At 63.1% G+C, this 57,475-nt stretch carries 51 protein-coding genes (1 of these 51 running past the window's edge); 27 read left to right on the forward strand and 24 right to left on the reverse strand.

The window, feature by feature from the left end:
• The first annotated feature begins 117 nt into the window (after window positions 1–117).
• From AC07UC_RS00545 to AC07UC_RS00570, 6 genes are all read left to right on the forward strand, one after another.
• The gene (locus AC07UC_RS00545) at window positions 118–2,412 is read left to right on the forward strand and encodes a bifunctional salicylyl-CoA 5-hydroxylase/oxidoreductase (RefSeq protein ID WP_494903401.1); all 2,295 of its coding nucleotides are present in this window, start codon (window positions 118–120) and stop codon (window positions 2,410–2,412) included.
• Window positions 2,409–3,182 carry an SDR family NAD(P)-dependent oxidoreductase gene (locus AC07UC_RS00550; protein WP_494903403.1) on the forward strand — a complete coding sequence of 258 codons (774 nt, stop codon included), beginning with the start codon at window positions 2,409–2,411 and terminating at the stop codon, window positions 3,180–3,182. Before AC07UC_RS00545 ends, AC07UC_RS00550 begins: the two co-directional genes overlap by 4 nt.
• A complete protein-coding gene (locus tag AC07UC_RS00555; RefSeq protein WP_494903405.1) occupies window positions 3,176–3,646 on the forward strand; it encodes a MarR family winged helix-turn-helix transcriptional regulator in 471 nt (156 codons plus the stop codon). The genes AC07UC_RS00550 and AC07UC_RS00555 overlap by 7 nt, the downstream gene beginning before the upstream one ends.
• Complete coding sequence (locus AC07UC_RS00560) at window positions 3,643–4,455, forward strand: enoyl-CoA hydratase family protein (protein ID WP_202324733.1); 813 nt, start codon at window positions 3,643–3,645, stop codon at window positions 4,453–4,455. Before AC07UC_RS00555 ends, AC07UC_RS00560 begins: the two co-directional genes overlap by 4 nt.
• A 237-nt stretch (window positions 4,456–4,692) precedes the next feature.
• The gene (locus tag AC07UC_RS00565; protein ID WP_494903407.1) at window positions 4,693–5,841 is read left to right on the forward strand and encodes an acyl-CoA dehydrogenase family protein; all 1,149 of its coding nucleotides are present in this window, start codon (window positions 4,693–4,695) and stop codon (window positions 5,839–5,841) included.
• Window positions 5,842–5,901: 60 nt separating this feature from the next.
• Complete coding sequence (locus tag AC07UC_RS00570) at window positions 5,902–6,297, forward strand: RidA family protein (protein WP_494903409.1); 396 nt, start codon at window positions 5,902–5,904, stop codon at window positions 6,295–6,297.
• A gap of 10 nt (window positions 6,298–6,307) precedes the next feature.
• Here the strand turns inward: AC07UC_RS00570 and AC07UC_RS00575 are convergent, their stop codons facing one another.
• Window positions 6,308–7,399 (reverse strand): LLM class flavin-dependent oxidoreductase, encoded by a 1,092-nt coding sequence (locus AC07UC_RS00575; protein ID WP_140769796.1) that lies wholly within the window; start codon window positions 7,397–7,399, stop codon window positions 6,308–6,310.
• A 123-nt stretch (window positions 7,400–7,522) separates the two neighbouring features.
• On the opposite strand from AC07UC_RS00575, the gene AC07UC_RS00580 reads away from it, so the two are divergent.
• From AC07UC_RS00580 to AC07UC_RS00600, 5 genes are all read left to right on the forward strand, one after another.
• A complete protein-coding gene (locus AC07UC_RS00580; protein WP_494903411.1) occupies window positions 7,523–8,284 on the forward strand; it encodes an HpcH/HpaI aldolase family protein in 762 nt (253 codons plus the stop codon).
• Window positions 8,285–8,480: 196 nt separating this feature from the next.
• Window positions 8,481–9,671 carry a pyridoxal phosphate-dependent aminotransferase gene (locus AC07UC_RS00585; protein ID WP_494908869.1) on the forward strand — a complete coding sequence of 397 codons (1,191 nt, stop codon included), beginning with the start codon at window positions 8,481–8,483 and terminating at the stop codon, window positions 9,669–9,671.
• Window positions 9,672–9,761: 90 nt separating this feature from the next.
• The gene (locus AC07UC_RS00590; protein ID WP_202324738.1) at window positions 9,762–10,559 is read left to right on the forward strand and encodes an ABC transporter substrate-binding protein; all 798 of its coding nucleotides are present in this window, start codon (window positions 9,762–9,764) and stop codon (window positions 10,557–10,559) included.
• A 163-nt stretch (window positions 10,560–10,722) separates the two neighbouring features.
• Entirely contained in the window at window positions 10,723–11,397 is a 675-nt protein-coding gene (locus AC07UC_RS00595) for an amino acid ABC transporter permease (protein ID WP_056569735.1), read from the forward strand.
• 16 nt (window positions 11,398–11,413) lie between these two features.
• Window positions 11,414–12,706: a cysteine desulfurase-like protein gene (locus AC07UC_RS00600; RefSeq protein WP_494903414.1), complete on the forward strand. Its 1,293-nt coding sequence runs from the start codon at window positions 11,414–11,416 to the stop codon at window positions 12,704–12,706.
• A 111-nt stretch (window positions 12,707–12,817) separates the two neighbouring features.
• Here the strand turns inward: AC07UC_RS00600 and AC07UC_RS00605 are convergent, their stop codons facing one another.
• Window positions 12,818–13,801 carry a retron St85 family RNA-directed DNA polymerase gene (locus AC07UC_RS00605; protein WP_494903415.1) on the reverse strand — a complete coding sequence of 328 codons (984 nt, stop codon included), beginning with the start codon at window positions 13,799–13,801 and terminating at the stop codon, window positions 12,818–12,820.
• Window positions 13,801–14,736 (reverse strand): retron St85 family effector protein, encoded by a 936-nt coding sequence (locus AC07UC_RS00610; RefSeq protein ID WP_494903417.1) that lies wholly within the window; start codon window positions 14,734–14,736, stop codon window positions 13,801–13,803. The genes AC07UC_RS00605 and AC07UC_RS00610 overlap by 1 nt, the downstream gene beginning before the upstream one ends.
• A 614-nt stretch (window positions 14,737–15,350) precedes the next feature.
• On the opposite strand from AC07UC_RS00610, the gene AC07UC_RS00615 reads away from it, so the two are divergent.
• The gene (locus AC07UC_RS00615; protein ID WP_494903419.1) at window positions 15,351–16,313 is read left to right on the forward strand and encodes a DUF4062 domain-containing protein; all 963 of its coding nucleotides are present in this window, start codon (window positions 15,351–15,353) and stop codon (window positions 16,311–16,313) included.
• Between the two features lie 131 nt (window positions 16,314–16,444).
• Here the strand turns inward: AC07UC_RS00615 and AC07UC_RS00620 are convergent, their stop codons facing one another.
• From AC07UC_RS00620 to AC07UC_RS00640, 5 genes are all read right to left on the reverse strand, one after another.
• On the reverse strand, window positions 16,445–17,305 hold the full coding sequence (locus tag AC07UC_RS00620; RefSeq protein WP_494903421.1) for a dipeptide ABC transporter ATP-binding protein: 861 nt from the start codon (window positions 17,303–17,305) through the stop codon (window positions 16,445–16,447).
• Window positions 17,302–18,159, reverse strand: a complete 858-nt coding sequence (locus AC07UC_RS00625) for an ABC transporter ATP-binding protein (protein ID WP_056569729.1) — start codon at window positions 18,157–18,159, stop codon at window positions 17,302–17,304. The genes AC07UC_RS00620 and AC07UC_RS00625 overlap by 4 nt, the downstream gene beginning before the upstream one ends.
• A 2-nt stretch (window positions 18,160–18,161) precedes the next feature.
• A complete protein-coding gene (locus tag AC07UC_RS00630) occupies window positions 18,162–19,016 on the reverse strand; it encodes an ABC transporter permease subunit (protein ID WP_171883339.1) in 855 nt (284 codons plus the stop codon).
• 70 nt (window positions 19,017–19,086) lie between these two features.
• Window positions 19,087–20,094, reverse strand: a complete 1,008-nt coding sequence (locus AC07UC_RS00635) for an ABC transporter permease subunit (protein WP_056569725.1) — start codon at window positions 20,092–20,094, stop codon at window positions 19,087–19,089.
• A gap of 50 nt (window positions 20,095–20,144) precedes the next feature.
• Window positions 20,145–21,737: an ABC transporter substrate-binding protein gene (locus AC07UC_RS00640; protein ID WP_140769808.1), complete on the reverse strand. Its 1,593-nt coding sequence runs from the start codon at window positions 21,735–21,737 to the stop codon at window positions 20,145–20,147.
• A gap of 470 nt (window positions 21,738–22,207) precedes the next feature.
• Between AC07UC_RS00640 and AC07UC_RS00645 the strand changes: the two genes are divergently transcribed.
• Window positions 22,208–24,229: a long-chain fatty acid--CoA ligase gene (locus AC07UC_RS00645; RefSeq protein ID WP_494903424.1), complete on the forward strand. Its 2,022-nt coding sequence runs from the start codon at window positions 22,208–22,210 to the stop codon at window positions 24,227–24,229.
• Complete coding sequence (locus AC07UC_RS00650) at window positions 24,229–24,942, forward strand: class I SAM-dependent methyltransferase (protein WP_494903426.1); 714 nt, start codon at window positions 24,229–24,231, stop codon at window positions 24,940–24,942. Before AC07UC_RS00645 ends, AC07UC_RS00650 begins: the two co-directional genes overlap by 1 nt.
• Window positions 24,943–25,076: 134 nt before the next feature.
• On the opposite strand, the gene AC07UC_RS00655 is transcribed toward AC07UC_RS00650, so the two are convergent.
• Window positions 25,077–25,799: an HAD family hydrolase gene (locus tag AC07UC_RS00655; protein ID WP_202324743.1), complete on the reverse strand. Its 723-nt coding sequence runs from the start codon at window positions 25,797–25,799 to the stop codon at window positions 25,077–25,079.
• A 5-nt stretch (window positions 25,800–25,804) separates the two neighbouring features.
• Window positions 25,805–27,448 carry a glucose-6-phosphate isomerase gene (pgi, locus tag AC07UC_RS00660; RefSeq protein WP_494903428.1) on the reverse strand — a complete coding sequence of 548 codons (1,644 nt, stop codon included), beginning with the start codon at window positions 27,446–27,448 and terminating at the stop codon, window positions 25,805–25,807.
• Between the two features lie 299 nt (window positions 27,449–27,747).
• Between pgi and pdxR the strand changes: the two genes are divergently transcribed.
• Window positions 27,748–29,241 carry a MocR-like pyridoxine biosynthesis transcription factor PdxR gene (pdxR, locus tag AC07UC_RS00665; RefSeq protein WP_056569714.1) on the forward strand — a complete coding sequence of 498 codons (1,494 nt, stop codon included), beginning with the start codon at window positions 27,748–27,750 and terminating at the stop codon, window positions 29,239–29,241.
• Window positions 29,242–29,431: 190 nt separating this feature from the next.
• Window positions 29,432–31,021: a trimethylamine methyltransferase family protein gene (locus AC07UC_RS00670; RefSeq protein ID WP_494903430.1), complete on the forward strand. Its 1,590-nt coding sequence runs from the start codon at window positions 29,432–29,434 to the stop codon at window positions 31,019–31,021.
• A gap of 15 nt (window positions 31,022–31,036) precedes the next feature.
• Here AC07UC_RS00670 and AC07UC_RS00675 read toward each other — a convergent pair whose 3' ends face one another.
• The 4 genes from AC07UC_RS00675 to AC07UC_RS00690 form a co-directional block, all read right to left on the reverse strand.
• Entirely contained in the window at window positions 31,037–31,435 is a 399-nt protein-coding gene (locus AC07UC_RS00675) for a hypothetical protein (protein WP_494903432.1), read from the reverse strand.
• A gap of 269 nt (window positions 31,436–31,704) precedes the next feature.
• Window positions 31,705–33,096 carry a chromate efflux transporter gene (gene chrA, locus AC07UC_RS00680; protein WP_494903434.1) on the reverse strand — a complete coding sequence of 464 codons (1,392 nt, stop codon included), beginning with the start codon at window positions 33,094–33,096 and terminating at the stop codon, window positions 31,705–31,707.
• Window positions 33,093–33,911: a chromate resistance protein ChrB domain-containing protein gene (locus AC07UC_RS00685; RefSeq protein WP_494908870.1), complete on the reverse strand. Its 819-nt coding sequence runs from the start codon at window positions 33,909–33,911 to the stop codon at window positions 33,093–33,095. Before AC07UC_RS00685 ends, chrA begins: the two co-directional genes overlap by 4 nt.
• Window positions 33,912–34,145: 234 nt before the next feature.
• Window positions 34,146–35,951: an IlvD/Edd family dehydratase gene (locus AC07UC_RS00690; RefSeq protein WP_494903436.1), complete on the reverse strand. Its 1,806-nt coding sequence runs from the start codon at window positions 35,949–35,951 to the stop codon at window positions 34,146–34,148.
• Window positions 35,952–36,101: 150 nt separating this feature from the next.
• Between AC07UC_RS00690 and AC07UC_RS00695 the strand changes: the two genes are divergently transcribed.
• Complete coding sequence (locus AC07UC_RS00695; RefSeq protein WP_140769825.1) at window positions 36,102–36,551, forward strand: SRPBCC family protein; 450 nt, start codon at window positions 36,102–36,104, stop codon at window positions 36,549–36,551.
• 16 nt (window positions 36,552–36,567) lie between these two features.
• On the opposite strand, the gene AC07UC_RS00700 is transcribed toward AC07UC_RS00695, so the two are convergent.
• The 3 genes from AC07UC_RS00700 to AC07UC_RS00710 form a co-directional block, all read right to left on the reverse strand.
• A complete protein-coding gene (locus AC07UC_RS00700) occupies window positions 36,568–37,749 on the reverse strand; it encodes an Mrp/NBP35 family ATP-binding protein (protein WP_494903439.1) in 1,182 nt (393 codons plus the stop codon).
• Window positions 37,750–37,824: 75 nt separating this feature from the next.
• Entirely contained in the window at window positions 37,825–38,829 is a 1,005-nt protein-coding gene (locus tag AC07UC_RS00705; protein ID WP_494903441.1) for an inorganic phosphate transporter, read from the reverse strand.
• A 3-nt stretch (window positions 38,830–38,832) separates the two neighbouring features.
• Entirely contained in the window at window positions 38,833–39,474 is a 642-nt protein-coding gene (locus AC07UC_RS00710; RefSeq protein WP_140769831.1) for a DUF47 domain-containing protein, read from the reverse strand.
• A gap of 169 nt (window positions 39,475–39,643) precedes the next feature.
• Between AC07UC_RS00710 and AC07UC_RS00715 the strand changes: the two genes are divergently transcribed.
• The 10 genes from AC07UC_RS00715 (at window position 39,644) to AC07UC_RS00760 (ending at window position 49,785) form a co-directional block, all read left to right on the forward strand.
• Entirely contained in the window at window positions 39,644–40,543 is a 900-nt protein-coding gene (locus tag AC07UC_RS00715; RefSeq protein WP_056569692.1) for a LysR family transcriptional regulator, read from the forward strand.
• A 135-nt stretch (window positions 40,544–40,678) separates the two neighbouring features.
• The gene (locus tag AC07UC_RS00720) at window positions 40,679–41,158 is read left to right on the forward strand and encodes a formate dehydrogenase subunit gamma (protein ID WP_056569689.1); all 480 of its coding nucleotides are present in this window, start codon (window positions 40,679–40,681) and stop codon (window positions 41,156–41,158) included.
• Window positions 41,155–42,711 (forward strand): formate dehydrogenase beta subunit, encoded by a 1,557-nt coding sequence (locus tag AC07UC_RS00725; RefSeq protein WP_494903444.1) that lies wholly within the window; start codon window positions 41,155–41,157, stop codon window positions 42,709–42,711. Before AC07UC_RS00720 ends, AC07UC_RS00725 begins: the two co-directional genes overlap by 4 nt.
• 10 nt (window positions 42,712–42,721) lie before the next feature.
• Window positions 42,722–45,634 carry a formate dehydrogenase subunit alpha gene (gene fdhF / locus AC07UC_RS00730; protein ID WP_494903446.1) on the forward strand — a complete coding sequence of 971 codons (2,913 nt, stop codon included), beginning with the start codon at window positions 42,722–42,724 and terminating at the stop codon, window positions 45,632–45,634.
• Between the two features lie 2 nt (window positions 45,635–45,636).
• Window positions 45,637–46,467: a formate dehydrogenase accessory sulfurtransferase FdhD gene (gene fdhD, locus AC07UC_RS00735; RefSeq protein ID WP_494903448.1), complete on the forward strand. Its 831-nt coding sequence runs from the start codon at window positions 45,637–45,639 to the stop codon at window positions 46,465–46,467.
• Window positions 46,457–46,765, forward strand: a complete 309-nt coding sequence (locus AC07UC_RS00740) for a formate dehydrogenase subunit delta (RefSeq protein WP_140769839.1) — start codon at window positions 46,457–46,459, stop codon at window positions 46,763–46,765. The genes fdhD and AC07UC_RS00740 overlap by 11 nt, the downstream gene beginning before the upstream one ends.
• A 112-nt stretch (window positions 46,766–46,877) precedes the next feature.
• A complete protein-coding gene (locus AC07UC_RS00745; RefSeq protein ID WP_494903449.1) occupies window positions 46,878–48,431 on the forward strand; it encodes an alpha/beta fold hydrolase in 1,554 nt (517 codons plus the stop codon).
• A gap of 108 nt (window positions 48,432–48,539) precedes the next feature.
• On the forward strand, window positions 48,540–49,019 hold the full coding sequence (locus AC07UC_RS00750) for a carboxymuconolactone decarboxylase family protein (protein WP_140769843.1): 480 nt from the start codon (window positions 48,540–48,542) through the stop codon (window positions 49,017–49,019).
• A gap of 81 nt (window positions 49,020–49,100) precedes the next feature.
• Entirely contained in the window at window positions 49,101–49,463 is a 363-nt protein-coding gene (locus AC07UC_RS00755) for a nuclear transport factor 2 family protein (protein ID WP_056570412.1), read from the forward strand.
• A gap of 7 nt (window positions 49,464–49,470) precedes the next feature.
• The gene (locus tag AC07UC_RS00760; RefSeq protein WP_023775764.1) at window positions 49,471–49,785 is read left to right on the forward strand and encodes a hypothetical protein; all 315 of its coding nucleotides are present in this window, start codon (window positions 49,471–49,473) and stop codon (window positions 49,783–49,785) included.
• A gap of 267 nt (window positions 49,786–50,052) precedes the next feature.
• Here AC07UC_RS00760 and AC07UC_RS00765 read toward each other — a convergent pair whose 3' ends face one another.
• From AC07UC_RS00765 to AC07UC_RS00795, 7 genes are all read right to left on the reverse strand, one after another.
• Complete coding sequence (locus AC07UC_RS00765) at window positions 50,053–51,480, reverse strand: gamma-aminobutyraldehyde dehydrogenase (RefSeq protein WP_494903451.1); 1,428 nt, start codon at window positions 51,478–51,480, stop codon at window positions 50,053–50,055.
• Window positions 51,481–51,583: 103 nt separating this feature from the next.
• The gene (locus AC07UC_RS00770; protein WP_056569667.1) at window positions 51,584–52,399 is read right to left on the reverse strand and encodes an ABC transporter permease; all 816 of its coding nucleotides are present in this window, start codon (window positions 52,397–52,399) and stop codon (window positions 51,584–51,586) included.
• Window positions 52,389–53,339, reverse strand: a complete 951-nt coding sequence (locus AC07UC_RS00775; RefSeq protein WP_494908871.1) for an ABC transporter permease — start codon at window positions 53,337–53,339, stop codon at window positions 52,389–52,391. The genes AC07UC_RS00770 and AC07UC_RS00775 overlap by 11 nt, the downstream gene beginning before the upstream one ends.
• A gap of 14 nt (window positions 53,340–53,353) precedes the next feature.
• The gene (locus AC07UC_RS00780; RefSeq protein WP_494903452.1) at window positions 53,354–54,352 is read right to left on the reverse strand and encodes an ABC transporter ATP-binding protein; all 999 of its coding nucleotides are present in this window, start codon (window positions 54,350–54,352) and stop codon (window positions 53,354–53,356) included.
• Between the two features lie 213 nt (window positions 54,353–54,565).
• On the reverse strand, window positions 54,566–55,720 hold the full coding sequence (locus tag AC07UC_RS00785; protein ID WP_056570411.1) for an ABC transporter substrate-binding protein: 1,155 nt from the start codon (window positions 55,718–55,720) through the stop codon (window positions 54,566–54,568).
• A 216-nt stretch (window positions 55,721–55,936) separates the two neighbouring features.
• Window positions 55,937–56,848 (reverse strand): LysR family transcriptional regulator, encoded by a 912-nt coding sequence (locus AC07UC_RS00790; RefSeq protein ID WP_056569659.1) that lies wholly within the window; start codon window positions 56,846–56,848, stop codon window positions 55,937–55,939.
• Window positions 56,849–56,928: 80 nt separating this feature from the next.
• A protein-coding gene (locus AC07UC_RS00795) for a DedA family protein (protein ID WP_494903454.1) crosses the window boundary here: on the reverse strand, window positions 56,929–57,475 show its 3' portion. The gene runs 71 nt beyond the window's last position; the window shows 547 of its 618 coding nt (coding positions 72–618); the start codon falls outside the window, past its right edge — the gene reads right to left on this strand; the stop codon is at window positions 56,929–56,931.

Below are 57,475 nucleotides of genomic sequence, written 5' to 3' on the forward strand. Positions count from 1 at the left end.
ACGCAAGCGCGCTGCTCAATACCAGCACAATGATTTCGATATAAAACTTTAAGCTTGAAATATCTCGCCACCGGCGCGATACTTGAAGACACAGCAAGCGAAGAGGAGATCGCACACATGAAGGTCGCGGTTCTCGGCGGCGGACCAGCCGGCCTCTACTTTGCCATTTCGATGAAGCTGCGGGACGCAGCCCACGACGTGACGGTGTTTGAGCGCAACCGCGCCGACGACACGTTCGGCTGGGGCGTGGTGCTGTCGGCCGAAACACTCGAGAATCTCGCGAAGAACGACCCCGTCAGCGCCGTCTGGATCAAGAAGCATTTTGCCTATTGGGACGACATCGCCGTCATCCATGACGGCGTGCGCACGGTCTCGTCAGGCCACGGCTTCTGCGGCATCGGCCGCAAGCGACTGTTGATCCTGCTGCAGCGCCGCGCCCGCGAGCTCGGCGTCAAGCTGATGTTCGAGACTGATATCGCCGACCCTAAGCCTTACATGGAGACGCACGATCTGGTCGTCGCCGCCGACGGGCTGAATTCCAGGGCGCGCAACACCTTCGTCGACATCTTCAAGCCCGACATCGATACCCGTAAATGCAAGTTCGTCTGGCTCGGCACCAACCAGAAATTCGACGACGCCTTTACCTTCATCTTCGAGAAGACCGAGCATGGCTGGGTGTGGGCGCACGCCTACCAGTTCGACAGCGACACCGCGACCTTCATCGTCGAGTGCAGCGAACAGACCTGGGCTGCCTTCGGCTTCGGCGCGATGACGCAGCAGGAATCGATCGCGGTGTGCGAACGCATCTTCGCCAAGCATCTCGGCGGCCATGCGCTTATGACCAATGCCAACCATATCAGGGGTTCGGCCTGGATCAATTTCCCGCGCGTGCTGTGCGAGCGCTGGTCGTATAAGAACCTGGCACTGATGGGCGATGCGGCGGCATCGGCGCATTTCTCGATCGGCTCCGGCACCAAGCTCGCTTTGGAAAGTGCAGTGGCGCTGGCCGACTATGTCGAGACCGAGCCGGATCTCGATGCAGCGTTCCGCAAATATGAGGATGCCCGCCGCACCGAGGTGCTGAAGCTGCAATCGGCGGCGCGCAACTCGCTTGAATGGTTTGAGGAGGTCGAGCGCTATCTCGGCCTCGACCCGGTGCAGTTCAATTATTCGCTGCTGACACGCTCGCAGCGCATCAGCCACGAGAATCTGCGGCTGCGCGATGCCGAATGGCTGGGTGGTGCGGAAGAGTGGTTCCAGCGCCAGGCGGGTGCGGGCGGCAACAGACTGCGCCGAGCGCCGATGTTCGCGCCGTTCAAGCTGCGCGACCTCAAGCTCAAAAACCGCGTCGTCGTCTCGCCGATGGCGCAGTACAAGGCCGTCGACGGCTGCCCGACCGACTGGCATTTCACCCACTATGCCGAGCGCGCCAAGGGCGGCGCCGGCCTCGTCTATATCGAGATGACCTGCGTCAGCCCGCAAGGGCGCATCACACCTGGCTGCCCCGGCTTCTACGCGCCTGAGCACGAGGTGGCGTGGAAGCGGCTTGTCGACTTCGTCCATACCGAGACCGAGGCCAAGATCTGCGCACAGATCGGCCATTCCGGCGCCAAGGGTTCGACCCGGCTGGGTTGGGAAGGCACCGACGTGCCGCTGGCCTCGGGCAACTGGCCGATCATGGCCGCATCGGCCGTCGCATGGTCGCCCGAAAACCAGGTGCCGAAGGCGATGGACCGCGCCGACATGGATCTGGTGCGCGACCAGTTCGTGGCTTCGGCCGAGATGGCTGATCGCTGCGGCTTCGACATGCTGGAGATCCACGCCGCGCACGGCTATCTCCTGTCGTCCTTCATCACGCCGGTCACCAACCGGCGCACGGACGCCTATGGCGGTTCGCTTGAGAACCGCATGCGCTATCCCCTTGAAATCTTCCACGCGGTGCGCGCCGCGTGGCCGGCACAGAAGCCGATCTCGATGCGCATCTCGGCCAATGACTGGGTCGGCATCGAAGGCGTGACACCGGCCGACGCGGTCGAGATCGCGCGGCTGCTGCATGAAGCGGGCGTCGACATATGCGACGTCTCGGCCGGCCAGACGTCGGCGCTGGCAAAGCCGGTCTATGGCCGCATGTTCCAGACGCCGTTTTCCGACCGCATCCGCAACGAGGTCGGCATGGCGACGATGGCGGTCGGCAACATCTACGAGCCGGACCATGTCAATTCGATCCTGATGGCTGGCCGCGCCGACCTGGTGGCACTGGCACGGCCGCATCTTGCCGACCCCTACTGGACGCTGCATGCGGCGGTGACGCTTGGTGACCGCGGCGTCAAATGGCCCGATCCCTACCTGCCCGGGCGCGACCAGCTCTACCGGCTGGCGGAGCGCGATGCGGCCGCGGGGCTGAAAGTATGACGGCCGCAACAGCGATCTCCGGCAAGCACGCGCTGGTCACCGGCGGCGGCTCCGGTGTCGGCCGGGCCATCGCGCTGGCACTGGCTGGCGCTGGCATCAATGTGACCATCTGCGGCCGCCGCGAAGCAGAACTCGCAAAAGTTGCCGGCGAAAGCGAAGGCATTTTCGGCATCGCCGCCGATGTCACCAGCGAGGCATCCATGGCCTCGCTCTACGAGACGGCACAAGCCGCACGCGGGGCCTTCGACATCGTCGTCGCCAATGCCGGCATGGCCGGGAGCATGCCGGCGCACAAGACCACGCTCGCCGACTGGCAGCGGACGCTCGACGTCAATCTGACCGGCGCCTTCCTGACGGTGAAACCGGCGCTGGCCGGCATGGCCGCGCGCAAATCGGGGCGGATCGTGTTCATCGCCTCCACGGCCGGGCTGAAGGGCTATGCCTATGTCGCGCCTTACGTCGCGGCCAAGCATGGCGTCGTCGGCCTGATGCGGGCGCTTGCGGCCGAGACGGCGAAATCCGGCGTCACCATCAACGCCGTGTGCCCGGGCTTCGTCGAGACCGACATGCTGGAGGAGTCCATCCAGCGCATCATCGAAAAGACCGGCCGCTCGGCCGGTGAGGCGCGGGCAAGCTTAGCCTCGACCAACCCGCGAGGCCGCTTCATCCAGCCGCAAGAAATCGCCGCCGCCGTGCTGTGGCTGTGCGGCGACGCGGCGGCGTCGATCACCGGACAGGCAATTTCGATCTCAGGAGGCGAGACATGGTAGCCGGCCCCCTGCCCACACCGTCGGGACCCGGAAAGGACAGGCTGCGCCTGTGGATCAGGCTGCTGCGTGCCTCGCGCACGATCGAGGCCGAACTGCGGGAGCGCCTGAAGAAAGAATTCGATACGACCCTGCCGCGCTTTGATGTGATGGCAGCACTCTACCGCGCCCCCGAAGGCATGCTGATGAGCGACCTGTCGCGCTTCCTGCTGGTCTCCAACGGCAATGTCACCGGCATTGTCGACCGGCTGGTTTCGGAAGGGCTGGTCGCCCGCGCCCGCCGCAATGGCGACCGCCGCACCTCCATGGTGCGGCTGACGGAGGAAGGCACCAAATCCTTCGCCACCATCGCCGCGGCGCATGAGGGCTGGATCGGCGAATTGCTGGGCAAGGTCAGCGAGGAAGATGCGCGCCGGCTGACCGGCATGCTGACCTCGTTCCGCAGCAACTGGGAGGGACGCGAATGACCGGGATGGCCGGGCTGAAGCCGAAGCATTTCCTCTGGGAGGTCGAGGGCAGGATCGCCAAGGTCCGGCTCGACCGGCCGGAGCGCAAGAACCCGCTGACCTTCGACAGCTATGCGGAACTGCGCGACACGTTCCGCGACCTTGTCTATGCCGACGATGTCGACGCCGTGGTGTTCCTTTCCAATGGCGGCAATTTCTGCTCCGGCGGCGATGTCCACGATATTATCGGCCCGCTGGTCAGGATGGACATGAAGCAGCTTCTGGCCTTCACCCGCATGACCGGCGATTTCGTCAAGGCGATGCTGAATTGCGGCAAGCCGATCATCGCCGCGGTCGACGGTGTCGCGGTCGGCGCCGGCGCCATCATCGCCATGAGTTCCGACATCCGCATCGCCACGCCGGAAGCCAAGACAGCGTTCCTGTTCACCCGCGTTGGGCTGGCCGGCTGCGACATGGGCGCCTGCGCGATCCTGCCGCGCATCATCGGCCAGGGCCGCGCCGCCGAACTGCTCTACACCGGCCGCACCATGACGGCAGCGGAGGGCGAGCGCTGGGGATTCTACAACCGGCTGGTCGATGCGGCAGCGCTCGAAGCCGACGCGCTCGACATGGCGGCGCGCATCGTCTCCGGCCCGACCTTCGCGCACGGCATCACCAAGACGCAACTCAACCAGGAATGGTCGATGGGCCTCGACCAGGCCATCGAGGCGGAAGCCCAGGCGCAAGCGATCTGCATGCAGACGCGCGATTTCGAACGCGCCTACAAGGCATTCGTCGCCAAGGAAAAGCCGGTGTTCGAGGGCAATTGAGGATGTTTTCTTCGCTCAAGAAGGACATGCCGACGGGACAGCGCCCCCCTCTGTCCTGCCGGACATCTCCCCCACTTGGGGGGAGATCGGCTGTCGCGCACGCTTTCGCAAATCGCCAACGTTGCAGGAAGGGCGCCGACGCCGACGCAGCCAATCTCCCTCCTCGTGGGGGAGATGTCCGGCAGGACAGAGGGGGGCGCCGTAGGGCGCGACGCTCCAAATACTGCGGAGGCCAAAATGCCTGACCGTTCCTTCCTCAACTGGCCCTTCTTCGAGAACCGCCACCGCGAACTGGCCGAAGGCCTGGAGGCATGGTGCGCCAAGAACCTGCCGGTCGATCACCATGACGTCGACGCCGCCTGCCGCGAGCTGGTGGCGAAGCTTGGCCGCGACGGCTGGCTGAAGCCGACGGCGGTTGATACCGACAATCCGGGGCCGCTCGACGTGCGCACCTTGTGCATCACGCGCGAGACGCTGGCGCGCCATGACGGGCTCGCCGATTTCGCCTTCGCCATGCAGGGGCTGGGCACCGGCGCGCTCAGCCTGTTCGGCACACCGAACCAGCAGCAATGGCTGGCAAGGACGCGCGCGGGCAAGGCGATCTCGGCCTTTGCCCTGTCGGAGCCGCGTTCAGGATCGGATGTCGCCAACACCGAGATGACGGCGACCCGCGATGGCGACAGCTACATTCTGACAGGTGAGAAGACCTGGATCTCCAATGGTGGCATCGCCGATCTCTATGTCGTCTTTGCCCGCACCGGCAAGGCGCCGGGCGCCAAGGGGCTGTCGGCCTTCCTGGTGCCAGGCGACGCCAAGGGCCTTGGCATCGCCGAACGCCTCGAAGTGATCGCGCCGCATCCGCTGGCGCGGCTTTCCTTCGACAAGGTCCGCCTGCCCGCCGCCGCACTGATCGGCAAGCCCGGCGACGGCTTCCGCATCGCCATGTCGGTGCTCGACGTGTTCCGCTCGACGGTTGGCGCGGCGGCGCTCGGCTTTGCCCGCCGGGCACTCGATGAAAGCATCAAAAGGGTGGCCGAGCGCAAACTGTTCGGCGCGCCTATGGCCGAATTGCAGATGGTGCAGGGTCACATCGCCGACATGGCGCTCGACGTCGACGCGGCAGCACTTCTGGTCTACCGCGCCGCCTGGACCAAGGACATGGGCGCGGCGCGGGTCACGCGCGAGGCGGCGATGGCCAAGTTGTTCGCGACGGACAAGGCGCAAGAGGTGATCGACAAAGCGGTGCAGTTGCATGGCGGCGACGGCGTCCGCAAAGGCCATATCGTCGAGAGCCTGTATCGCGAGATCCGCGCCCTGCGCATCTATGAGGGCGCATCCGACGTGCAGAAGGTGGTGATCGCCAGGCAAGTGATGAGCGCGGGCTGACAGCGACATTGACGGCAGTCGTTTTTGACACTTGGTTTTTGGAATACGGGGAGGCTTGAAATGCACGAGGTTCTGCAGCCTGAAGGCTGGACCAAACCGGTCGGCTACGCCAATGGCGTCGCGGCGCGTGGGCGTCTCATCTTCGTCGGCGGACAGGTCGGCTGGAACGGCCAATGCCAGTTCGAGACCGACGACTTTGTCGGCCAGGTGAAACAGACACTGGAGAACATCGTGGCGGTGCTGGCGGAGGCAGCCGCCACGCCTCAGCACATCACCTCGATGACCTGGTATTTCACCGACAAGGCCGAATATCTGGCCAATCTCAGGGGCATCGGCGAAGCCTATCGCGAGGTGATCGGCCGGCATTTTCCGGCAATGGCCGCCATGCAGGTGGTGGCACTGGTCGAGGACCGCGCCAAGGTGGAGATCCAGGCGACAGCGGTCATACCGGATTAATCTGTCGTCCTTACCCGCGAAGGCCTGCCTGCCTCAGCAGCGGCAGCACGTGATCGCAGAAATAGGGCAGCTCCTGCGTGTAGTTGACGAAGGAAAGGGCGATGCCCTGATAGCCGTGCCCGGCAATTGCGGCCATGTCGGCGGCGATCGTTTCCGGGGTTCCGATCAGGGGATAGGTGCCGGCGCCACCGGCGAAGCGCTGGCGGTAACGGTCATAGGCGTGCGGGTCGTGCGACTGCGAGAATTCCTTCTTGCCGGCCATGTGGGCATCGACCGCGTCATGGTCGGCCAGATCGACCGCGTATCTGTTATAATAGGCCTGCGCCTCTTCCATCGTCGGGCGGCAGACGACGTGCGCCACCGTATAGACACCGACATCGCGGCCGACCTTGTCGGCCCGTTCGCGGATGTCGGCGACGTGTTTGCCGGCATCGCTCATTTCGGAAAAGGTCGTGAACAGATAGTCGCACCGGGCGGCGGCGAAATCGCGGCCCGGACCGCCGAATGCGGCGTTCATGGTCACCGGACGCGGGGTCTGCAAGCTGGCCGGCCGGCTGACCGCTTCCTTGAGACGATAGTAGGTGCCTTCATAGTCGAGAGGCTCGGTAGAAGCATATAGCTTTTCGAGGATTTCGATCCATTCGGCCGCCTGGTCGTAGCCCTTTTCGACGAGCGGCGTGCCGAACATGCCGAATTCCTTCGGGTTCCAGCCGCAGACGATGTTGAGGCCGGCGCGGCCCTGGCTGACATGGTCGACGGTCGCCAGCGCCTTGGCGGCATAGAGCGGATGCACCAGCGGCACATGCACGGTCATGAACAGGCCGATCTGTTCGGTCGCCATGCTGAGGGCCGCCGCCCAGGTGAAGGTCTCGAACGACCATTCGCGCACCTTGTTGCGGCCGCCAAAACCGCGCCAGCGCGCGATCGGCAGCAGAAACTCCAGCCCGGCGCGGTCGGCGATTTGCGCCGCCGTCAGATTGTCCTGCCAGCTCGCCGTCCAGCGTTCCGGCACATCGGTGATGGCAAGCCCGCCATCGGCATTGGTCGAGAAGACGCCGAGCTTCAGTTTGTTCGGGCCGTGCAGGGGATGCGCTTTGATCATCTTGAAAACTCGCGGCGGGAGGCCACACGCTAGGCCCGCGCCAGAATATTTCAAGCCTGAAATAGCTTCGCCTCGCGGTCGTTTGCGGATATGGATTTGGGCAGGTCGAAAAAGAGGGTGGACATGAGCGAGTTCCGTCAGAAATGCATCGGCAAGACGAGCCTCGTCGGTTCCTTTGCCGCCATTCCCCATCCCGTTGCGGTCGAAGTGATGGCGCTATCCGGCCTCGACTTCCTCTGCATCGACTGGGAGCACGCCCAGATTTCGCGCGACATGATCGAGACCATGGTGCGAGCCGCCGACGTGCATCGCGTGCCGGCGATGGTGCGCGTTCCCGGCCATGCGCCGGAGGCCATCCAGGCGGCGCTGGACAGCGGCGCGCAGGGCGTGCTGGTGCCGCGCGTCTCGACCGCCGTCCAGGCCGAAGCAACAGTGAAAGCCTCGCGCTATCCGCCGTTGGGCGGCCGCGGCGTCGGACCCGGCCGCGCCGCCGGCTATGGCTATCGCATCCCCGAATATCTTGCCGGCGCCAACGACAGAACCGTCGTCGCGGTCCAGGTCGAGACAGCGGAGGGGCTCGCCAACATCGACGCGATCGCGGCGGTCGACGGCGTCGACGTGATCTTCGTCGGCCCCGGCGACCTTTCGGTGTCGATCGATGCGATCGGACCGCAAGGCGCCGACAAGCTCAATGCGGCGATCCGGACGATCATTGCTGCCACGATCGCACACGGAAAGACATCAGGCATATTTTGCGCCAGCCCACAGACGATCGGCCGTTGGGCAGCCATCGGTGCGAGTTTCTTCGTGCTGGCCAGCGACACGATGTTTCTGGGCGCCGGCGCGGCGGCCAACTTCGCCGCGGCGCGCGACGAATTGGCATGAAACGAGCGCATCAGGGAAAAAAAGGCGTATCGGCAAGGCAACAGGCCACCCAAACTTTTTAAGCTTAAAACTTTCGCCTTGAAAAGTGCCGCACTTTGGATAGCATCCAAGGATCGATGGTGACCGCGATGCCGGAGGGGTTGCCGGCCAGTTCATCGCAGTGCTTCGGGTGGGAGGGGTTCAGTCCTTGTCGTTCATGCTGCCCCAGTCATCGTCCAGCGCGCGCTATGCTTTCGATGGCGTACGCGCGCAGATCCGTGATCTCCATACCGAAAACATTGCCAACCTTGCCGTGCGCGCGCGTGAATTGGGCGACGTCATCGCGCTCTGGTACGGCGAAGGCGACATGGTGACGCCCGCCTTCATCCGCGACGCGGCCAAAGCGGCCTTCGACGAGGGTCAGACTTTCCACGTGCCCAACATGCGCGGGCTTGGGGCTCTGAATGAAGCGCTGTCGGAGTACCAGACGCGCATCCACCGCCGGCCGATCCCGATCGCACGGACCACCGTCACGCCGGGCGGCATGCAGGCGCTATACCTTGCATTGGAACTGCTGCTCGATACCGGCACAAACGTCGTCTATGTCGCGCCGCAATGGCCCAACATCCACAACGCCATCCACCTGATCGGCGGCGAACCGCGACCATTTTCGCTCGACTTCGAGGGTGACTGGCATCTCGACCTCGACAGGCTGTTCGCCAGCTGCGACGCCCGCACCCGCGCCATCTTCCTGTCGACGCCATCCAACCCGACCGGCTGGACCGCCTCGGTCGAGGAGATGAAGGCCCTGCTCGATTTCAGCCGGCGCACCGGCATCTGGATCATTTCCGACGAGGTCTATGGCCGGCTCTATCTCGACGGCGACGTCGCGCCCTCGATCCTGCAGATCGCCGAGGACGGCGACCGGGTGCTGTCGGTCAACAGCTTCTCCAAGGCCTGGGCCATGACCGGCTGGCGCATCGGCTGGCTGACGCATCCATCGGGAGTGGCCGACCAGCTCGGCGCCATGACCCAATACGTCAACAGCGGCACTGCCGCTCCGATCCAAGCTGGCGCCGTTGCCGCAATTCGCCAGGGCGAGCCACTGGTCGAAGAGATCAGGCAGCGGATCAGGACCGGCCTCGACCTCGCCTATATCAGGCTGGCACAGATTCCGGGCGTCATTTTGCCGACGAAACCGCGTGGCGGCATGTATGCCTTCTTTGCCATGGAAGGCGAAAGCGATGCCAGTCGCGCCTGCGCCAAGATCCTGGAGACGGCGCGCGTCGGGCTGGCGCCCGGCCATCTCTTCGGAAGCTCGGCAACGGCCTTCCTGCGCATGTGCGTCTGCCGTGACCGCGACCAGATAGCGACCGCGCTCGACCGCATGGTCGCAGCCATGAATTGACGCCCCGCTGGGAGGCGGGACGGCAAGAAACCGTGCGGGGCCAGCCCCGCCCGATCAACAACCAGAGGGAACACCCCAGAGGGACGACCAATGAAGCTCACCCGTCGCAATCTCATCCTGCTCGCTGCCGCCATCGGCATCGCCGCCGGTCCCGCCACCGCCTATGCCGCCGATGTGCTCAATGTCGGCGCCTACCCGACCAATCCGCCCTTCGAATACAAGAACGAGAGCGGCACTTTCGAGGGCTTTGAAGTCGATATCGTCAACGAAGCGGCCAAGCGCATCGGCATGACCACCGACATCGCCGACCTCGGCTTCCAGGCGCTGTTCGCGGCCACCACCTCGAAGCGTATCGATGTCGCCATCTCCTCGATAACCATCACCCCGGAGCGGCTGAAGTCGCAGTCCTTCACCCAGCCCTACTATGATTCCGACATGGGCATCGCCACCAAGACCGATAGCGCTGTCAACACCGAGGCCGACCTCAAGGGCAAGATCGTCGGCGTGCTGTCCGGCTCGACCGGCGAGACCTGGGTCAAGGCGCATCAGGAAGCCGACGGCTTCAGCGACGTGAAGGGCTATGACACGCAGCAGAACCTTTTGCTCGACCTCAGCGCAGGTCGCGTCGACGCCGCAGTCAGCGACATTCCGGGCATGGAATACTCCTTCACCAAGATGAAGGACCTGAAGGTGAAGCAGCGCATCAAGACCGGCGAACAATACGGACTGATGATGACCAAGGACCACCCGCTGCTCGGCAAGCTCAACGACGCGCTGACGGCGATGAAGAAGGACGGCACGCTGGCCGCGATCCACAAGAAGTGGTTCGGCAGCGACGCGCCGGCCGACTCGTCGACCGTCAAGGAAATGCCGATGCCGAAGGCCTGAGCGGCGACCGAGAACAGGGGCGTGACGGCTCAAAAGGCCGGCACGCCTCGTTTTCATTGATGATCCTTCCCCGGAGCCACAGGTCCGCGCGGCAAAACCGCTTTCGGTGTTTCTGGGCCCTGCTCCAGCGTCGCGGGACGCAAAACGGTTCGGGAACGCTCCCATGTCGCTGATCGACACCTTCTTCAACGCCGACGTCATCGCGTCGAGCCTGCCTGCGCTGCTGCGCGGATTCCTGAACACGCTGCTGCTCGGCCTGCTCAGCATCGGCATCGGCATCCCGATCGGCCTTGTGATCAGCCTGCTGCGGCTCTATGCGCCGAAGCCGCTGCGGTGGCTGGCGGTCGGCTATACCGACATTTTCCGCGCCTTGCCGGTGCTGGTGGTGCTGATCCTGATCTACTACGCGCTGCCCTTCCTCGGCATACGCCTGTCGTCCTGGGCGTCCGCGGTGACGGCGTTCGCCATCATCATGTCGGCCTATTCGGCGGAAGTCTTCCGATCCGGCATAGAGAGCATTCCGCGCGGCCAGTTCGAAGCTTCGCAGGCGCTCGGCCTGCCGTTCCTTCTGACCTTGCGCAAGGTGGTGCTGCCGCAGGCGGTGCGCGTGGTCATCCCGCCGATGACCAGCAACTGCGTCTCGATGTTCAAGGACACCTCGCTCGCCTCAACCGTGGCGCTGCCGGAACTCTTGAAGGAGGCGACCAACGCGCAGTCGCTCTACGCCAACCCCTCGCCGCTGATCGGCGCGGCACTCGTCTATCTCATCTTCCTCTGGCCGATGGTGCGCCTCGTCAGCCTGCTTGAAGCCCGCTTCAAGACCGAAAAGACGCGCTGACCATAGACCGTTCGCCATGGCACTTCGCAGGAGACATCCCTTGAGCAATTCCCAGGCCACCGCCGCCGGCGGCTTCCCCGTCGCCACCATCCGGGCCATGTTTCCCGCCCTGCAGCGGGCGGGCGATTTCATCTTCCTGGACAACGCCGCCGGCGCGCAGATTCCGCAGAGCGTGCTCGACGCGGTCACCAATCACCTTGTCTCGCACAATGTGCAGCGCGGCGGCCGCTATGGCCGCAGCGTCACCGTCGACCAGTCGGTCGCCGATGCCCGCACAAGCGTGGCGCTGCTGATCAACGCCTACAGCCCGGCGGAAATCTGCTTCGGCATGAACGCCACCTCGTTCATCCGCCTGGTCAGCCTCGGCATTGGCCAGATGCTTGGAGAACGCGACGAGATCGTCGTCACCGACATGGACCATGACGCCAACATCGCCACCTGGCTGGCGCTGGAATCGGCCGGGGCGAAATTCAAGTGGTGGCGCATGCGCGAGGACGGCAATCTGCATGTCGACGATCTGCGCCCGCTGGTTTCCGACCGCACCCGCCTCGTCGCCTGCACGGTAACGGCGCATTCGATCGGCTCGATCGTCGACGTGGCTTCCGTTGCCAGGATCGCGCATGCAGCCGGTGCCGAAGTATTCCTCGACTGCGTGCATTACGGACCTCATGGGCTGATCGACGTGCAGGCCTGGGATTGCGACTACCTCGTCTGCTCCGGCTACAAGAACTTCTCGCCGCATATGGGCTTCCTCTGGGGCCGCTTCGACACGCTGAAGCGGCTGCCGACCTTCCGCGAGGATTTCATTCCGGACGAACCACCCTACAAGGTCGAGGCCGGTACGTTTATCTATGAGAATGTGTCGGGCATGGACGCGGCCGTGCAGTATCTGGAACTGATCGGCCGCAATCTCGCGCCCTCCAACAATCGCTCGCGGCGCGAAAACATCGTTGCCGGCATGACCGCCATCCGTGACTACGAGCTGGTTCTGGCGCGCGAGATGCTTGGTGTGCTCAAGGGCTGCGGCGCGACTATCTACGGCGTCGCGGACGAGGCCCGCATCAACGAGCGCGTGCCGACCTTCTGCTTCAACATCGGCAAGCTGTCGCCGCAAAGGATCGTCGAGGAGATGGCCGAGATGCAGATCGGCATCCGCGACGGACACATGTACGCGCCACGCCTGATGAAGCGCCTCAATTTGTCGATGGACAGCGGCGCCATCCGCGCCTCGCTGGTGCATTACAACACCGTTGAGGAGGTGCACCGCTTCGGCGAGGCGCTGCGGGCGATCGTTGCCAAGCTGTCGTGAAAGGCGTCGGCTGCATTCGGCGTCAGCGAGAGCACCATCATGCGATTGCGTGACGCACAGCAGTAAACCCACCGGCAGCCATCCCATTCCGTGGTAACCCGGCCTATAGCACTAAAAGTCGTCCGGTGGTGGGGGTGCCACAATCTGCGGCTTGCCCTTTTTGGGTATGTGGTAAGATTGTATGCTCGTAACGACTGCGTGACCAAACCTTTTACGCAGCACTTCGATAAACTGCGGCTCTACGCTATTGGCAAAACCAAGCATGCCTTTAAGAATTGCAAGCTCCTTCGCATCCAGCCTGCCTTTTGATGCACGATACACCGCAGTGTGAAGTGCTCGCTTCCGTTCATTTCCAATAGAAACGGCACCATCATTGGTCAAAGTCAGCCCAGTCACCTTACGGCCAAACTTACGCGTTACGCGGGTGGTTTTTTCGTAATTGACTGAGAGTCGGGGGAATTCAAGCTCGCGCAGGGTTCTCCGGACAAGCTTTTCGACATTGACGAGGTGCCCCGCCCTTGGAGCCGAGAAGGTAAGGTCGTCGGCATATCGAGTGTAGATGACGTGGTCCCCCGCAACCGCCTCAGTAATCTTCTTGTCGAAGTCAAACAGGAGTGCATTAGACACGAACGGCGAAGACGGCGCCCCGATGGCTAGTCGCAGAACGGTGCTGCCTTTCGGCCTTTGAAATAGCAGAAGGCTGGTGAGGTGAATGTCCATGTCATCAGTCAGCACGCCGATTTGCTTGCAATAGGCTGACCAGTCGCGAGGCTTGATGGACGGGAAGAAATCCTTGAAATCCATTTTCAGGATTGGGCCGTCACCGGCGTGACGCGATGCATTGTCCTTGATCGACATCCCGACACGATAGGCTGTTGCTGCCTGATGCATCGGCAGGTTCCGAAGCAGTATCTCAATCAGGCCCCGTTGGAGCGCTTTCACTTCAACGGCTGGCTGCGATATTTCGCGGAGGCCCTTGGTGCGTTTGGGAATGCGATAAGTTTTATATCTGATGGGCGCCGTGCGCATAATGCGCTCGACCAAATTTGTATCCATCCCTGTTTCTACCGCCAAGGCTTCGACAATCATGCCCATCACAGCGCTCCCGCCACTGCGGCTTGGATGCTGCTGAAGCGGTCGGGGTCCTTGATCCTCCAGTGCTCAATGACCCGGGCTCGCCATCGATCCCTATCTTTCTCTTCAGCAGGGAGGTCTTTTCGAAGCTTGTATTCCACAGCTGAAGCCGTATTAGGTAGTGCGCAATAATATTCTTCGACACCACGCTTGTCTTTTATAATCCAGCTGGCGTTTATTGCGCAGAGAAGATAGTCAGGGATCTTATCTGGATCCACTTTTAATTCCATTGCGTACAGTAAAACCTCAATCTCTGTCTCGGTTAACGCACCATAGTGCTGGATAAGACCGACTATCAACTTAATCAGATGACCTGGCCTCTCGGGAATGAAAGTGGTGCGCTCTTTGTAATCGTTTTTCCGTTTAGTTATCGCCGCGACAAGGGTGGCCGCAAAAGTATCCAAGTCGACGTCTGCCACCTTGGTAATGTCTGGAATTTTGATGTCCTTTCTATTCAGGACGCAGACAGCAGACTTTCCGTACTTGCCTTCGAGGCTTCGCACAGGACCGAGCTTCACAAAAGAAGGGTCGCTGTAGTTTTTGTCGTCCATCACGACCAACAATCGGAGGGCTATCTCCTCGACCATCGCGAAAGCTCCAAGCTCTGCGACACTTCCATAGCTTTCTGAAAACAGGACGATGAGGTCGACAATCTGGGCAAACTCGCTCTCAAAACTAAGCCAGTCTTTGTAGTTGCCGTCCGGGGCAAATATCTTGAATTCTTCGGGAGTTACCGTTGTGTAGTCTTTAAGGGCGGGGCGCCCGTAGACCAGCGTGTAGGCTTCGCGGAGAGACTCGGGTTTTGGGGTCTTAACGTCAATAGGCCCGCCGCAAAGCAGGATTATTGGACTTGGCGCACGAACGTGCAGCGACTTCGCATCAAAGCGGTCGACCAAGTCAGTTATGTCACCCCCGGCTATCACTTACCCTTGGAGGTGTGGGATAAGGTGGGGTTTTACCGAGCAGCGCGGCCACTTGTGGCGGTAGAACCACGCGTTATTCCACACCGGATAAAACCTATCAATCGACTGAGGTCTGACGAAACGCCGGACCAAGCACACACGGTGCTTTTCGCGTAAGCTGGGCACTGTCTCCCACTCCCCCAAGATTCTGTCAAGGACAGTGACTCCACTTATTGTGAAGAGCAATACCCCCTGTGAATACTGGTTAGACGCTATGACCGATCTGCTAAGGCGCAGCCTGCAAGGCCAAGCACGAAAATCAGCCCGATACAGGTAACCCTGACGCCGGAGCCGTGTGAACATTTTCTGGGCGTCGTGTCTATGTGCAGAATTGCTCGGGAGCAAAGCAGAGGCCAGCAGGGTGAATGTCGGACTGTCGACGGCCTTCGGAGGAACCCTCCCTCCAGAGCGCACCCACATCGCCCCTTCGCGAAGCATTTTATTACATGTGCTGGATAAGTAAACTCAGCAGAAAGCGCGATCACCTCGGAAGGCGACATCATCATTCACCGCCGAATCGGCTACATTAAGGTTTTGGGGGCCGTTGCATGGACGTAAAGTACCAAATCTTCGTCAGCTCGACCTATGAAGACCTGCAGGACGAGCGCCGGGCGGTCATCGAGGCCATCATAAACGCTCGTCACATACCTGTTGGTATGGAAGCCTTTCAAGCTGGGGACGACGATCAATGGACCTATATCAAGCGACGCATTGATGAGAGCGATTACTACGTGGTCATTATTGCGGAGCGCTACGGCTCGGAACGACGGGGTAAGAGTTACACGCAGATGGAGTACGAATATGCAGTGAAGCAGGGAGTGCCGGTAGCCGCATTTCTGCTTCACAAAGAAGCCAGGGACAATTGGCCGAAGGTGAAGCTCGACCCCGGCAAGGAAGAGAAGGTCGAAAAGTTCCGGGCGTTGGCGACAAAAAACAAGATGGCCAGCTTTTGGAAATCCCCGGCCGAGCTTGCGCTTCACGTAAGGTCAGCGCTGGAGGAGCTGATCCGCCAAAAGCCAAGAACGGGCTGGGTCAGAGCGGACAATCTTGCTTCGGGCAAGGTATTGGAAGAGTTTGCAGCTTTGTCTGAAGAGAAGCGACAACTCCAAGGAAGGGTTCAGGAACTGAGTGGAGATCCGCCGCTCGTTGTTCCCCCAGAATTCAGGTATCGCCTAGAGCAGATGCACAACCAGACTGTCAATGATGTGCTGAACCTGATCGATGGCCAGGACCCCCTGACGGTCTTGGACGTGTTTATCGACCTTTCTGACCTTTTAGCATCGAACGCGTATCTCGGCGAATTTATTGAGATTATGAAAGACGTATGCGCTTACGATCTCGATGACAGCGAATTCGAGTTACTGGCTAGGGTTTATATTAAAAACGGATTAGTTCAAATGAGTGCCGTGCCGCAAAAAGAAGCTCAGTTCCGGCTGACGGATAGAGGCGTCCAAATGCTGATGTATGCAGACGTGTGGAAGAGGCAGCAGGCGCGATCGGCAGAGAGCTAATCGCCCGATCAGCACACGTCTTCACTTACCAGCAAAATCATCACGCGGCTCGCCGTCTGTCGTAGGCAGCCAACCATTTAGGCGTAGCCCCACGGCCCGTCCACGAATTGTCTTTGTAATGTTGTATCTCATCAGCGCAGGCTTGGCGCTGGTCTTGCTGCTGTCGCGCTCGCCTTCTTCGCCAACCTCGCCTTGATGCTTGCCACGTCGGCACGCGGCGTCGCGGCGAACAGCGTCCGGGTGTAGCTGTGCTTGGGGTCGGAAAAGACCTCGTCGCGCGAGCCGTATTCGACCGCCTCGCCGAAATACATCACCATCACATCGTCGGCGATGTAGCGCACCACGGACAGATCGTGGCTGATGAAGACATAGGTCAGCTGGAATTCGTCCTGCAGGTCGGCGAGCAGGTTGAGCACCTGCGCCTGCACCGAAAGATCGAGCGCTGAAACCGGCTCGTCGAGCACCAAGAGGCTCGGGTTCAGCATCAGCGCGCGGGCGATGGCGATGCGCTGGCGCTGGCCGCCCGAGAACATGTGCGGATAGCGGTTGTAGTGCTCGTGACCGAGGCCAACCTTCTTCAGCATCTTCATGGCGAGGTCACGCCGCTCGGCGGCCGGTTTGTCGGTGTTGATCAGCAGCGGCTCACCCAGAACGTCGCCGATCTTCTGGCGCGGATTGAGCGAGCCGTAAGGGTTCTGGAAGACGATCTGCACCTTGCGGCGCATCTCCTTGGTCAATCCGCCTCTGGCGATGTCGACCTTGTTGCCGTCGATGAACAGATCGCCCGCCGTCGCCGGATCGATCAACGTGATGATGCGGGCAAGCGTGGACTTGCCGCAGCCGCTTTCGCCGACGATGGCGAGCGTCTTGCCCTTGTCCACGGTGAAGGAGACGCCCTTGACCGCATGCACGGTGCGCGGTCCGGTGAACAGGCCGCCGCCGATGTGATAGTCGCGGACGATGTTCTTGCCTTCGAGGACCGTGGTGCTCATGCGGAGGCTCCAGCGGCGGAGGGAGCGGGCTCGAACAGCATGTCGGACACGGTCGGCAGCCGGTCGCCGACGGCGTTTTCCGGCAGCGCCGACAGCAGTGCGCGCGTGTAGTTGCTCTTCGGCGATTCAAACAGCGACAGCACGTCGGCCTCTTCCATCTTGCGGCCCTTGTACTGGACGATGACGCGGTCGGCGGTTTCGGCCACCACGCCCATATTGTGGGTGATCATGATCAGGCCCATGCCGTATTTGGCCTGCAGCGAGACCAGGAGATCGAGGATCTGCTTCTGGATGGTGACGTCGAGTGCGGTCGTCGGCTCGTCGGCGATCAACAGCTTGGGATTGCAGGCAATGGCGATGGCGATCATGACGCGCTGGCACTGGCCGCCCGACATCTGGTGCGGAAACGAGCTCAGCCGTTCCTCCGGATCGGCAATGCCGACCAGCTTCATCAGTTCGATGGCCCGCGCCCGGCGCTGGGCGCGATCCATGCCCATGTGGAAGCGCAGCACCTCCTCGATCTGGAAGCCGACCGTGAAGCACGGATTGAGGCTGGCGATCGGTTCCTGGAAGATCATCGAAATGTCCTTGCCGACGATCTTGCGCCGTTCGGACGGGCTGAGCTTCAACAGATCGACGCCGTCGAAGGCCATGCGGTCGGCCCTGACCGTCGCCGTGTTGGGCAACAGCCCCATCACCGCCAGCATCGACACCGACTTGCCGGAACCGGACTCGCCGACGATCGCCAGCACCTCGCGCGGTTCGATCGAAAGGTCGATGCCTTGCACGGCCATGAACGGTCCGGCAGCGGTGTCGAAGGAAACGGTGAGGTTCTTGATCTCAAGCAGAGGCATGCTCACGACCTCTTCAGCTTGGGGTCGAGCGCATCGCGCAGACCGTCGCCGATCAGGTTGATGGCGAAGACGGTGATCAGGATGGCGAGGCCGGGGAACGTCACCACCCACCAGGCGCGCAGGATGAACTCCCGTGCTTCGGCAAGCATGGTGCCCCATTCCGGCGTCGGTGGCTGCGCGCCCATGCCGAGGAAACCGAGCGCGGCCGCCTCGAGAATGGCGTTGGAGAAGGACAACGTCGCCTGCACGATAAGCGGCGCGATGCAGTTGGGCAGGATGGTGACCAGCATCAGCCTGAGATGGCTGGCGCCGGCAACCTTGGCCGAGATGACATATTCGCGGTTCTTTTCCGCCATTACGGCGGCGCGGGTGAGCCGCGCGAAATGCGGCTGCAGCACGAAGGCGATGGCGATCATGGCATTGACGAGGCCAGGGCCAAGGACCGCGACCAGCACCAGCGCCAGAAGCAGCGACGGGAAGGCCAGGATGATATCCATGATGCGCATGATCAGCGTATCGACCCAGCCGCGGCAATAGCCGGCGAGCAGGCCGAGGATGACACCGGAGATCAGCGCCGTGGTGACGACGACGAAGCCGATGGCGAGCGAGAAGCGTGAGCCATAGATCAGGCGCGACAGCATATCGCGGCCGACGGCGTCGGTGCCGAGCAGGAACTGCGCATTGCCGCCCGCCTGCCAGGCCGGCGGCGTCAGGAAAAAGTCCCGGAACTGATCGTCAGGCGAGTGCGGGGCGAGCAGCGGCGCGAAGAGGGCGACCAGGATCAGCAGCGCGAAGACGAAGAGGCCGATCACCGCGCCCTTGTTGATGGAGAAGTAGTGCCAGAATTCCGCGAACATCTGCAGCCGCGCGTCCTGCGGCTTGACGACGGTGGCGGCTTCGACGGTGGCTGGGCCTTCGTTGGTCATGTCAATTGGCCCGTATGCGCGGGTTGATGACGGCGTAGAGCACGTCGACGATGAGGTTCACCGACATGACGATCAGCGCGATCAGAAGCAACCCGCCCTGGACGGTGAAATAGTCGCGCTTGGAAATGGCGTCGATCATCCACTTGCCGATGCCGGGCCAGGAGAAGATGCTCTCGGTCAGGATGGCGCCGGTGAGCAGCGTGCCGACCTGCAGGCCGATGGTGGTGACGACCGGGATCAGCGCGTTGCGGAAGGCATGCAGGCCGATGACGCGGCGCGGCGCCAGGCCCTTGGCGCGCGCGGTGCGCACATAATCCTCGCCCAGCACTTCGAGCATGGCCGAGCGCGTCTGCCTGGCGATGACCGCCAGCGGGATGGTGCCGAGCACGATGGTCGGCAGGATGAGGTGCGACACCGCCGAGCGGAACGCGCCCTTCTGCCCGGAAATCAAGGAATCGATGGTCATGAAGCCGGTCACCGGCTTGAAGAAGTAGAGAAGGTCGATGCGGCCGGAGACCGGCGTCCAGTGCAGCGTGCCGGAAAAGACGATGATCAGCAGCAGACCCCACCAGAAGATCGGCATGGAATAGCCGGCCAGCGCGGTGCCCATGGTGAGCTGGTCGAACCAGGAGCCGCGGCGGATCGCGGCGAAGATGCCGAAGGCGACACCGAAGACGACGGCGAAGATCATGGCGAAGATGGCGAGTTCGACCGTTGCCGGGAACCGCACCAGGAAATCCTTGAGCACCGGCGTCTTGGTGGAAAACGAGGTGCCGAAATCGCCGCTGAGGATGTTGGTCAGGTAGGTCAGATATTGTTGCCAGATCGGCAGGTCGAAACCGAACTGGTGCATCAGCGCCGTGTGACGTTCGGGCGACAGGCCACGTTCTCCCGCAAGCACCAGCACCGGATCACCGGGCAGGATGCGCACGAAGCCAAAAGCGAGGATGGTTATCCCGATGAAGGTCGGGATGATGAGGGCGAGCTTGCCTAGGATATAACGCAGCATGGCGGGCGAGGTGGGGCGGCACCTTGTGGCGCCGCCCCGTTTCGCGAACCTTATTCGGCGATATCGACGCCGTCAAAGCGGTGGATGCCGAGCGGATCCATCGCAAAGCCGGAGACGGTCTTCTGCATCGGCATGAACACCTTGGAATGGGCGAGCGTCGCCCACGGTGCCTGTTCCTTGAAGATGACCTGTGCCTGTTCGTAGAGCTTGGTGCGCTCGGCCTGGTCGGAAACTGTCTTGGCCTTGTTGATGAGCGCATCGAAGTCCTTGTTGCACCATTCCGCGCGGTTGTTCGAACCGACGGAAGCGCAGCTCAGGAGCACGCCGAGGAAGTTGTCCGGATCGCCATTGTCGCCGGTCCAGCCGACGATGACGGCGCCGTCATGATCGACCGCCGAAGCGCGCTTGAGGTATTCACCCCAATCGTAGCTGACGATGTTGACGGTGACGCCGACCTTGGCGAAGTCCGCCTGGATCAGTTCGGCGGTGCGACGCGCGTTCGGCATGTACGGGCGCGAGACGGGCATCGCCCAGACGTTCATCTTGAGATCCTTGACGCCGGCTTCCTCAAGCAGCTTCTTGGCCGCGTCCGGATCGTACGGATCGTCCTTCACGTCCTTGTTGTAGGACCACATGGTCGGCGGGATCGGGTTGATCGCCACCTGGCCGGCACCCTGGAAGACGGCGTCGATGATGGCCTTCTTGTTGATGGCCATGTTGAGCGCCTTGCGGACACGCACGTCGTCGAACGGCTTCTGCTGTGTGTTGTACATCAGCGCGCCGACGTTGAGGCCTTCCTGCTCCGCGACCGTCAGGTTCGGATCAGCCTGCAGACCGGCAATATCGGCCGGCGCCGGGTACGACATGATGTTGCATTCGCCGGCCTTGAGCTTCTGCGCGCGCACCGCCGGATCGGTGGTGATGGCGAAGACCAGATCGTCGATCTTCTGCTTGCCGCCCCAATAGTCGGGGTTGGCTTTGTAGCGGATGGCGGCGTCGGTCTGATAGTCGACGAAGATGAACGGACCGGTGCCGACCGGCTTCTGGTTGAACAGTTCAGGCGTCTTGTCGGCCTGCAGCTTGTCGGCATATTCCTTGGAGACGATGGAGGCGAAATCCATGCCCAACGTCGGGATGAAGGTGATTGCCGGTTCCTTGAGGGTGAACTTCACCGTCTGGTCGTCAACCTTCTCGACCTTGGTGATGTTGTCGCCGAACTGGTCATTGTAATACTGATAGGCAATGCCCGGTATGTACTGGAACCAGGGGCCGTTCTTGTCGACCTGGCGCTCGAACGAGAACACCACGTCGTCGGCGTTCAGATCGCGCGTCGGGGTGAAATAGTCGGTGGGCGCGAACTTGACGCCCTTGCGCAGCTTGAAAGTATATTCCTTGCCGTCGTCGGAAATGGTCCAGCTTTCAGCCAGGCCGGGCGAGATCGAGGTCTTGCCGTGATCGAATTCGACGAGGCGGTTGAAAACGGTACGCGAGGACGCGTCGAACGTCTGGCCCGCGGTGTACGGCGCCGGATCAAAACCCTCCGGCGATGCCTCCGCGCAATAGACCAGGGTTTTCGCGTTGGCCACGCCTCCCAGGACGCTTGCAGCCAGCAACGCGGCTGCAAAAGTCAATTTCTTCTTCATTGAGCACTCCCTGAATGTTCTTCCAAGCCCCTCTATCAGGCTCGCGAAGCGCGCATATAAGCACCGTTTTTCCGGCTTTGGAACACCCCGTTTGCTTACCCCGCGGGAAGCAGGAAAAAAATCCGTAATTTTGCTAAATGGCAGAAAAAATTAGCAGTTTTTTCCATTCACGATATTATTAACGACCGCATTTTTTTATTGATCCGGCATTTGGCGACATCGTTGCCGCGTCGCGTCTTCAGCCGGCCTCGGAAGCGGAAAGATACCGTTCCAAGTGTAGGCGGCGGGGAAGATTTTCGGCGGCAAATCTTTCGGCGCCTTGCCGCAAGGGCAAGACTTGCACCGCCGCCGATAGAGGCAATACATAGATGGTCAGGCTGGCGGCAGCGGAGGACGTCTCTATCATCTGGAGGCGGGCGCGGCACAGACGACCAAGAGACGCGCGAACAAGAATTGCTAGGGAGGAACGGGTGGCAAAAGCATCGAAGGCGCCGGTGAAAGTGTCGGCCAAGGCGGTTTCGAAACCAGCCGCCGCTGACGGGCAAGGCAAAGCTGCCGCCAAAGCCGCGACCACCAAGGCAGGCGCAAAGCCCGCCAAGACGGCACCAGCGGCAAAGGCGGCGACCACGGCCAAGAGCCCCGCCAAGCCGGCCGTGAAAGCCGCTCCGGCAAAGACCTCGCCGACGAAGTCTTCTCCCATAAAGGCAGCGGCGAACAAGGCCGGCGCAACGAAGGCCGCATCGTCAGCGAAGGCGGCACCGACACCGCCGCCCGCACCAGGCCGGCGACTGCCGAAGGCACTCACCGAGCTCGTCGCCGGCCTGCCGGAAAAACCATGGCTGAAAAGCTATCCGAAGAACATGCCGGCCGAGATCGGCCCCCTTCCCCACAGCTCCATCGGCGACTTCCTTGTCGCCGCGTGCAAGCAGTTTTCCGGCCAGCCGGCCTTCACCTGCATGGGCAAGTCGATCACCTATGCGGAGCTTGAGCGGCTCTCGGCGGCATTCGGCGCCTATCTGCAATCGACGGGACTGCAGAAGGGCGCACGCGTCGCACTGATGATGCCGAACGTACTGCAGTATCCGGTGGCGATGATGGCGGTGGCCCGCGCCGGCTATACGGTGGTGAACGTCAATCCGCTCTACACGCCGCGCGAACTGGAACACCAACTCAAGGATTCCGGGGCGCAGGCCATCGTCATCCTCGAAAACTTCGCAGGCACACTGCAGGCCGTGGTCTCCAGGACCTCGGTCAAGCATGTCGTGGTCGCTTCCATGGGCGACATGCTCGGCGGGCTGAAAGGCACGATCGTCAATCTGGTCGTGCGCCGCGTCAAGAAAATGGTGCCGGCCTGGTCATTGCCCGGCCATGTCAAGTTCAACGCGGCACTGAAGGCTGGCAGCGGCATGAACTTCAAGCCGGCCACGGTGGCCGCCAATGATGTGGCCTTCCTGCAATATACCGGCGGCACAACGGGGATCTCGAAGGGTGCTACCCTGTTGCACAGCAATGTGCTGGCCAACGTCGCGCAGAATTCGCTCTGGATCGAAGACGCCTACACGATCAAGCCGAAGCCCGCGCATCTCAACTTCGTCTGCGCACTGCCGCTCTACCACATCTTCGCGTTGACGGTGAACGCTCTGATGGGCATGCAGCAAGGCGCCCAGAACATCCTCATTCCCAACCCTCGCGACATTCCAGGCTTCGTCAAGGAACTCGGGAAATATCCGGTCCACATCTTTCCCGGTCTCAACACGCTGTTCAATGCGCTGCTCAACAATGAGGATTTCCGCAAGCTCGACTTCAAGCCGCTGATCCTGACGCTGGGCGGCGGCATGGCGGTGCAGAAGGGCGTTGCCGAGCGCTGGAAGGCGCTGACCGGCTGCCCGGTCTCGGAAGGCTACGGCCTGTCGGAAACCTCGCCGGTGGCGACCGCCAACAAGTTCACATCGGGTGACTTCACGGGCACCATCGGCCTGCCGCTGCCTTCGACCGAAATCGCCATCCGCGACGATGACGGCAACAATTTGCCGCTGGGCGAGGTCGGCGAGATCTGCATAAGGGGACCACAGGTGATGGCCGGTTACTGGAACCGGCCCGACGAGACCGCCAAGGTGATGACCAAGGACGGCTTCTTCAAATCGGGCGACATGGGCTTCATGGACGAGCGCGGCTACACCAAGATCGTCGACCGCAAGAAGGACATGATCCTGGTCTCCGGCTTCAACGTCTATCCGACCGAACTCGAGGAGGTCGTGGCCATGCATCCGGGCGTGCTTGAAGTCGCGGCGATCGGCGTGCCGGACGAGCATTCGGGTGAAGTGCCGAAGCTGTTCATCGTCAAGAAGGATCCAGCCCTGACCGCGGAAGCCATCACCGCTTTTTGCCGCGAGAACCTTACCGGCTACAAGCGGCCCAAATACATCGAGTTCAGGACCGAATTGCCGAAGACGCCGGTCGGCAAGATCCTGCGGCGGGCGCTGCGCGGCTAGTGATCCTTGCCGACAATGATGCACCGGACCGGCGCCCTCGCCTCGATGCGGCGGAATTCATCAAGGCCAACATGCGCCTTGTCCCGGTGCCCGCACTTCCCGAAATCCGGCTCTACACCGCCCATCCGGGCAGCGGATTGAGGCGGCTGGTCGAGCCTGAAGGCGACGACGAAGCGGGCGCGCCGGAGCCGCAGCCGCCCTACTGGGCCTATGCATGGGCCGGCGGCGCCGTTCTGGCGCGCTATATCCTCGACCATCCGATGAGCGTGGCGGGCCGCCGCGTGCTCGACCTGGGCGCAGGGTCCGGCCTGGTCGGCATCGCCGCCGCGAAGGCCGGCGCGTGCGAGGTGGTTGCCGCCGAAATCGATCGCAACGGCATCGCCGCGCTCGGCCTCAACGCAGCCGCCAACGGCGTCGCCATCACGGTGGTGGATGGCGATATCACAGGGGGTTCGCCCCCCTTGGTCGATCTCGTGCTTGCCGGTGATGTGTTCTACGGACAGGACGTCGCGGCGCGCGTCATGCCTTTTCTCGATCGCTGCCTCGCCGCCGGCGTCGAGATCCTGGTCGGAGATCCGGGGCGGGCCTATCTGCCGCGGTCGCGGTTGCGCCTGCTTGCAGAATACAAGGTGCCGGACTTCGGCGAGGCGAGAGACGCCACATTGAAACCGAGCGGCGTCTTTCGCTTCGAGGCCGAGACCGCCCCTGCCTAGAGCATTTCACCGTTTCACGGAAAAACGCGCCGCGGTGAAACGGATCCATGCGGCGAACCTTGGGTCCTTGCTTTCATGCATGTCGTTCTCCCAAAACCGAAGTCACTTTGGGCGACATGCATCAGCGGAGGCGATCAAACCGTCTCCTTGACCCGCGTTGAAAGGAAATCCGGCAGGTCGGCAACCGAATCCAGGATGACGTCGGCGATCTCGGCCAGCGATTCGCGCGTACCGGTGCCGGAAAGCACGCCGACCGCCAGGCCACAACCGCCGGCACGCGCCATTTCGAGGTCGTGGCGGTTGTCGCCGACCATGGCGATCTCCGCCGGCTTCAGCCCGGTGAGGTCGCAGAAGGCCTGGATGGTGTCGGGCGCGGGTTTGGGGTTGGCCACCGCGTCGTAGCCATAGGCCGCGTCGAAAAGCTGCGCGACGCCGAGCGTGACCAAGGTCTTTTCCGCGCCGCTGGTGGAATCGTTGGTGGCGACGCCAAGCCGGTAGGATTTTTTATGCAGCACCGCCAAGGTGTCGACGACGCCCGGCAGGGCCACCGCCATCGCCGAGCCTTGCACCGAGGTGATCTCGTTGAAGCGGGCGACGGCCAGCATCTGGTCTTCGTTCGACAGGCGCGGAAACCAAAGTTCGACGACGTCGAGATTGGTGCCGGAAGCAAAGATGGAGTCCGGCTTGAAGCGCCGGTTGGCGAAATCGAAGCCGGCGGCCGCGAGCAGCCTGTCGGCCTTCCAGCGGTCGCCATCGGATGCGTCCATGGCCATGAAGTCGGCAACGCCGAGCCAGGTCGCGTTGAAGTCGACAAGTGTCCCGTCCTTGTCGAACAATATCCCCTTGATGTCTGCCAAGTCGTTCACTCCGAACCACGCAATTGGTGGATGCGTTCCACAAGGCCCCTTGTAGAGGCGTCACGGTTTGCGGCGCTTTCCTTGCCTTCCACGACAGGCAGCAGGCCGGTCGCCAGTTCCTTGCCGAGTTCGACACCCCACTGGTCGAAGGAATTGATGTTGAACAGCGTACCCTCGACGAAGACGCGGTGCTCGTAGAGCGCGATCAGCCGGCCAAAGGTGCGCGGGTCGAGCTTGCGATAGAGGATGGTCACCGACGGCCGGTTGCCGGAGAAGACGCGATGCGGCGCTATCCTGTCGACATCCGCCGGCTTCATGCCCTTGGCCAGCATCTGCGCGCGGGCTTCGTCCAGCGTGCGACCCTTCATCAGGGCTTCCGACTGCGCCAGGCAGTTGGAGAGCAGCAGATCGTGTTGATGCCGCAGGTTCGGCTCGTGGCCGACGGCCGCGGCGAGGAATTCGACCGGGATGAGGTCAGTGCCCTGGTGCAGCAACTGGAAGAAGGCGTGCTGGCCATTGGTGCCGGGTTCGCCCCAGACCAGCGGCCCGGTCGGCGTCGTCACGGGCGTGCCGTCGAGGGTTACACCCTTGCCGTTCGATTCCATATCGAGTTGCTGTAGATAGGCCGGCAGCCTGGACAGGCGCTGGTCATAGGGGATGACCGCGCGCGCCGGATAGCCGCAGATGACCCGATGCCACCAGCCGACCAGCCCCAGAAGCGCCGGCAGGTTCCTGGCCAGCGGAGTGGTGCGGAAGTGCTCGTCCATCTCATGCGCGCCGTCGAGGAAGGCGCGAAAATTTCTTGGGCCGACGGCGATCATGACAGGCAGGCCGATCGCGCCCCAGACCGAATAGCGGCCGCCGACCCAGTCCCAGAAGCCGAAGACGCGATCCTGCTCGATGCCGAACTTGGCCACCAGGTCGAGCGCCGTCGAGACGGCGGCGAAATGCTTGCCGACCGCTTCCTTGCCGAGCGCCTTTTGCAGCCAGTCGCGCGCCGTCTGCGCGTTGGTCATCGTCTCGACCGTGGTGAAGGTCTTGGAGGCGATGATGAACAGCGTGGTCTCGGCGGACAGGTCCTTCAGCGTGTCGTGGATATGGGCGCCGTCGATGTTGGAGACATAGTGCGCGCGCGGTCCGTCATGATAGGGGGCGAGCGCCAGCGTCGCCATGGCCGGGCCGAGGTCGGAGCCGCCAATGCCGATGTTGACGATATCGGTGATCTTCTTGCCGGTGGCGCCGACGGCCTTGCCGGAGCGGATCGCATCGGCAAAGGCACCCATCGCGTCCAGCACGGAAATGACATCCGCCTTGACGTCCTGGCCGTCGACGGTGACGCCCTTGCCGCTGAGGTTGCGCAGCGCCGTGTGCAGCACGGCGCGGTCTTCGGTGATGTTGATCTTCTTGCCGGCAAACATGGCGGCGCGGCGACCCTCGAGATCGGCGGCGGCGGCCAGCTTCTCCAGCAAATCCATGGTGGTGGCGTCGACGGCGCATTTCGACCAGTCGAGCAAAAGGTCGCCGTCGGTGGCGGAGAATGTCTTGAACCGCTGTGGATCGGCGGCGAAGGCCTGGCGCATGTCGGCAGGTGCCGCGGCGCGATGATCGCGCAAGGCGGCAAGCTGTTTCTGGAAGGCTGACTTATCCACTGGCGGGGACTCCTGGCGTTTTTCGACGCACTCTATCAGACCGGATGTTTCCGGCGCGTGTCGTCGCGACAAAACTATTGAGCCGAATTCCGTCCGGTCAATACGCGGCGATGACGCAGCGCATCACGAAGTGACGGCATGGTTTGTCACAGGAACGATGCGGCGTCGGATTTCGGCGGAAGGATCACTGGCATAAATCCCAAAGATCAGAAAAATTGATTGGCGCAACCCCTTGTGCCACCGTTACATTCGACTGGTCCAGCCAAGTGAAAAAAGCTGGCCATCGAGGAACATCTTCCATGCCACAGAGAAACGACACGGCGATATGGTCCGGCCTGTTCCGGATTTCGGCTGAATCAGGCCAGACCCTGCAGGCGCAGATCCGCCAAGCCATCGTGGCCGCCATTCTCGACCGTCAGATCGCCGCTTCGATGCCGCTTCCCTCTTGCCGGATCCTGGCCGAAAAACTCGGCGTGGCGCGCGGAACCGTGGTTCTCGCCTTCCAGCAGCTCGTCGACCAGGGCTTCCTGGTGGCGCGCGAACGGCGCGGCCATTTCGTCAATCCGGACGTGCTGGCGACACCGGCCAAGCCGCACCAGAAGGCGCCCGACCAGGCCAATGAGATCGACTGGAAGGCGCGCCGGCAGATCGCCGCCAGCGACATGCCGCCGCCGGCCAAGCACGAGAACTGGATCAAGTCGTCCTACCCCTTCGTCTATGGCCAGTTCGACCCGGCGCTGTTCCCGACCGCCGAGTGGCGCGAGTGCAACCGCATGGCGCTGGCCGTGCTCGAGATCCGCAACTGGGCATCCGACATGGTCGATCGCGACGATCCGCTCTTGATCGAGCAGATCCAGGCGCGGCTCCTGCCCCGGCGCGGCATCTTCGCCAATCCCGACGAGATCATCGTCACGCTTGGCGCCCAGAACGCGCTCTACATGCTGGCTTCGCTGTTGATGACCAAGGGCTCGAAGGTCGCGATGGAGGATCCCGGCTACCCCGACGCGCGCTCGATCTTCCGCCTTGCGGGCGCCGAGATCCAGCCTGTGCCTGTCGACCAGTCCGGCATCGTAACCTCCTCCATCCCCAATGATTCCGGCTTCGTGTTCGTCACGCCCAGCCATCATTGCCCGACCATGGTGCCGTTGTCGGCCGAACGGCGGCAGGATCTGCTGGCACGTGCCAACCGTCACAACCAGATCATCATCGAGGACGGCTATGACAGCCAGCTTCTCGACGAGGCGCCGCAGCAGGCGTTGAAGAGCCTCGATCGCTCCGGCCGCGTCGTCTATGTCGGCTCGATGTCGAAGACGCTGGCTCCGGGCCTGCGGCTTGGCTACATCGTCGCCTCGGCTGGACTAATCGCGGAACTCAGGGCGCTGCGCCGTTTCATGCTGCGCCATCCGCCGGCCAACAATCAGCGCGCCGTGGCGCTGTTCCTGTCGCTCGGGCATCACGAGGCTCTGGTGCGGCGTCTGTCGAGCGCCTTTGACGAGCGGCGCAAGCGTCTGGTCCATGCGATTTCCGCTTTCCTGCCGGAATGGCGTTCGACCGATTCGGCCGGCGGCACGTCGCTCTGGCTCGAGGGGCCGCGGGGCACCGATTCCCGTGGTTTGGCCGAGGCCGCCGCCTCGCGCAGCGTCATCATCGAGCCGGGAGACCGCTTCTTCGACCGCACCGAAAAGCCTTCGCGTTTCATGCGGTTGGGCATTTCCTCGATCGCGCTTCAGCACATCGAGCCCGGCATCCGCGAACTCGCCACCGCGGCCGGACGCAGGCCGGCCGCTGCCTGATCCACTCACCCGATCCTTTGACCGGAGCCCCCAAAGGCGGCTCCGGTTCCTTTAGCTCTGGCACATGCAACCGGACAGGCTGGCCCATAGGCTGTGCCAAAGCCGGCGGCATAGTCGTGGCACAAAGGGGAAGAAGCAGCCGATGGTGGACCAACCGCCGCCCTGCTTCCGAGAAAGCTGGAGTGTCTCCATGTCAGTGGTTCTTGAAAAGCAGGAAGCGGCGGCGGATCAGCGCTCGCGCCGCTCCGGTGGACGCGAAGCGCGCCGCGCCATGCGGGCCGCGCCGCTCGCCGACGACATCAGGCCGGTGCGCGCCGGCCTCGAAGGCGGCAGCTACGGGCCGTTGCGCGGGAACGACCAGGAACGCATCCACGAGGCGGTGCTGACGCTGCTGGAGACGGTTGGCTTCGCCAATGCCATCCCTTCCTGCATCGAGGCACTGACCAGGGTCGGCGCCACCCATGGCGATGATGGCCGCATCCGTTTCCCGCGCGCGCTGGTGCTCGACACCATCAAGAAGGCGGCGCGCAATTTCACCTTGCACGGCCAGGATCCGAAACACGACATGGTGATCCAGGGCAAGCGCGTGCACTACGGCACGGCGGGTGCCGCCGTGCATCTGGTCGATGTCGAGAAGCGCGAATATCGCGAATCGCTGCTGCAGGACATCTATGACGCGGCCCGCATCGTCGAAGGGCTCGACAACATCCATTTCTTCCAGCGGCCGATGGTGCCGCGCGACATTCCCGATCCGCTCGAAATGGACTTCAACACGCTCTATGCCTGCGTGATGGGCACGTCCAAGCATGTCGGCACCTCGTTCACGGTGCGCGAGAACGTGCAACCGGCACTGGAAATGCTCTATGCCATTGCCGGCGGCGAGGAGAATTTCCGCGCCCGGCCTTTCGTGTCGAACTCCAACTGCTTCGTCGTGCCGCCGATGAAGTTCGCCGAGGACGCCTGCGGCGTGCTCGAGGCCTGTGTCGAGGGCGGCATCCCGATCCTGCTTTTGTCGGCCGGCCAGGCCGGCGCGACGGCTCCGGCGGCGATTGCCGGTGCCGTGGTGCAGGCGGTGGCCGAAGTGCTGGCCGGCCTAGTCTATGTCAACGCCATCAAGCCGGGACATCCGGCGATCTTCGGCACCTGGCCGTTCGTGTCGGATCTGAGGACCGGCGCCATGTCGGGCGGTTCGGCCGAGCAGGCGGTGCTGACGGCTGCCTGCGCGCAGATGGCGCAGTTCTACGATTTACCCGGCGGCTCGGCCGCCGGCATGACGGATTCGAAACTGCCCGACATCCAGTCCGGCTATGAAAAAGGCATCACCGACGTGATGGCCGGTCTTGCCGGGCTCAACCTGGTCTACGAATCGGCCGGCATGCATGCCTCGCTGCTCGGCTTCTGCCTGGAAAGCCTGATCATCGACAATGACATGCTCGGACATTGCCTGCGCTGCGTCCGCGGCATCGAGGTGACCGATGAAGCACTGTCGATCGACACCATCGCCGAAGTCTGCCTGAAGGGACCGGGCCACTATCTCGGCAACGAGCAGACGTTGCGGCTGATGCAGACCGAGTATTTCTATCCGGCCGTCGGCGACCGGTTTTCGCCGAAGGAATGGAACGAAAAGGGCCGGCCCGACATATTGCAGCGCGCGATCATCGAGAAGAAGCGCGTCCTTGCCGAACGCTTCCCGCGCCATGTGCCGAAGCTGCTCGACGACAGGCTGCGCGCGCGCTTCGGCGACATGATCAAGCTGCCGCGCGCCAATATGGGCGGCTGAGTCGCGGCAAAGCAGTCAGTCGGCTCCCAGGCCGTAGCGTTCGACGACTTCGGCGTTGATCAGTTTGGCGTGCAGCGTCATCAACACGATCTGGGCGTCGAAACTGTCGCCGGCCTCGACCGCGTCCTCGATACGGCGCTCCACCTCCTGCCGCTGCTGCAGGCCTTGGGAGCGCTCGAACGCCTCCGGTCCGGCAACGCAATAGCTGAACAGCCGCGCCACGTCCGGGTAGGCCTGCGGCGGCGGCTCGTCGGACCAGCGATCCTTCATCAGATTGACGAGGGTAAGTTTCACACCCTCCGGCACAAGCGCGGGATGAAGGTCGGCGCCGCGCAATGCCGCATCAAGCTGCCTCAGATCGCCCAATCGTCCGAACATTCCGAGAAAGCCCAGGGAAGAGCGTCGCTGCGCCATGATGTTCCAATCCGTTTCCAACCACTTAAGTGGTCGGCGAGCGGAATACAAAGGCAGGCGAATATCTAAAACGCGTCGCGTTGAGACGGATTCATGCGACGCGCTTCAGGTCTTTGTTCTCATGCATGTCGTTCTCCCAAAACCAAGGTCACTTTTGGGCGACATGCGTTAGAGCAATCCAGGAAAAGTGTGTAACGGTTTTCCGTCCGGAATTGCGTAAAAACAAATAGTTAGAGCGGTTCTGCGATTCCATGAAACGCTGAACCGCTCTAGCCGCTCGCCGCCAGCAGCAAGACACCGGCAAGGGCCGATCCGGCGAGCGTCGGCAGCATGCCGATCTTCAGCCTCAGGATGGCGATCATCGCGGCACAGGAAAGCAGTGCCGCACGCCAGTCGATCGACGAAAGCACCGGGACATTCATACCAAGACCCATCGCGTGCACCTCACGGAAAACGACGTGCAAGGCAAACCACAAAGCAAGGTTCATGATGACGCCGACAACAGCGGCGGTGATCGCCCCCAACGCGGCCGACAATGCCCTGTTGCCGCGCAAGGCCTCGATGTAGGGCGCGCCAAGGAATATCCAGAAGAAGCACGGCGTAAACGTCACCCACAAGGTCAGCAGCGCGCCAAGCGATCCGCCAAGCAGCGGGTTCAACGACCCGGCGTGACGGAACGCGGCGATGAAGCCGACAAACTGCAACACCAGGATGAGTGGACCAGGCGTGGTCTCGGCAAGCCCAAGACCATCGACCATCTCACCGGGCGCGAGCCAGCCGAAAGACTGGACAGCCGCCTGCGCGACATAGGCAAGCACCGCATAGGCGCCACCGAAGGTGACGACCGCCATCAGGCTGAAGAACCGGCCTATCTCTGTCCATACGCTGGCAGAGCCGGTGAACCACCAGATAACAAGAACCGGTCCGAGCCAGATCGGCAGCCAGATCGCGACAGTGCGCGGCGCATGCCATCTGGTCGGTTCGACATGGGTCAACTCTCCGCGCTCGAACATCAGGTCGACCGCTCCCTTGATATCGGCAATGTCGTCCTTGCCATGCGCCGAGCCGGAAAACAGGCCGGGAACAATGCGGTCTCCCAGCCATCCTGTCAGGCCCGCGAGCAGGACGATGAGCGGAAACGGCACGTTCAAAGCGTAGATGGCGATGAAGGCCGCAACCGCGATCGACACCATGGCCGGGTTTTTCAGCGCACGCCGTCCGATGCGGATCACCGCCTCGATGACGATGGCAAGCACCGCCGCCTTCACGCCGAGGAAGAGCGCCTCGACGAGCGGCATGTCGCCATAGAGCACGTAGAGACTGCTCAAGACGAGCATGACGAGCGCGCCCGGCAGGACGAACAGGACGCCGGCGACAAGGCCACCGATCGTCCTGTGCAGCAGCCAGCCTATATAGATGGCGAGTTGCTGGGCTTCCGGGCCGGGCAGCAGCATGCAGTAATTCAGTGCATGCAGGAAACGCTGTTCGCCGATCCAGCGTCGTTCCTCGACCAGTTCCTTGTGCATCAGCGCGATCTGCCCGGCGGGCCCGCCAAAGCTGAGCAGTCCGATCTTCGCCCAGACCTTCAGGGCTTCGGCAAAGGTCGGCGCCGCCGGCGTTTCGACGTTCCCCGACCTGTGTGCGGGCACAACGGCGCTCATGACGGTTTACCTGCGCTGGGCCAGTTGTGCGTTTCCTCGGTGGCATCGCGGCACCAGCGGAAGAACGCATCGTAGAGCAGCATGCCTGCTTCCAGTTGCTCCAGGTCGTCGCGAAACATCCGCGACAGGCCAAGCGAGGCAGCCAGAAAGCCGGCGGCCTGGGGCACCAGATCGAGACTTGCAGTGTCGGCCGCGCGCACAATCACGGCAAGGCGATCGAGTGCGGCGGATTCCAGCCCGAATTCCTCGATCATCGTATCGAAGGTGCAGCGTTCACCACGATGGCTCCAGAACACGTTGTCGATGTCGAACGGCTCGGCCTGAAAGCGGTCGGCCACGGCAGGCACTTCGGCCGCCTCGACAAACAGGAAGACCGCGCGAGGATCGATGAAACGCCGGATCAGCCAGGGGCAGGCGATGCGGTCGACCTTGGGGCGCGCGCGCGTCACCCAGACCGTGCAGCCCTTTTCATCGCGCGGCGGCAATTTGTCGGTGCGGACCAGAAGCCCGTCCGCATCAAGCCAGGCTTCGAAGCCACCTTCGAGGGTTTCGGCGGATATCCCCCCGTGGCGCAGCCATGCGGCTACACCTTGCGAAAGTTTCCGGCCTTTCTGGCAGACCACCACCACGGGCTTGCCGGCGAAGTCGGAGGCCCAGGTCGAAACGGTTTTGAAATCGCGGCGGACCGAGGCCGGCAGCAGGCGCGGATCGGCGTCGAAATCCTCATCAATGCGGACATCGATGATTGCAGGCGCACCCGGCAGGCCGACCAGACGGGATAGTTGCGATACGGTGATAGCGGTTGTTGACGGCATGGCGTCCACCTCCTGATAGAGAAGCCTGGACGCGAACGTTGGGCTGACGCCTCACGGGGTCGTCGCGAATGCACCCCTTGTCATGATCGTGGATTTGTTGGGCGCGCTTGTCAAGGATCGTGACCGGTCTCGAACCGTGTCAGGACGCACAATGCCAGATGGAAGAACGGCTGGCGGCCTGATTGATCAAGCCGCCAGCCGTCGATCCGATGTCAGTGGGTGTCCCCCGAGCAATCAATGATTGTCCCTGGGAACGCCGCTGGTATGGGCGACGTCCAGGTATTTCACGGCCGGCTTCAGCACCATCCCTTCGGAGAACTGGTCGACCATGCCGCGCTGGATCTCCTGCCACGGCGTCTGGTGCTTGGGGTAGTGGTAGCCGCCATCGCTCTCCAACTCGGCGCGCCGCCTGGCAAGCTCTTCATCGCTGATCAGCATATTGGCGGTGGCCTTGCGCAAGTCGATGCGCACACGGTCGCCGGTCTTGAGCAGCGCCAGCCCGCCGCCGATCGCGGCTTCCGGCGAGGCGTTGAGGATCGATGGCGAGCCCGACGTGCCCGACTGGCGGCCGTCACCGATGCAGGCCAGCGAGTGGATGCCCTTCTTGATGAGATAGGCCGGCGGCTGCATGTTGACGACCTCGGCGCCGCCGGGATAGCCGACCGGGCCGGCGCCGCGCATGAACAGGATGGTGTGCTCATCGATGCCTTGCGCCGGATCGTCGATGCGGGCGTGGTAGTCCTCCGGACCGTCGAAGACCATGGCGTTGCCCTCGAAGGCTTCCGGGTCGTTCGGGTTGGACAGATAGCGCTCGCGGAATTCCGGCGAGATGCCGCTCATCTTCATGATCGCGGAATCAAACAGATTGCCCTTGAAGTTGATGAAGCCGGCATTGGTCTTGAGCGGCTTGTCGACACTGTGGATGACGTCGGCGTTTTCGTTTGCGACACCCTTGCAATTGTCACCGATCGATTTGCCGTTGACGGTCACGGCTTCAGGATAGGGCAGCAGCCCGGCCTTCATCAGTTCGGCAACCACGGCCGGCACGCCGCCGGCATGATGATAGTCCTCGCCCAGATATTCGCCGGACGGCTGCAGATTGACGATGAGCGGCACTTTGAGGCCGATCTTCTGCCAGTCGTCATTGTCGAGCGGCACGCCGAGATGGCGGGCGATGGCATTGAGATGGATCGGTGCGTTGGTGGAACCGCCGATCGCCGAATTGACGACGATGGCGTTCTCGAAGGCCTTGCGCGTCATGATGTCGGAGGGCTTCAAATCCTCATGCACCATGTCGACGATGCGCTTTCCCGTTTCGTAGGCGATCTGGCCGCGCTCACGGTATGGGGCGGGGATGGCGGCCGAGCCCGGCAGCTGCATGCCGAGCGCCTCGGCCAGCGAATTCATCGTGGTGGCGGTGCCCATCGTGTTGCAATAGCCGGTGGAGGGCGCCGAGGAGGCGACGATGTCCATGAACTCGTCATAATCGATCTCGCCTGCCGACAGGCGCTGGCGCGATTCCCAGACGATCGTGCCGGACCCGGTACGCTTGCCCTTGTGCCAGCCGTTGAGCATCGGGCCGACCGACAGCGCGATGGCCGGGATGTTGACGGTGGCCGCCGCCATGAGCAGCGCCGGCGTGGTCTTGTCGCAGCCGATGGTGAGCACGACGCCATCGAGCGGATAGCCGTAGAGCACCTCGACCAGGCTGAGATAGGCAAGGTTGCGGTCAAGGGCCGCGGTCGGGCGCTTGCCGGTCTCCTGGATCGGATGGCAGGGGAACTCGAAAGGGATGCCGCCCATCGAGACGATGCCTTCGCGCACGCGCTTGGCGAGCTCTATATGGTGCCGGTTGCAAGGCGACAGATCCGAGCCGGTCTGGGCAATGCCGATCAACGGCTTGCCCGACATCAGTTCGGCCCGGGTCAGCCCGTAATTCAGGTAACGCTCCAGATAGAGCGCCGTCATTCCCGGATTGTCGGGGTTGTCGAACCACTCCTGCGAGCGAAATTTCTTCTTTCCTGTGGGGGCGCCAGCCATCATGGTCTCCGTATTTGTATGACAAATCGATATGACAACGCGCGGATGCAGGCAAGGGGCACGCGCGATCTGAATCCGGACTTTGGTGCGATAGACATGTATCGGGCCGCGCGCTAGGACCAATCGACATCAGTTGCACGGGAGGTCTTGATGGCTTTGGTGATCGAAGGCGAGGAACGCATCACGGCGCCCGTCCAGAAAGTATGGGAAGCTCTGAACGACCCGGCGGTGCTGAAGGAGAGCATTCCCGGTTGCCAGAGCCTGGAGAAGACGTCGGACACCGAGATGGCGGCGACGGTCGTGCTGAAGATCGGACCGATCAAGGCGACCTTCAATGGCGAGGTGACGCTGAAGAACCTCAAGCCACCGCATTCCTACACGATCCAGGGCGAAGGCAAGGGCGGCATCGCCGGCTTCGCCAAGGGCGGCGCCGACGTGACGCTGACTGCGGATGGACCGAATGCCACGGTGCTCAAATATGCCGCCAAGGCCGAAGTCGGCGGCAAGATCGCCCAACTTGGCAGCCGGCTGATCGAGTCGACTTCGAAAAAGCTGGCCGGGCAGTTCTTTTCGACATTTGGCGAGAAGGTCGGCGGCTGACCCTCCTCCCGGGAGGTCACTCGAAGACGATGCTCGGCACCGCCGCTTCGGCCGCGCCGCGTTCTTCATTGACCCTGTCCCAGACCTTGGCGGCGATGTCGCGATAGGTTTTCGCCGCGGCGCCGTCAGGATCCGAGACGACCACAGGCGCACCGGCATCCGAGCTTTCGCGGATGCCCATTTCCAGCGGCACTTCGCCGAGGAAGGTGACGCCGAGGCGTTCGGCCTCGCGGCGCGCGCCGCCATGGCCGAAAATGTCGTAGCGCTTGCCGGTGTCCGGCGCGATGAAATAGCTCATGTTCTCGACGATGCCGAGCAGCGGCACGTCGACCTTCTTGAACATGTTCAGCCCCTTGCGGGCGTCGATGAGGGCCAGGTCCTGCGGCGTCGAGACAATGACGGCGCCGGCCAGCGGCACCTGCTGCGCCATGGTCAATTGCGCATCGCCGGTGCCGGGCGGCATGTCGACCACGAGCACGTCGAGCCTGCCCCATTCGACCTCGCGCAGCATCTGTGTCAGTGCCGACATCACCATAGGCCCGCGCCAGATCATCGGCGTTTCCTCATCGACAAGGAAGCCCATCGACATCACCTTGAGGCCGTAATTCTCCATCGGCTTCAGGATCTTGCCGTCAACCGTCTGCGGCCGGCCATGGATGTCGAGCAGCTTGGGCATGGACGGGCCGTAGATGTCCGCATCGAGCACGCCGACCCGCAAGCCATTGGCGGCAAGGCCAAGCGCCAGGTTGACGGCGGTGGTCGATTTGCCGACGCCGCCCTTGCCCGAGGCAACCGCGATGATCGCCTCGATACCGGGCACGCCGCGCTTGCCCTGGCTGTGCGAAGCAGGGGCATGCGGAGCAGCGCGCGATGCGGCAGCGGCGGGCGGAGCTGGCGGTGCCGGCCTGGGCGCGGCGCGCGCCGGAACCGGCGCCTCCATGCCGCCGCCCTTCTTTTCCGCCGTCAATGCGACAACGGCGCCAGCAACACCTGGAATTGCCTTGACGACACGTTCGGCGGCGGCGCGCAGCGGCTCCATCTCCTGCGCCCTGGCGGCTGGAACGGTGATCGAGAAGAACACTTTCGAATCGGCGATGAAAATCTCCGAAACCATGCCGAGGTCGACGATATTGCCGGTGAAATCCGGCCCATTGACCGTCTTCAGACGCTCGGTGACGATTTCCTTGGTGACGGACATGATTTTATCCTGGCGTTGGGCTGCCGCTCAGATAGTGCAGATTGAAGCCGACTCCAAGCGCCACGATGCCCCCGGTCAACCCGCCAGGTTGACGGCGAGATAGGTGAGAGCCGAAATCGCCGCCGTCGCCGGCAAGGTGATGATCCAGGCGATGACGATGTTGCCGGCGATGCCCCAGCGCACCGCTGATACGCGGCGGGCGGCACCGACGCCGATGATGGCACCGGTGATCGTATGCGTGGTCGACACGGGAACGCCGAGCCAGGTGGCGGCGAACAGCGTGATGGCGCCGCCGGTTTCGGCGCAGAAGCCCTGCATCGGATTGAGCCGGGTGATCTTCGAACCCATCGTGTGGACGATCCGCCAGCCGCCGAACAGCGTGCCGAGCGCCAGCGCCGACTGGCAGGTGAGGACAACCCAGAGCGGCACGTAGAATTTCTCGCCGAGCACGCCTTGCGAATAGAGCAGCACGGCGATGATGCCCATGGTCTTCTGCGCATCGTTGCCGCCATGCCCGAGCGAATAGAGCGAGGCGGAAAAGAACTGCAGGACGCGAAAGGTGCTGTCGACGGCGAACGGCGTCTGGCGCACGAACAGCCACGAAACCACCAGGATCAGGACAAGCGCCAGGATGAAACCGGTCGCCGGCGAGAGCACGATCGCGGCGACCGTCTTGCCAAGTCCCGACCAGACGATGGCACCGATGCCCGCCTTCGCGACGCCGGCGCCGACCAGCCCGCCGATCAGCGCGTGCGAGCTGCTCGAAGGGATGCCGGCAATCCAGGTGACGATGTTCCAGACAATGGCGCCGACGAGAGCCGAGAAGATCACCGCCGGCGTGACGATGCTGACGTCGACGATGCCTTTCCCCACGGTCTCGGCGACATGCAGGCCGAAAAACATGAAGGCGATGAAATTGAAGAAGGCTGCCCACAGCACCGCATATTGCGGCCTGAGCACGCGTGTGGAGACGATGGTGGCGATGGAATTGGCCGCATCGTGCAGGCCGTTGAGAAAATCAAAGAACAGCGCGACGGCGACAAGGCCGGCCAGCAGGGGGAAGGCGATCGCGACGTCCATCGCCTAGACGTTCTCGATGACGATGCCGCTGATCTCGTTGGCGACGTCCTCGAAGCGATCGACCACCTTCTCCAGCTGACCATAGATTTCCGAGCCGATCAGGTAGGCCATCGCGTCACCGCGGCCGTGGCGCCTGAACAGATCCTTCAGGCCCTGCTCATGCAAATCGTCGGCCCGGCCCTCGGCGCGCATGACTTCCTCGGCGAGGGCGTTGAGGCGTGCGCTGTTGGCGCCGACCTTGGCGAGCAGCGGGATCGCCTCCGCGACCAGCCGCGCGGCGTCGACGATGACGGCGCCCATTTCCTGCATCAGCGGATCGAACTCCCGCTTCTCGAACAGTCTTACCGTCTTGACGGTCTTGTGCATCATGTCGATGGCATCATCCATCGACTGGATCAGATCCTTGATGTCGCCGCGATCGAAAGGGGTGATGAAGGAGCGTCGCACGGCCAGCAGGACTTCCGCGGTGACGTGATCGGCCTCGTCCTCGAGATCGACGATCTTCTGGCACCAGCGATCGATGTCCTTGCCCTGGAGAAGCTGCTGCAGCGCCTCCGCGCCGCCGACCACCGTGCGGGAATGCCGCTCGAACAGGTCGAAGAAACGATCCTCGCGTGGCAGCAGCTTGCGGAACCAGCCCAGCATGTCAGTCTCCCCTCGCGCCCGGTCCACGACCGTTTCATTGACATAGCGCCGCGCGATGCCGTGGGAAACAGTAAGCCGGCTGAAAGATGTGGATGCGGAACGATTGCGCATATCGCTTGCGGCAAAGGACAATTTCCCCGAGCCTGTGCGTGACGACCGGAAGGATGGCATGATCGACAAACTCGAATTCTTCATCGCGCTGGCCAAGGAAGAGCATTTCGGCCGGGCGGCGGAAGCATGCGGCGTGACCCAGCCGACCCTGTCGGCCGGCATCAAACAGCTGGAGGGGCAGCTCGGTGTCATGCTGGTCAATCGCGGGTCGCGTTTCCAGGGGCTGACGCCGGAGGGCAAGCAGGTGCTGGTCTGGGCGCGCCGCATCGTCGGCGATTCGAGGACCATGCGCGAGGAGATGCGGGCGGCGCGCCACGGCCTTTCCGGCCGCATCCGCATTGCCGCCATTCCGACCGCGCTGGCCATGGTGGCGCGGCTGACGACGCCGTTTCGCGAAAAGCACCCGGGCGTCACCTTCTCGGTGCTGTCGCGCACCTCGATCGAGGTGCTGTCGTTGCTCGGCAATTTCGACATCGACGCCGGCATCACCTATCTCGACAACGAGCCGCTTGGACGGGTGACCAGCGTGCCGCTCTACGACGAGCGCTATCAATTGATCACAGCCATAGGCAATCCTTATTCGGATCGCGACAAAGTGTCATGGGCCGAGATCAGCCAGTTGCCGCTGTGCCTTTTGACGCCCGACATGCAGAACCGCCGCCTCATCGACCAGCATCTGGCCGAGGCCGGCGTGCAGGTGCGGCCGACGCTCGAATCCAATTCGATGATCGTGCTGTTCTCGCATATCCGCACCGGCAAATGGTCGTCGATCATGCCGCTCAACCTCGCGGAAACATTCGGCTTTTCGGAGCCGATCCGGGCCATTCCGATCGTCGAGCCGGATGCCAGCCACACGGTCGGCTTGGTGGCCGCGCCGCGCGAACCGCACACGCCGCTGGTGCAGGCGCTGCTGGACGAGGCAATGGCGCTGGCAGACGATTTCCGCGCCCATCGCTAGGTTAGAGACAAGGGGCTGAACGTGATTGATAGAAGATTTCTATCAAGCGACGGATCAGCTTTATTGATTTCGCGGGTTTCCTCTGTTTTTGTAACGACTTAGCGCTAGAACGCTACCGACCAGGGAGGGCGCTGCATGACGATGCAGCCTGCAAGTACCGAGATCGTATCGCGCACGGCCGCGATCATCCACGAGCTGAAAGGCCTCGAAGGCCCGCTGCTGCCGATCCTCCACGGCATCCAGGAAGAGTTCGGGCATGTGCCGCAGGACGCCGTACCCGTCATCGCGGATGAACTGAACCTGTCCAGGGCCGAGGTGCACGGCGTCGTGACCTTCTATCATGACTTCCGTGCGCGGCCGGCAGGCCGCCACGTGCTCAAGCTGTGCCAGGCGGAAGCCTGCCAGTCGATGGGTTCGGATGCCGTGGCCGCTAGGGTCAAGCAGCTGCTCGGCATCGATTTCCATGAGACCACCCGCGATGGATCGGTCACGCTCGAGCCGGTCTATTGCCTCGGGCTTTGCGCCTGTTCGCCGTCGGCGATGCTGGACGGCGAGGTGATCGGGCGGCTCGATGACGACAAAATTGACGAGATCGTTGCCGAGGTGCGCTCATGATCCCCCGCATCTACATTCCCGGCGATTCCGGCGCGCTGGCGCTCGGCGCTGAAAAGGTCGCCAACGCCATTCGCGCTGAACTCGCCGAGCGTGGCATCGAGGCCAAGATCGTGCGCAACGGGTCGCGCGGCGCCTATTTCCTCGAGCCCATGGTCGAGGTGGCGACCGCCAACGGCCGTGTCGCCTACGGGCCGGTCAAGCCCTCGGACGTCAAGAGCCTGTTCGATAGCGGCTTCCTCACCGGCGGCCATCACAAGCGCTGGCTGGGCGCGCCGGACAAGATCCCCTTCCTGGCCAAACAGACCAGGCTGACGTTTGCGCGCTGCGGCATCAACGATCCGCTGTCGCTCGACGCCTACAAGTCGCTCGGCGGGCTGAAAGGCCTGCAGAACGCGGTGGCCATGGCGCCCCCCGATGTCGTCAAGCAGGTTACCGAATCGGGCCTGCGCGGCCGTGGCGGCGCGGGTTTCCCGACCGGCATCAAATGGAAGACGGTGCTGGATACGACGGGTGACCAAAAATACATCGTCTGCAACGCCGATGAAGGCGACAGCGCCACCTTCGCCGACCGCATGATCATGGAGGGTGATCCCTTCGTGCTGATCGAGGGCATGACGATCGCCGGTGTCGCGACCGGCGCGACCAAGGGTTTCGTCTATATCCGCTCCGAATATCCGCATGCGGTGGCGACGATGAACAAGGCCGTCGAGATCGCCCGCAAGGCAGGCGTGCTCGGCGTCAATGTGCTGGGTTCACCCAACGCCTTCGACATGGAAATCCGCGTCGGCGCCGGCGCCTATGTCTGCGGCGAGGAAACCTCGCTGCTCAACAGCCTCGAAGGCAAGCGCGGCGTCGTGCGCGCCAAGCCGCCGCTGCCGGCGATCCAGGGCCTGTTCGGCAAGCCGACGGTGATCAACAATGTGATCTCGCTGGCTTCCGTCCCTATCATCATGGACAAGGGTGCGGCCTTCTACAAGGATTTCGGTATGGGCCGTTCGCGCGGCACGATCCCGATCCAGATCGCCGGCAACGTCAAGCATGGCGGCCTGTTCGAGACGGCCTTCGGCCTGACGCTGGGCGAGATCGTCGACGATATCGGCGGCGGCACCGCCACTGGCCGGCCGGTGAAGGCGGTGCAGGTCGGTGGCCCGCTCGGCGCCTATTTCCCGCGCTCGCTGTTCGACACCGCCTTCGACTATGAAGCCTTTGCCGCCAAGGACGGGCTGATCGGCCATGCCGGTATCACCGTGTTCGACGATACGGCCGACATGCTGAAGCAGGCGCGCTTCGCCATGGAGTTCTGCGCTATCGAAAGCTGTGGCAAGTGCACGCCCTGCCGCATCGGCTCGACGCGTGGGGTGGAGACCATCGACAGGCTCGCCGCCGGCATCGAGCCGGAAAAGAACCTCGCTCTGGTCACCGATCTCTGCAACACGATGAAGTTCGGATCGCTCTGCGCGCTGGGTGGTTTCACGCCCTACCCGGTGATGAGCTCGATCACCCATTTCCCCGAGGATTTCAAGCCCGCGCCTGCGCGCGTGGCTGCTGAATAGGAGCTGGCAGATGAACATCAAGGCCGACTTCCCGACACTCATCGAAGAACTCGACTACGGGACCCCGGAATCGAAGGCGCAAAAGCAGGTCACGCTGATCGTGGACGGCCGCAGCATCAGCGTGCCGGAAGGCACCTCGATCATGCGGGCGGCGATGGAAGGCGGGATTGAGATCCCGAAGCTCTGCGCCACCGACATGCTGGACTCGTTCGGCTCCTGCCGTGTCTGCCTGGTCGAGATCGAAGGGCGCGGCGGCACGCCGGCGTCCTGCACGACACCGGTCGGCGAAGGCATGGTGGTGCGCACGCAGTCCGACCGGCTCGACGCGATCCGCCGCGGCGTCATGGAACTCTATGTCTCCGACCATCCGACCGGCTGGAACGAGAAGGCCGGAACCGGCGCCAGCGAGTTCGACGCGGTGGCGAAGTCGGTCGGCCTGACAGAGAACCGCTACGGCATCGAGGGCCGCAACCACGTCAAACAGGAAGACGGCGTGGCGCCCGGCCATGGTTCGCTGGCGGTCGATTACATCGCCCGCGACGAATCCAACCCCTATTTCACCTATGATCCGGCGCAGTGCATCGTCTGCTCGCGCTGCGTGCGCGCCTGCGAGGAGGTGCAAGGCACCTTCGCGCTGACGATCGAGGGCCGCGGTTTCGAGTCGCGCATGGTTGCCGGCATGCACGAGGACTTCATCGCCTCCGAATGCGTGTCCTGTGGCGCCTGCGTGCAGGCCTGCCCGACCGATGCGTTGCGCGAGAAGACAGTGCTCGAGAAAGGCATGCCCGAGCGCTCCGCCGTCACCACCTGCGCCTATTGCGGCGTCGGCTGCTCGTTCAAGGCCGAGGTGAAGGGCGACGAAGTCATCCGCATGATGCCCTACAAGGATGGCAAGGCGAACCATGGCCATTCCTGCGTGAAGGGCCGTTTCGCCTATGGCTACGCCACCCACAAGGACCGCATCCTGTCGCCGATGATCCGGGAAAAGGTCAGCGATCCCTGGCGTGAAGTGAGTTGGGAAGAGGCGATCGCCCATACGGCCAAGGAATTCCGCCGGATCCAGTACCAGTATGGACGCACCGCGATCGGCGGTATCACCTCGTCGCGCTGCACGAACGAAGAGACCTATCTCGTGCAGAAGATGGTCCGGCAGGGCTTCCGCAACAACAATGTCGACACCTGCGCGCGCGTCTGCCATTCGCCGACCGGCTATGGGCTCGGCCAGACCTATGGCACCTCGGCCGGCACGCAGGATTTCGATTCCGTCGAGTTCACCGACGTCGCAGTCATCATCGGCGCCAATCCGGCTTCCGCCCATCCGGTCTTCGCCTCGCGGCTGAAGAAGCGCCTGCGCCAGGGCGCCAAGCTGATCGTGCTCGATCCGCGTCGCACCGAAATGGTGAAATCGGCACATATCGAAGCGGATTATCATCTGCCGCTGAAGCCTGGCACCAATGTCGCGGTGCTGACGGCGCTGGCCCATGTCATCGTCACCGAAGGTCTTTTCAACGAAGCCTTCATCCGCGAACGCTGCGACTGGACGGAGTTCCAGGACTGGGCGTCGTTCGTCGCCTTGCCCGAAAACAGCCCGGAAACCGTCGGCAAGCTTTCCGGCGTCGATCCCGAGTTGATCCGTGGCGCTGCCCGGCTCTACGCCAAGGGCGGCAATGGCGCGATCTACTACGGCCTCGGCGTCACCGAGCACAGCCAGGGCTCGACCACCGTCATGGCGATCGCCAACCTTGCGATGGCGACAGGCAATATTGGCCGCCCAGGCGTTGGGGTGAACCCGCTGCGCGGCCAGAACAACGTGCAGGGCTCGTGCGACATGGGCTCCTTCCCGCACGAACTGCCGGGCTATCGCCATATCTCCGGCGAAGCCGTGCGCGACATCTATGAAAGCCTTTGGGGTGTGAAGCTCGACGACGAACCTGGCCTGCGCATCCCCAACATGCTGGATGCCGCCGTCGACGGCTCGTTCAAGGGCATCTACATCCAGGGCGAGGACATCCTGCAGTCCGATCCAGACACCAAGCATGTCGCCGCCGGCCTTGCGGCGATGGAATGCGTGGTCGTGCACGACCTGTTCCTGAACGAGACGGCAAACTACGCGCATGTCTTCCTGCCGGGCTCGACCTTCCTGGAGAAGGACGGAACCTTCACCAATGCCGAGCGCCGCATCAACATGGTGCGCAAGGTGCTGGAGCCGAAGGCACGCTACGCCGACTGGGAAGCAACGCAGGAGCTCGCCCGCGCGATCGGGCTCGACTGGAACTACCAGCACCCCTCCGAGATCATGGACGAGATCGCCAAGACGACGCCAAGCTTCGCCGGCGTCTCCTTCGAGTTGCTCGACCGTGTCGGGTCGGTGCAATGGCCCTGCAACGAGAAGGCTCCGCTCGGCACGCCGATCATGCATGTCGACAGCTTCGTGCGCGGCAAGGGCAAGTTCATCCGCACCGAATATGTGGCGACGGACGAGAGAACCGGCCCGCGCTTCCCGCTGCTTTTGACCACCGGCCGCATCCTCAGCCAGTACAATGTCGGCGCGCAGACGCGGCGCACCGACAACGTCATGTGGCACTCGGAAGACCGGCTGGAGATCCATCCGCACGATGCCGAGAACCGCGGCCTGCGCGATGGCGACTGGGTGCGGCTGACCAGCCGCTCCGGCGAAACGACGCTGCGTGCGCTGATCACCGACCGGGTGTCGCCGGGCGTGGTCTACACGACGTTCCACCATCCCGACACGCAGGCCAACGTCATCACCACCGACTTCTCCGACTGGGCGACCAACTGTCCGGAATACAAGGTGACGGCGGTGCAGGTCGGCGCCTCCAACGGGCCGTCGGAATGGCAACGCGAGTACGATGAACAGGCAAAAAACAGCCGCCGCATCGCCTCGCTGCAAGCGGCGGAGTAACCTTGGCCGCGCGCCGCAAAGCAACGACTGAGATATCGCGGCTGGCGCATCGCGCCAGTGGCACGGCTGCGGCCAACCGCATGGTGCCGGAGGAGACGCCGGTGGCATTCTCCTTCGCCGGCACCACGCATGCGGTGATGATGGCAAGCCCGGCCGACTTCGAGGACTTCGCGCTCGGCTTCTCGCTGACCGAAGGCATCATTGCTGCCCCTGAAGAGATCGAAGCGATCGAGGTCGAGGATCATGGCGCCGGCATCGACATTCAGATCCGGCTGAAAGACCTCGCCAATACGCGCTTCGAGGCGCGGCGCCGCAGACTTGCCGGGCCGGTCGGCTGCGGTTTGTGCGGCATTGAATCCATCGAGGAAGCAATGCGATCGGTTGATGCCGTTGGTGCGTCAAAACTTACGCTTGATGCCGACGACATCGTGCGCTCCGTCAAGCTGTTGTCGAAGGTGCAGCCGCTGCACACGGAAACCGGAGCCGTGCATGCCGCCGGCTTCTACATCCCGGGCAAGGGCGTCGTGATGGCACGCGAGGATGTCGGCCGCCACAATGCGCTGGACAAGCTGGCCGGTGCGTTGGCCAAAGCCGGCATCGACGGCACGTCGGGCGCCGTGGTGGTGACGTCGCGCGTCTCGGTCGAGATGGTGCAGAAGACGGCGGCGATCGGCTCGGGCTTCATCATTGCCGTCTCGGCTCCGACCGCGCTTGCGATCCGCACCGCGCAGGAGGCGGGCATGACGTTGGTGGCGCTGGTGCGCGGCGACGATTTCGATGTTTTCACCCACCCCGACCGGGTGATCTATGGAGCCGCCCAGCATGTCGCATGACGAAGACCACATCACGAGCACGAGCGAAAAGCTGGTGCGCATGGCCAACCAGATCGCGACCTTTTTTCATTCGCGGCCGCGCGAGGAAGGCGTTGCGGGCGTCGCCGAGCATATCAACAAGTTCTGGGAGCCCAGGATGCGGCGGCAGTTCTTCGAGTTGCTGGACAGCGGCGAAGGCTTCGACGAACTCGTCGTGGCCGCATCCGCCAGGATCAAGCGCCCGATCTCGCCGGCCGATGCCGATCTCAAGCTCGGACTGAAACCCTCCCCAGCCGACGTTGCTGCCTCGCAAAAGTAGCCTCCGGACCGCACGGACTTATATTTCCTTTCGCTAAAGTTTGAGCTGCCGCTATCGATGCGGCTCTGCTATGTTTGACGATCAGAAATCGTCAGGCCGGGCGGAAGAACTCGTGAGGCCGATCGAGACCCGATATGCCCTCAGTGGCGAGGTGCGGATCGCCTATCAGGTGGTCGGCCAGGGATCACTTGATCTCGTTTTCGTGCCGGGCTTCATTTCCAATCTCGACCTGCATTGGGAAGACGAGGGCTATACCAGGCTGTTGAGGCGGCTGTCGGCATTCTCGCGGCTGATCCTGTTCGACAAGCGCGGCACGGGTCTTTCCGATCGTGTCGATGTCCATCACTTGCCCAGTCTCGAAATGCGCATGGATGATGTGCGCGCGGTGATGGACGCGGCCGGCAGCGGCCGGGCGGCACTGCTTGGCGCTTCCGAAGGCGCGCCGATGGCAATGCTGTTCGCCGCCACCTATCCGGAACGGACGCGGGCGCTGGCGCTCTATGGCGGCTATGCGCATTTCCACAAATGGGTGATGCCGCCCGAACGCCTCGATGCCTTCATCGCAACGGCCGAAACGGCCTGGGGCACCGGCGCCACCTTGCCCAGTTTCGCGCCGGGACGGGTGGATGACACCCGTTTTTCAACCTGGTGGGCGCGCTTCGAGCGCTTGTCGGCGAGCCCGACAGCAGCTGCGGCACTGGCGCGGATGAACGCGGAGATCGACGTGCGCGGCGTGCTGGCGGCAATCAGCGCGCCAACGCTGCTGATCCATCGCCGCAACGATGCCCGGGTCGATCCCGACGCCAGCCGCTTCCTGGCCAGGAAGATCCCGAATGCGCGGCTGGCCGAAATCCCGGGACGCGACCATCCAATCTGGACCGGCGATGTCGACCGGGTGGCCGACCTGATCGAGGAGTTCCTGACTGGCGCGTGCGCCGTGGCGGAAGCCGAACGCGTTCTGGCCGCGCTTCTTGTGACACGCATCTACGACACGGCGCGGCTTGGCGACCGGATGTGGAGCGAACGCTGTGAGCGTTTCCAGGAAACCTGGCGGACGCTTGTCGGGCGCCATGGCGGGCGCTGCGTGGACATGCATGGCGAAACGATGATTTCGCGCTTCGATGGGCCAGGGCGCGCCTTGCGTTGCGCGGCGTCGTTGCGCGAGGCGGCGCAGCAGATCGGCGTGGCGAGCGCCCAGGGGGCGCATGTCGGCGAGATCGAGTTGCGCGGGCCACCGACCGGATTGACGGGCCGCGTGACGATGCACCTCGCCACGCATGCCGGGCGCGGCGACATATTGGCGTCGCGGCTTGTCGCCGACCTGGCCGCCGGGTCAGGGCTCCATTTCACCGACGCCGGCCGCATCGGCATCGACGAACTGGACGAGCCGCTGGCGCTTGTCCTGGCGATGTCCGAACAGCATCTGGAACCGGCTTGCCGCCCAAAGGCCAAGGCGACCGAGCCGGCCTGCCTGACGGCGCGCGAGAGCGAGGTGGTGAATTTGATTGCCGACGGCAAGAGCAATGCCGCGATCGCGGCCGAACTCAGGCTGAGCGAGCACACGGTCAAGCGCCACGTCGCCAACATATTGCTGAAACTCGACCTGCCATCGCGAGCCGCGGCGGCGGCATTTTCCGTCAGGCACACTGGCCCGGACGGGCCATGAGGGCCATGGCGCTTTCGGGCGAAGCGGGCATGCCGATGCAGGCGTATCAATTTCCCCCATGCAGGCCGGGCGGATGCCGCCGGGAAGGCGCTGCGAACGGAGGATGAAATGCTCAAGTCAAAACTGAATGTCAGATCATTTGTGATCGCGGCAGGCATTGGCGCGCTGTCCGCGATCGCTCCCGCAAAGGCCGAGGATGCATCGGCGACAGCCGCCTACAAGGACATCCAGGCGACGCTCGGCTCGGTGCCGGACATGTTCAAGACACTGCCTGACGTCGCGGTCGCCGGCGCCTGGGCCGAGATCAAGGGGGTGCAGCTCAACCCCAAGACCGCGCTCGACGGCAAGACCAAGGAGCTGATGGGCCTTGCGGTGGCCTCGCAGATCCCCTGCCAGTACTGCATCTATTTCCACACCGAGGCGGCCAAGCTCAACGGCGCGAGCGACGAGGAGATCAAGGAAGCGATCGCCATGGCGGCGATCGTTCGCCATTGGTCGACGATGCTCAATGGCAGCCAGGTCGATCTCGCCACTTTCAAGAAGCAGACCGACGACGTCTTCGCGGCCGTCAAGGCGAAGTCGCAGTGAAAGACGCTGCCCGCCGATAAGCGCCGGGCAGACTTGCGAACGTCAACCGCCCGATCGTGAAGACGGGCCAAGGAGGATAAAATGCTGACCAAGACCCAAGCCGTGGATGGCGCGGCCATCAAGAAGGCGATCGAAACCCGTGACGGCAAGATGCTGTCGAGCTTCTATGCCGATGATGCGCTGGTGCGGGTGATCGACCGCAACAACCCGCCGAGCAAACCACGCGAAATCCGTGGGCGCGCGGCGATCACCACCTTCTGGGATGATATCTGCAGCCGGGCAATGACCCACAAGGTCGATACAACGATCGCCGACGGCAACAGCCTCGCCTTCACCCAGGCCTGCGCCTATCCGGACGGCACAAAAGTGTTCGCCGCGGCGATGCTGGAACTGAAGAACGGGCAGATCGCACGGCAGACGGTCGTGCAGGCCTGGGACGAGTGAGGCCGCCATGTTCAGCGCCAGATGGCAGATCGACGCCAAATTCGGCCACAAGCAGACCGTGCTCGAATTGCTGAAGAAATGGGAACGCGAGATTGGCTCACAGGTCGGTCTCGCCGACCTCCAGTTCCAGATCATGACCGGCTCGATCGGTGCGCGGGAGGCGACGGTCGAATCCCATCACCAGGTCGAGAGCCTGGCCCAACTGGAGGCGTTCTTCGCCAAGATCGGCAAGATCGACGCACACGCCAAATGGGGTAAGGAGATGGAGCCCTATGTCGTGTCAGGCACCAGCCTGTGGAACATCTATCGTATTGTCGAGTAGCGGCTGCGCAACGGTCTTACCTCTCCCCTTGTGGGAGAGGTCGGATTGCCCCGATTTGTCCTTCACAAATCGGTTGGCAATCCGGGTGAGGGGTAAGCTGGCGCCAAGCTGGAACACCCCTCATCCGGCTCGGCGCTGCGCGCCGATCCACCTTCTCCCACAAGGGGAGAAGAGAAAATGGCCGCCTCCCGGCCCTTCGCAGGCTCAGGGCGTTCGAAGCTCGAAAAGCCAAGCAATTGGCTTTTCGTCCGCTACGCGGACCGCTTCTCACCCGTGTGCCACCATCACATGGCGCACGGCGGTGTAGTCTTCCAGCGCATAGAGCGACATGTCCTTGCCGTAGCCGGACTGCTTGAGGCCGCCATGCGGCATCTCGTTGGTCAGCATGAAGTGGGTGTTGATCCAGGTACAGCCATATTGCAGGCGGGCGGCCGTCGCCATGGCGCGCGAGACATCCTTCGTCCACACCGACGAGGCCAGGCCGTAGTCGCTGTCATTGGCCCAGTTCACCGCCTCGTCGACTTCCGAGAACCGGGTGACCGAGACGACCGGGCCGAAGACTTCGCGGCGCACGATCTCGTCTTCCTGCAGCGCGCCGGCGACGACGGTCGGCTGATAGTAGAAACCGCTGCCCTCGCCCGGCTTGCCGCCGGTGGTGATCTCGATGTGCTTCAGCTCCGAGGCGCGCTCGACGAAGCTCGACACGCGATCGCGCTGACGGCGCGAGATCAGCGGCCCGATCTCGTTCTGGGTATCGTCGGGCAAATTGTACTTGATGGTCGACACCGCCGAGGACAGATCGGCGACAAGCTTGTCGTAGATCTTCTTGCCGGCATAGATGCGGCAGGCGGCGGTGCAATCCTGGCCGGCATTGTAATAGCCGAAGGCGCGCAAGCCATTGACCACGGCGCCAAGATCGGCGTCGTCGAAGACGATGACCGGCGCCTTGCCGCCAAGCTCGAGATGGGTGCGCTTGACCGACTTGGCGGCGGCCTGCAGCACCTTCTTGCCGGTGGCGACGTCACCGGTGATCGAGATCATGTTGACCTTGGGGTGGTTGATCAGCGTGTTGCCGACGCTGTCGCCACGGCCGAGCACGACATTGACGACACCTTCGGGCAGGATCTCGGCCAGGATCTTCGCCAGCTTCAGGGCGGTCAGCGGCGTCTGCTCCGATGGCTTGAAGACGACCGTGTTGCCGCCAGCGATCGCCGGCGCCAGTTTCCAGGCCATCATCATCAGCGGGTAATTCCAGGGCGCGATGGAGGCCACGATGCCGATCGGGTCGCGCCGGACCATCGAGGTGTGGCCAGGCAGATATTCGCCGGCGACAACGCCCGGCATCGAACGCACCGCGCCGGCAAAGAAGCGGTAGCAGTCGACGATCGCCGGGATCTCGTCATTGAGCACGGCATTGATCGGCTTGCCGCAGTTCAGAGCCTCTAGCGTGGCGAACTCCTTGGCCTCGGCCTCGATGCGGTCGGCGATCCTCAGCAGATAGCCGGAGCGCTGCGCCGGCGTGGTGCGCGACCACAAGACGAACGCTTGTTCGGCGGCACTGACCGCCGCCTCGATCTGCGCCTGGCTGGCCTCGGGCAGGTTGAGAATGGTCGCCCCTGTCTTCGGATTGAGGATCGGCTCCTCGGTCTCGGCGCCCTTCTCGAACTTCGAGCCGATCAGCATCTGGGTGTCCATTGGGTTTCTCCTTGAACAGAAGTGAGTAGTGAATAGTGAGTAGTTGGTAGTCAGTGATGAGCAGGCTCCGGCTGTGGATTTCCCTACTCACTACTCACTGTTCTCATTTGCCCGAACCGGCGATCTGATCACCGTCGCGGGTCAGGTAGTAGGCAAACAGGATGGGCAACAGCGTCACCAGCACGACGACCATGGCCACGACATTGGTGACCGGACGCTGGCGCGGACGGATCAGTTCCTCCAGCATCCAGATCGGCACGGTCTGCTGCTGGCCGGCGGTGAAGGTGGTGACGATGACCTCATCGAAGGACAGCGCGAAGGCCAGCATGCCGCCGGCAAGCAGCGCGGTGGCAATGTTGGGCAGCACGACATGGCGGAAGGTCTGGAAACCATCGGCGCCGAGATCCATCGAGGCTTCGATCATCGAGCCGGAGGTGCGGCGGAAGCGGGCGACAGCGTTGTTGTAGACCACGACCACGCAGAAGGTGGCGTGGCCGAGCACGATCGTCCAGAACGAGAAGGGAATGTCGGCCAGCGCAAAGGCCGAGCGCAGCGCGATGCCGGTGATGATGCCGGGCAGCGCGATCGGCAGGATGACCAAAAGCGAAATGGTTTCGCGGCCGAAGAATCTTGTGCGCGACACCGCGGCGGCACACAGCGTGCCGAGCACCAGTGCGATCGCTGTCGAGATGGCGGCGACGCGTACCGAAAGGGAGAGCGCCTCCCAGACGTCAGGCCGGTTCCAGGTGACGGCGAACCACTGCGTGGTCAGCCCAGGCGGCGGCCAGACGAAGCTCTTCTCCTCGGTGGTGAAGGCGTAGACGAAGATCAGCAGGATCGGCAAATGCAGGAAGAGCAGGCCGCAGGCTGCAGCGATCTTCAGGCCGAGCGGAGCGGATTGACCACGATCAGAGCGCATCGAAAGCCCCCATGCGCTTGGCGCCCCAGAGGTAGAAGCCCATGATGACGATGGGCACCACGGTGAAGGCGGCGGCGAGCGGGATGTTGCCGGCCGTGCCTTGCTGCGAATAGACGGCCTGGCCGATGAACAGGCGCGAGGTGCCGATGATCTGCGGGATGATGTAATCGCCCAGCGTCAGCGAGAAGGTGAAGATCGAGCCGGCGACGATGCCGGGCAGCGCCAGCGGGAACAAAACGTTGCGGAAGGTCTGGCCGGGCGAGGCGCCGAGATCGGACGAGGCCTCGACCAGATTGCCGGGCACGCGCTCGAGTGCCGCCTGAACCGGCAGGATCATGAAGGGCAGCCAGACATAGACGAAGACGATGAAGGTGCCGGTGAACGACACCGACAGCGAGTTGCCGCCGACAACCGGCAGCGACAGCCAGGCATCGAGTACCCACAGCAAATGCAGCTTGGCGAGCAGCCAGGTGAGGATGCCTTCCTTGGCCAGGATCAGCTTCCACGCGTAGATCTTGACCAGGTAGCTCGACCACAGCGGCAGCATGACGCCGAGATAGAACAGCGCCTTCCAGCGGCCGCGTGCATAGCGCGCCGCATAGTAGGCGATCGGAAAGGCGACGACGGCCGAGGCCAGCGTGACGAGTGCCGCCATGGTCACCGTGCGCAGGATGATGTCGAGATTGGCGGCCTGGAACAGGTCGCCATAGGTCTTCAGCGTGAACTGGCGGTTGATGAGGCCGGAGTACTCGTCGATGGAGAAAAAGCTCTGTGCCAAGAGCGCGAAGAGCGAGCCGATATAGACGATGCCGAGCCACAGCACCGGCGGCAGCAGCATGAGGAGCAGAAGCATTTGCGGCCGGCGCCAGAACAGGTCCGACAGCGCACCGCGCATGCCGCCGCTGCCGGGCAGGATGGCGGGAGCCGTGGCGCGCGGCATGGTGGCGTCGACACTCATGCCGGCTCGTCCATCAGATGCAAGTGTTCGCGGTTGAAGGTGAGCACCACCGCCTCGCCTTCCGCCGGCAGGGCATTGCCGGCCGGCACGACGGCATGCAACTTCAATCCGTCGGCATCGAGCGCCAGCCTGGTGGTGGCGCCGAGATAGTTGGTCGAGACGAGGCGGGCGGCAACGCCTTCGCCGCTTGCGGCGCGGCCGACGCGAATGGATTCGGGTCGCAGGCTGCCCCAGCGATGCTGGCCGGAATAGCGCTGGACGAAGTCCGGCGGCAGTACGTTGGAGGAGCCGACGAAATCGGCGACGAAACGTGTTCTCGGCCGCTGATAAATGTCCTCCGGCGTGCCGATCTGCATGATCTTGCCATCGTTGAAGACGGCTACGCGGTCCGCCATCGACAGTGCCTCGCCCTGGTCGTGGGTGACGAAGACGAAGGTGATGCCGAGCGCTTTCTGCAGCGATTTCAGCTCTTCCTGCATGTTCTCGCGCAGCTTGAGGTCGAGCGCGCCGAGCGGCTCGTCCAGCAACAGCACCTTGGGCTGGTTGACCAGCGCGCGGGCCAGCGCGACGCGCTGACGCTGGCCGCCGGAAAGCTGGCCGGGTCGGCGGGCGCCGTAGCCCGGAAGCCGCACCAGCGACAGCGCTTCCTCGGCCGCCTTGTGGCGCTCGGCCTTGCCGACGCCCTTGACCATCAGCCCATAGGCGACGTTGTCCAGCACATTGAGGTGCGGGAACAGCGCGTAGTCCTGGAAGACGGTGTTGACGTTGCGGCGGTAGGGCGGAACACCCTCTGCACGCTCGCCGAAGATCGAGATCGAGCCGGCGGTCGGCTGTTCGAAACCGGCGATCAGGCGCAGGCATGTCGTCTTGCCCGAACCCGACGGGCCAAGCATGGCGAAGAACTCGCCCGGCGTTATGTCGAGATCGACCGCGTCGACAGCGCGAACGCTACCGAAATGGCGCGAAACTTTCTGGAAGGAGACGGCAGAGGTCATGGGCTGTCAGTCTGTTGCCGGTTTTGTTCTATTGAACCATCTTCGCCTGCAAATCATGGCTTGGATGGCAAATTCGCGCGCCACTTCACCTCCCCCTCGATGGGGAGGTCGCGGCGAAGCCGCAGGTGGGGGTGATCTGGCACGAACGTCCGCGCTGCCCCCCACCCCGACGTTGCGCGTCGCCCCTCCCCACAAGGGGGAGGGTAAGCGAAATCACCGTCCGCCGATGACGCCGATATAGTCGGACACCCAGCGGTAGTAAGGCACGCACTGGTCGTTCTGGGTGACGCATTTCGAGACCGGCGTCTTCCAGAACTTGATCTTGTCGAAATTGTCGTAGCCGTTGGTCTTGCAGCCTTCCTCGCCGAGCAATTCATTGCCCTTGCAGGCGGCAGGCACGACCGGCAGTGAACCGAACCAGGCCGAAACATCGCCCTGCACTTTCGGCGACAGCGAATGTTCCAGCCACATATAGGCGCAGTTCGGATGAGCCGCGTCGGCTTCCATCATGGTGGTGTCGGCCCAGCCGGTGACGCCTTCTTCCGGCACGGTCGAGGCGACCGGCTTCTTGGCGGCGACCAGCGTGTTGACCTGATACGGCCACGAACCGGATGCCACGACGCCTTCATTCTGGAAATCGTCGACCTGGATGGCGGCATCATGCCAGTAGCGGCCGACCAGCGTGCGCTGGACGCGCAGCAGATCGAGGGCGGCCTTGTACTGGTCTTCGTTGAGCTCGTAGGGGTCCTTGATGCCGAGTTCCGGCTTGTGGAACATCAGATAGTTGGCGGCGTCCGCGATGTGGATCGGTCCGTCATAGGCCTGGACGCGCCCCTTGTTGGATTTGCCGTCCGGCAGCTTCATCTCTTCGAAGACGACGTTCCAGCTCTTGGGCGCTTCCTTGAACACCTCGGTGTTGTACATCAGGATGTTGGGGCCCCACTGATAGGGAACGCCGTAATGCACCTTGTCGACCGTGAACCAGGGCGCGTCCTTGAGGCGATCGTCGACCGCCTTCCAGCTCGGGATGAGATCGGTGTTGATCGGTTGCACGCGCTTGCCGGCGACCAGGCGTAGCGAGGCATCGCCTGAAGCCGTGACGAGGTCGAAGCCGCCTTCGTTCATCAGCGAGACCATCTCGTCGGACGTGTTGGCGGTCTTGACGTTGACCTTGCAGCCACTCTCCTTCTCGAAAGCGGTGACCCAATCATAGCCCTTGTCGGTCTCGCCGCGCTCGATATAGCCCGGCCAGGCAACGATGTTGACCTGGCCTTCGCCCTTGCCGAGTTCCTTGACCTGGGCGATGGCCTGACCAGAGAAGGTCAGCGCGACCGTCAGCGCAGTGCATGACTTCAGGAATGAATTCATCATCGATCTCCCATTTTGGCGCCTGATCCCGAAACCGCTCCGGTTTTCGCCAGATCAAGCGCGGACTGAAAAACTGTCGGTTCGTCCTATGGACTTGATGTCGCTCTGGTGGCGGCTTTGGTCCGTGGTACGGAAGGTGCTTGGAAAATTCCGGTTTCGCAAATTCATTTATCAGAAAGGCGATATCGGTTTTTCCGATAGATTGACACGCTTCAATCAGGGGCGTTGGCGGACCGTGCGCTGCGACTGGGCAAGGCCGACGAAGTCCCGTGCCGCCTGCGGCAGGCCGGAGCCGCGCCGCCAGACCATGCCGACCTGCACCACCGGCAAGGAGCCCGAAATATCGCGCGATTCGATGCGGTCGCCTTCCAGCGACCATGGCCGGTAGACAAGATCGGGCAGCAGCGCCACGCCGGCCCCGGTGGCAACCAGACTGCGCACTGCCTCGACCGAGCGGGTGCGGAAGGCGACATGCGGCTTGGCGCCGATCGCCGTCAGCAGCTTGCCGGTGTTCTCCTCGATCTCGTCGACGGTGAGCATGATCAGCGGTTCGCCGGCGATGTCACCAATGCCGATGATGTCGGCGCCAGCGAGCGGATGGCCGAGCGGCAGCCACAGGCGGTAGGCCGAGACCTCAAGGATCTCGGACTGCAGCGCCGTGCGATCGCGCAAATTGGAAGTGACCATGACGGCGATGTCGAGCTTGCCGCCGATCAGCAGATGTTCGAGGTAGTCGCCATTGTCCTCGATGGCCGAGACCTCGACACCCGGATAGGCGCGGCGATAGCGGGCGAGCAGATCCGACAGCACATAGCCGGCGACCAGCGAGGTGACGCCGAGCTGCAGCCGCCCGCCCGCCACAGCCTGCTCGCCGGAAAAAGAGCGGCGCGCATCGGACACGTCGGCGAGGATCTTGGTCGCATGACGCAGGAACTGATGGCCCTTGTGGGTGATGTTGAGGCCACGGGGATGGCGCTCGAACAGCTCGACGCCGAGATCGCTTTCGAGTTCCTTGATCGCTTCGGTGACCGAGGATTGCGAGATGGAGAGGTTCTGCGCCGCGCCCGACACCGTGCCTTGCTCGGCGACGGCGATGAAGAACTGCAACTGTCGGATGGTGAAGGCCATGGCCGGACTAAACACCGGCGGCGAAGCGAAGGAAAGCCAACGGCGGGCTTATCCCATGGCTGGAAGCTGTTGCCGTGCGCTCAGCCGAACACCAACATGATGCGCCGCCGGCACGCAGGACCATAACGCAATGCCAGCATGAAGGCCGTCTCCAGCGCCACGACGATGACGATGATGCGCAAACCCACCGTAAAGGTGTCCTGACCGCTGCCGCGCAGGAGATAGCCGGTCATGAGAAAGCCCGCATTCCAGATGGTGGCGCCGAGCAGTGTCGCGATCGCGAAGGGCAAGGCAGGCAGACTGAGGGCGCCCGCCGCGATCGGCAGGTAGTTGCGCACGGTCGGGATGAACTGCGCCAGCAAGGACACCCTGACATGATTGCGGCGATAGGCCTGGCCGAGCCTGCGGTAGGTCGCGGGGCGCAGGAAGACATATCTGCCGACACGTTCGATCAGCCTGTCGGCACGGTCAAATCCGATCCGGCGGCCAACCCCATACCAGACAAGGCAGCCAAGGAAGGAGGCAAGCGTCGTCACCACCAGCAGGATCGCCAGTGTGAAGCCATCCGGTGCAGCCGTCATGCCGAGGAACAGCAGCAGCACATGCGAGGGCGGAACCGGCAGGATC

It is taken from the genome of Mesorhizobium sp. GW821-FHT04C10 (assembly GCF_059420305.1).

Bases quoted from the DNA above. Each gene is read 5' to 3' on its own strand.
- AC07UC_RS00775 (WP_494908871.1), bottom strand. From the start codon at position 53,339: ATGCCGCGCGCCACGGCTCCCGCCATCCTGCCCGGCAGCGGCGGCATG.
- AC07UC_RS00630 (WP_171883339.1), bottom strand. From the start codon at position 19,016: ATGTTCGCGGAATTCTGGCACTACTTCTCCATCAACAAGGGCGCGGTG.
- AC07UC_RS00780 (WP_494903452.1), bottom strand. From the start codon at position 54,352: ATGACCTCTGCCGTCTCCTTCCAGAAAGTTTCGCGCCATTTCGGTAGC.
- AC07UC_RS00635 (WP_056569725.1), bottom strand. From the start codon at position 20,094: ATGCTGCGTTATATCCTAGGCAAGCTCGCCCTCATCATCCCGACCTTC.
- AC07UC_RS00705 (WP_494903441.1), bottom strand. From the start codon at position 38,829: ATGGACGTCGCGATCGCCTTCCCCCTGCTGGCCGGCCTTGTCGCCGTC.
- pdxR (WP_056569714.1), top strand. From the start codon at position 27,748: ATGCCACAGAGAAACGACACGGCGATATGGTCCGGCCTGTTCCGGATT.
- AC07UC_RS00715 (WP_056569692.1), top strand. From the start codon at position 39,644: ATGATCGACAAACTCGAATTCTTCATCGCGCTGGCCAAGGAAGAGCAT.
- AC07UC_RS00770 (WP_056569667.1), bottom strand. From the start codon at position 52,399: ATGCGCTCTGATCGTGGTCAATCCGCTCCGCTCGGCCTGAAGATCGCT.
- AC07UC_RS00625 (WP_056569729.1), bottom strand. From the start codon at position 18,159: ATGCCTCTGCTTGAGATCAAGAACCTCACCGTTTCCTTCGACACCGCT.
- AC07UC_RS00700 (WP_494903439.1), bottom strand. From the start codon at position 37,749: ATGTCCGTCACCAAGGAAATCGTCACCGAGCGTCTGAAGACGGTCAAT.
- AC07UC_RS00750 (WP_140769843.1), top strand. From the start codon at position 48,540: ATGCTCAAGTCAAAACTGAATGTCAGATCATTTGTGATCGCGGCAGGC.
- AC07UC_RS00685 (WP_494908870.1), bottom strand. From the start codon at position 33,911: ATGCCGTCAACAACCGCTATCACCGTATCGCAACTATCCCGTCTGGTC.
- AC07UC_RS00725 (WP_494903444.1), top strand. From the start codon at position 41,155: ATGATCCCCCGCATCTACATTCCCGGCGATTCCGGCGCGCTGGCGCTC.
- AC07UC_RS00695 (WP_140769825.1), top strand. From the start codon at position 36,102: ATGGCTTTGGTGATCGAAGGCGAGGAACGCATCACGGCGCCCGTCCAG.
- AC07UC_RS00675 (WP_494903432.1), bottom strand. From the start codon at position 31,435: ATGGCGCAGCGACGCTCTTCCCTGGGCTTTCTCGGAATGTTCGGACGA.
- AC07UC_RS00590 (WP_202324738.1), top strand. From the start codon at position 9,762: ATGAAGCTCACCCGTCGCAATCTCATCCTGCTCGCTGCCGCCATCGGC.
- AC07UC_RS00550 (WP_494903403.1), top strand. From the start codon at position 2,409: ATGACGGCCGCAACAGCGATCTCCGGCAAGCACGCGCTGGTCACCGGC.
- AC07UC_RS00570 (WP_494903409.1), top strand. From the start codon at position 5,902: ATGCACGAGGTTCTGCAGCCTGAAGGCTGGACCAAACCGGTCGGCTAC.
- AC07UC_RS00710 (WP_140769831.1), bottom strand. From the start codon at position 39,474: ATGCTGGGCTGGTTCCGCAAGCTGCTGCCACGCGAGGATCGTTTCTTC.
- AC07UC_RS00690 (WP_494903436.1), bottom strand. From the start codon at position 35,951: ATGGCTGGCGCCCCCACAGGAAAGAAGAAATTTCGCTCGCAGGAGTGG.
- AC07UC_RS00765 (WP_494903451.1), bottom strand. From the start codon at position 51,480: ATGGACACCCAGATGCTGATCGGCTCGAAGTTCGAGAAGGGCGCCGAG.
- AC07UC_RS00755 (WP_056570412.1), top strand. From the start codon at position 49,101: ATGCTGACCAAGACCCAAGCCGTGGATGGCGCGGCCATCAAGAAGGCG.
- AC07UC_RS00575 (WP_140769796.1), bottom strand. From the start codon at position 7,399: ATGATCAAAGCGCATCCCCTGCACGGCCCGAACAAACTGAAGCTCGGC.
- AC07UC_RS00620 (WP_494903421.1), bottom strand. From the start codon at position 17,305: ATGAGCACCACGGTCCTCGAAGGCAAGAACATCGTCCGCGACTATCAC.
- AC07UC_RS00580 (WP_494903411.1), top strand. From the start codon at position 7,523: ATGAGCGAGTTCCGTCAGAAATGCATCGGCAAGACGAGCCTCGTCGGT.
- AC07UC_RS00600 (WP_494903414.1), top strand. From the start codon at position 11,414: ATGGCACTTCGCAGGAGACATCCCTTGAGCAATTCCCAGGCCACCGCC.
- AC07UC_RS00785 (WP_056570411.1), bottom strand. From the start codon at position 55,720: ATGAATTCATTCCTGAAGTCATGCACTGCGCTGACGGTCGCGCTGACC.
- chrA (WP_494903434.1), bottom strand. From the start codon at position 33,096: ATGAGCGCCGTTGTGCCCGCACACAGGTCGGGGAACGTCGAAACGCCG.
- AC07UC_RS00545 (WP_494903401.1), top strand. From the start codon at position 118: ATGAAGGTCGCGGTTCTCGGCGGCGGACCAGCCGGCCTCTACTTTGCC.
- AC07UC_RS00670 (WP_494903430.1), top strand. From the start codon at position 29,432: ATGTCAGTGGTTCTTGAAAAGCAGGAAGCGGCGGCGGATCAGCGCTCG.
- fdhF (WP_494903446.1), top strand. From the start codon at position 42,722: ATGAACATCAAGGCCGACTTCCCGACACTCATCGAAGAACTCGACTAC.
- AC07UC_RS00615 (WP_494903419.1), top strand. From the start codon at position 15,351: ATGGACGTAAAGTACCAAATCTTCGTCAGCTCGACCTATGAAGACCTG.
- AC07UC_RS00720 (WP_056569689.1), top strand. From the start codon at position 40,679: ATGACGATGCAGCCTGCAAGTACCGAGATCGTATCGCGCACGGCCGCG.
- AC07UC_RS00585 (WP_494908869.1), top strand. From the start codon at position 8,481: ATGCTGCCCCAGTCATCGTCCAGCGCGCGCTATGCTTTCGATGGCGTA.
- AC07UC_RS00790 (WP_056569659.1), bottom strand. From the start codon at position 56,848: ATGGCCTTCACCATCCGACAGTTGCAGTTCTTCATCGCCGTCGCCGAG.
- AC07UC_RS00565 (WP_494903407.1), top strand. From the start codon at position 4,693: ATGCCTGACCGTTCCTTCCTCAACTGGCCCTTCTTCGAGAACCGCCAC.
- AC07UC_RS00640 (WP_140769808.1), bottom strand. From the start codon at position 21,737: ATGAAGAAGAAATTGACTTTTGCAGCCGCGTTGCTGGCTGCAAGCGTC.
- AC07UC_RS00595 (WP_056569735.1), top strand. From the start codon at position 10,723: ATGTCGCTGATCGACACCTTCTTCAACGCCGACGTCATCGCGTCGAGC.
- AC07UC_RS00760 (WP_023775764.1), top strand. From the start codon at position 49,471: ATGTTCAGCGCCAGATGGCAGATCGACGCCAAATTCGGCCACAAGCAG.
- AC07UC_RS00560 (WP_202324733.1), top strand. From the start codon at position 3,643: ATGACCGGGATGGCCGGGCTGAAGCCGAAGCATTTCCTCTGGGAGGTC.
- AC07UC_RS00605 (WP_494903415.1), bottom strand. From the start codon at position 13,801: ATGGGCATGATTGTCGAAGCCTTGGCGGTAGAAACAGGGATGGATACA.
- AC07UC_RS00555 (WP_494903405.1), top strand. From the start codon at position 3,176: ATGGTAGCCGGCCCCCTGCCCACACCGTCGGGACCCGGAAAGGACAGG.
- AC07UC_RS00740 (WP_140769839.1), top strand. From the start codon at position 46,457: ATGTCGCATGACGAAGACCACATCACGAGCACGAGCGAAAAGCTGGTG.